Below are 55,639 nucleotides of genomic sequence, written 5' to 3'. Positions count from 1 at the left end.
GCCAAGAAAGGACTCTACGATGTCGGTTACTGCTGAACGCAAGCACGAGATCATCGCCGATAACGCCCGCTCCGCTGGCGACACCGGCTCGGCCGAGGTTCAGGTCGCGATCCTGTCGGAACGCATCGCCAACCTCACCGAACACTTCAAGACCCACAAGAAGGACAACCACTCGCGTCGTGGCCTTCTGAAGATGGTGTCGCAACGTCGCCGCCTGCTCGACCACCTGAACAAGGTCGACGCCGGTCGCTACCAGGCGCTCATCTCCAAACTGGGCCTGCGCCGCTAAGGCGTCGGAACAGTGTAGAATACGCTTTCGAGGCGCGGGCGGTCACGTCCGCGCCTCGTTGTGCAACTAAGCGCTTCCAGGCCAAGTGGCTGCCGGTTGGCCGCCCGGGAAGCGTGACTACAAAAATACGACCTGTGCGCCGCAGGACTTACCGGCGCAGCTGCGAGGGCCATGACGGTCCTCTCCCGGTCGTCGCGATGGCGCGGCGGCCTCTGGATCGAAGGACTGAACGCCGACGCATCCGCCCCATGATGGGACCCCGCACGGAATACGCCGTCCGGGATACGAAAGACGAAATATGTTCGACATCAAACGCAAGACGATCGACTGGGCCGGCCGCCCGCTGACCTTGGAAACGGGCCGCATCGCCCGCCAGGCCGACGGCGCCGTGCTGGCGACCTACGGCGAGACCGTGGTTCTGGCCACCGTCGTCTATGGCCGCGCGCCCAAGCCCGGCCTGGATTTCTTCCCCCTGACCGTCAACTATCAGGAAAAGACCTTCGCCGCCGGCAAGATCCCGGGCGGCTACTTCAAGCGTGAAGGCCGTCCGTCCGAGAAGGAAACCCTGGTTTCCCGCCTGATCGACCGTCCGATCCGCCCGCTGTTCGTCAAGGGCTTCAAGAACGAGACCCAGGTCGTCGTGACCGTGCTGCAGCACGACATGGAAAACGATCCCGACGTTCTGGGCATGGTCGCCGCCTCGGCCGCCCTGACCATCTCGGGCGTGCCCTTCATGGGCCCCATCGGCGCCGCGCGCGTCGGCCTGATCGACGGCGAGCTGGTGCTGAACCCCGCCATCGACCTGATCCCGTCCTCGGACCTCGACCTGGTGGTCGCCGGCACGCAAGACGCCCTGATGATGGTCGAATCCGAAGCCAAGGAGCTGTCGGAAGAGAAGATGCTCGAGGCCCTGATGTTCGCGCATGCGGGCATGCAGCCGGTGATCGACGCCATCATCGAACTGGCTGAACACGCCGCCAAGGAGCCCTTCGACTTCCAGGCCGAAGACCACTCCGACGTTGTCGCCTCGATCAAGTCTCTGGTCGGCGAAGACATCAAGAGCGCCTACACCCACGCCGGCAAATACGAGCGCCGTTCGGGCGTCGACGCCGCCAAGAAGGCCGCCGCCGCCAAGCTGGTGAAGACCGACGAGAACCCCGACGGCGTCGACGGTTCCAAGTTCTCGGCCGCCTTCAAGGAGTGCGAAGCCGAAGTCCTGCGTCGCGACATCATCGAGAACGCGCACCGCGTCGACGGCCGCGCCCTCGACAAGGTCCGTGCCATCGTGTCGGAAGTCGGCGTCCTGCCGCGCACCCACGGTTCGGCCCTGTTCACGCGTGGGGAAACCCAGGCCCTGGTCGTCGCCACCCTCGGCACCGGCGAGGACGAGCAGTACATCGACAGCCTGCAGGGCACCTACAAAGAGAACTTCCTGCTGCACTACAACTTCCCTCCCTATTCGGTGGGTGAAGCGGGCCGCATGGGTTCGCCCGGCCGTCGCGAAATCGGTCACGGCAAGCTGGCCTGGCGCGCGATCCGTCCGATGCTGCCGACCAAGGAAGACTTCCCCTACACCATCCGTCTGGTCTCCGAGATCACCGAGTCAAACGGCTCGTCCTCGATGGCCACGGTCTGCGGTTCGTCGCTGGCCCTGATGGACGCCGGCGTGCCGCTGGTTCGTCCGGTCTCGGGCATCGCCATGGGCCTGATCCTGGAGCCGTCGGGCGAGTTCGCCATCCTGTCGGACATCCTGGGTGACGAAGACCACCTGGGCGACATGGACTTCAAGGTCGCCGGCACGTCGGAAGGCATCACCAGCCTTCAAATGGACATCAAGGTCGCCGGCATCACCAAGGAGATCATGAAGCAGGCCCTGACGCAGGCTTCGGCCGGTCGCCTGCACATCCTGGACGAGATGTCCAAGGCCATGGATGCGCCGCGCGCCGAACTGGGTGAACACGCGCCCAAGATCGAAACGATCAAGATCCCCGTCGACAAGATCCGTGAAGTCATCGGTTCGGGCGGCAAGGTCATCCGCGAGATCGTCGAGAAGACCGGCGCCAAGATCGACATCGGCGATGACGGCACCATCAAGGTCGCCGCCAACGACCAGGAGAAGATCGACGCCGCCAAGGCCTGGATCCAGTCCATCGCCTCGGAGCCGGAAGTCGGCACCATCTACTCCGGCAAGGTCGTCAAGGTCGTCGATTTCGGCGCCTTCGTGAACTTCTTCGGCGCCAAGGACGGCCTGGTCCACGTGTCCCAGATCGCGCTGGAACGCGTCGCCAATCCGGCCGACGTCCTGTCGGAAGGCCAAGAGGTCAAGGTCAAGTTCCTGGGCTTCGACGATCGCGGCAAGACCAAGCTGTCGATGAAGGTCGTCGATCAGGCCACCGGTGAAGACCTGACGGCCAAGATCAACGCCGAGCGCGCCGAGCGCGGCGAAGAGCCCCTGTCGGAAGACACCGGCGGTCGTCCGAAACGTGACGGCGGTGATCGCGGCGGCGATCGCGGACGTCGTCGTCGCGACTAAGCGACCTCGCATCCAAGACTGATGAGGCCCGGCGGAGCAATCCGCCGGGCCTTTTTCTTTGGGGCGGCGCACAGACTGTCCGCGATTTCACTTGCCGCTTCGGCCCATGCAGTTTCCATTGCCGCATCCAGATTTCGAGGGGCCGTTCCATGTTCGATCGTCGTCGTCTTCTTCAGTCCGCCGCGCTGGGCGCCGGCCTCGTCGCCGTGAGCGGCCCCGCCTTCGCGCGTCAGGCCGGGGCATCGCAGGGCGACGCCGCCGCCCCACTCAAAACCTTCATGGACGCCACGTTCGAGCAGACGCTGGACAAGAGCCCCGAGCTCGTCACCATGTTCGGCCTGGACAAGGGCGACCGCGCCGCCGCCAAGTCCAAACTGACCGTTCCGACACGCGCTGAGGAAGACGACCAGCGCGCCTTCACGCGTCGCCAACGCGCCGAACTGTCCCGCATCGACCGCTCTAAACTCGATGCCCGCAACGCCAACTACTACGACAGCCTGACCCAGAATCTGGACGGGGTGATCGCCACCTACGACATCCCCTACGGCCAGGGCGGCTGGCCCAATCCGTACCGCGTCAGCCAGCAGGGCGGCGCCTATCAGTCCACGCCCGACTTCCTGGCCAACCAGCACACCATCGAGACGGCCGCCGACGCCGACGCCTATGTCGCCCGCGTCAACGCCTTCGCCGACGTGTTGATGGCCGAGACGGATCGACTGAAGGAAGACTATGCGCTGGGCGTCATCCCGCCCGACTTCATCCTGGCCAAGGCGATCCGCCAGCAGGACGGCGTCCTGGCGACGCCTGCGGCGACCTCGCCCCTGACCCAGTCGGTCGTGGATCGGGCCCGCGCCAAGGGCCTGAGCGGCGACTGGGGCGCGCAGGTCGAACGGCTTGTGACCGAGCGGGTCTATCCGGCCCTGGCCGCCCAGAACGCCGTGCTCAAGGCAGCCCAACCGAACGCCGTGCACGAGGCCTCAGTGCGCCGCCTGCCGCAGGGCGAGCAGTATTACGCCAACAGCCTGCGCTACATCACCACGACCCGACTGACCGCCGACGAGATCCACCGCACCGGCTTGGAACAGATGGCCGATCTGACGGCGCGCGCCGATGTCCTGCTGAAGGCGCAAGGCCTGACGCAAAGCTCGGTCGCCGAGCGGATCAAGGCCCTGGGGGACGATCCCAAATACGTCTACGCCAACACCGACGCCGGCAAGGCCGAGCTGATCGCCAAGCTGAACGCGCAGATGGCCGATATGCAGGCCCGCCTGCCCAACGCGTTCGGCCGCCTGCCCAAGGCCAAGGTCGAGATCAAGCGCGTCCCGCCCGAGATCGAGGCCGGCGCGCCGATGGGCTATTACAACTCGCCCAGCCTGGATGGGACGCGGCCCGGCATCTACTGGATCAATCTAAAGGACACGGCGGAATGGCCATCTTGGACCCTGCCGACCCTGACCTATCACGAGGCGACGCCGGGCCACCATCTGCAGATCAGCCTGCAGCAGGAGAGCGAGTCCGCGCCGCTGCTGATGAACCTGCTGGGCTTCTCGTCCTACGTCGAGGGCTGGGGGCTGTACGCCGAACAGCTGGCCGACGAGCTGGGCGCCTATGAGAACGATCCGGTGGGTCAGATCGGCTACCTGCAATCGTTGATGTTCCGCGCCGCGCGCCTGGTGGTCGACACCGGCATCCATTCCAAGGGCTGGAGCCGCGAAGAGGGCATCCGCTACATGATGGAGGCCTATGGCGATCAGGAAGGCGCGGCGACGTCCGAGGTCGAACGCTATTGCGGCTGGCCGGGCCAGGCCTGCGCCTACAAGGTCGGTCACAACGAATGGGTCCGCCTGCGCGAAAAGGCCAAGACGACCCTAGGACCCAAGTTCGACATCAAGGGCTTCCACGACACGGCGCTCGCCGCCGGCGGCGTGCCCCTGTCGGTGCTGGAGCGGATCGTCGACGGCTGGGTCGCGACCCAGGCCTGAGCACGGCGGCCGCGCCGGGCCGACGAAGTGGATCGGGACGCGTCGGCGCGACGCGTCCGCCCTTTGAGAGTTGCCGCATGATCGATCGTCGCCGACTTCTGCTGACCGCCGCCGCCGCGGCTGCGGTCGCGCCTTCCGTCGCGCAGGCCCAGACCCAGAACCAGACCACCGCCGCCGATGCGGACGGACGCCTGAACGGCCTGCTGGACGGCTGGTTCGAAGCGGACATCGACGAAAATCCGGAGGGTGCGACCAACCTTGGCCTGGACCGCGGCACGCGGGCGGGGCTTTCTGCAAAACTTAGCGAAGCCGGACCGGCCGCCTTCCGCAAGGATCGTCAGAAGGCTGTGAGCCGCTGGGCGCAGTTGAACGCCTTCGACCAGAGCGGCCTGTCGCCCGCTGGGGCGCTGAACTACGCCATCGCGGCCTTCGGAGCCGAGACGGCCGCGCAGACGGCGCGCTTCGACTACGGATCGGGCCCGGGACGGCCGTCGCCCTATGTCGTGACCCAGCTGTCGGGCGCCTATTTCAGCACGCCCGACTTCCTCGACAACCAGCACCGGATCGAGGACGCAGCGGGCGCCGACGCCTTCCTGTCGCGGCTCGAGGCCTTCTCCGGCGTGCTGGAGGGCGAGACGGCCAAGATCCAGGAAGATGCGGGTCTAGGCGTTGTGCCACCAGACTTCATCATCGACCGGATGCTGCCGCAGATTCGCACCCTGCACGACACGCCCGCCGCCGATCTGGCCATGCTGAAGTCTCTGGCGCGCAAGACCGCCGGGCTGGATCTGACCGGCTATGACGCCCGCGCCGCCGCTATCGTAGACCAGAAGGTGAAGCCGGCCCTGGCCGCCCAGATCGAAGCGCTGGAGTCCCTGCGCCCGCGCGCCACCCACGACGCCGGGGTCTGGCGCTTGCCGGACGGCGAGGCCTTCTACGCCGCCGGGCTGAAGGCCAATACGACCACGACTTTGACGGCCAACGAAATCCACGCTCTGGGCCGCGAACAGGTCGCCGAGATCAGCGCCGAGATCGACGCCATCCTGAAGGCCCAGGGCTATACGCAAGGCACGGTCGGGGAACGCATCCAGGCTCTGAATAAAGAACCCGCCCAACTGTTCGCCAATACCGATGCGGGCAAGGCCGAACTGCTGGCCTGGCTGAACACGCTGGTCGCCGATCTTGAGCCGAAACTGCCCCAAGTGTTCGGCCGTCTGCCCAAGTCCCACGTCGAGATTCGGCGCGTGCCGGTCTCGATCCAGTCGGGCGCGCCGGGCGGCTACTATCAGGGACCGCCGCTGGATGGATCGCGGCCGGGCGCCTACTACATCAACCTGCGCGACACCGGAAACTGGCCGCGCTTCGCCTTGCCGACGCTGACCTATCATGAAGCATCGCCGGGGCATCACCTTCAGGTCGCGCTGCAGCGCGAGTCCGGCGAACTGCCGCAATGGCGACGGGCGGGGGGCTTCTCGGCCTATAACGAAGGCTGGGCGCTGTATGCCGAGGCGGTGGCGGCTGACGATCTGGATGTCTATGCTGACAATCCATTGGGTCGGGTCGGCTTCTTGATGTCCTATCTGTTCCGCGCCGTGCGATTGGTTGTGGACACGGGCCTGCATTCCGAGCGCTGGAGCCGTGAACAGGCGGTCGACTATATGGCGGCCTCGGGAGCCAAGCCGTTGGATGCGTCCAACAGCGAGATCAACCGATACTGCGTCTGGCCCGGCCAGGCCTGCGCGTACAAGGTCGGCCACACCGTCATCGCGCGCCTGCGCAAAGAGGCCGAAGGCCAGCCCGGCTTCGATCTGCGGGCCTTCCATGACAAGGTGCTGGAGAACGGATCCTTGCCCCTGGCCGTCCTCGAACGCGTGGTCCGAGGACAGGCCTAGTCGGCGACGGTCAGGCCGTCGGCCTGGCGCAGGCGGTTGTGGATGTCGGTGGCGGCGACGGCGGCTTCGGCGGTCGCGACGGCGATCTGGTTGAGGCCGCGCACGACGTCGCCGGCGGCATAGAGGCCCGGCACGCTGGTGGCCTGATGCAGATCGACCTCCAACCGGCCGTCGTCGGCCAGACGCGCGCCCAGCCCCCGGGCGAGTTCGGCGTTCGGCGATGTGCCCAGCGCCGAATAGACCAGGTCGAACGCGCGACTCTGGCCGGCGTAGCTCAGCGCCATCACTCGGTCGTTCTCGATGTCGATCGCGTCCAGCGGCGCCAGGATCAGTTCGACGCCCAGCCGTTCCAGTTCGTCACGCCGGCTGAGCGCGTCGGGCGCGCCAATATGGATCAGGGTCACACGGTCGGAATAGGTGCGCATAAAGGCGGCCTCGCGCGCGCCCTTGTCGCTTTGGCCGATGATGGCGACAGCCTTGTCGGTCGCCTCATAGCCGTCGCAGATGGGACAGATGCGGACCAGCGCCTTTTGCACCGCCGCTTCGACACCGGGCAGATCCGGATGATGATCGACGACCCCGGTCGCCAGCAGGACGGCGCGGGCGCGGATAGCGCGGCCATCCATCTCAGCAACGAAGCCGTCGCCGTCGTGGGTCAGGCTCCGGACGCGACCCGGTTCGACGACCGCGCCATATTCCTCGGCCTGTTCGCGCATCCGCTTCAGGATGTCGGCGCCGGTGATGCCGGCCGGAAAGCCCGGCATATTGTGGCTGAGCGGGATCCAGCAGGCGCGGGGCGCCCCGCCATCCACCACCAGGGTCCGCCGACGAAAGCGCCCCAGATAGGTCGCCGCCGTCAGGCCGGCCGGACCCGCGCCGATGATCAGAACCTCCGGATCGGTCACCGCGTGCGCCAGGTGACAGGCCAAAGGTCGGACGGCACGCCGGCGCATTCGCCCATCACGCTTTCCTGCGTCAGTGTGAAGCCCTGTCCCGTCCAGGCCCAGGTCTGCGCCGCGCCGCAATCCCCGATGCCCCGCGCCTTGGCGAAGGCCGACAGGGTTCGGGTCTTGGGATCATAGGCGCCGTTGACGGTCGCGTTGTCCGGCATGACGGGATCGGAGCCCGGACCTTCCGATCCGGCGAGGATTGCGGGCCGGGGGTCGCGACCGCCCGGTCCTGTCAGATACCAGTTGTGGGTGACGTTATAGGCCCCCGATCCGCAGGGCACGGCCCACAGCTCGGTGCGGGCGTCCAGCCGGGCGGACATGACCATGTCGCTGACGGCCGGCATGGCCGACGCCTTGAGGCAGTCGCCGACCTCGGTGCGAGCGCGCAGCGCGGCGGGCAGGCGCTGGTTCTGATCGCCGAAACCGGCCTGATCGACGGCCGGAGCGGGCGTCACCGTCGGCAGCGACGGCGCGATCGGCACAAGGGCGGCCGGGCGGTCGCCGCGTCGGATCAGGGCGGTTGGCGTATTTAGACGTCCCTGCTTCTCGTCGATCCACAACAAGGCCGCGGCGGCGCCGTGCAGCGAGACCTCCTGGGTTGCGGCGCCGCGAATGCTCATGACCTTGCCCTGAGCCAGGGCGTCGAGGGCGGCGCGAGCGCCGTCGCTGATTTCGCCGATCGGCGTCTCGACGTTGCCCGCGTCGCTGAGCACAGCCGGATAGGCGCGGCCGTCGATCGTCAGGCTGAGCGGCTCAGCAGCCTTGGCGTCGCCGTCCGGCCAATAGCCGAAGAGGATTTGCGGCTGGGCGTCCGGACCGGGCGCCAGGGTGATGCGGACCCAGCCAGCGGCGAACTCTGGCGCAAAGCCGAAGGCCCAGCATGTCCCGTCGTTGCCGCAGGTGGCGCTCCAGTCACGGAAGGTCTTGGTTTCAGGGCGGATCTGCAGCACCGGCGCAGCGGCGGCCGGTGCAGACGGACCGGCGGCCTGGGTCGCGGCAGGCGTCTTGGCCGCATCCTTGTCTCCGCATCCGGCGATGGACAGCGCAGACAGGACAAGGGCCGAAAGGGCGACGCCGCGCCACAGGCCGTTCAGGGTCATGCCTTCTTCAACTCCGACGGCTTGTGCGCCGCGCGTGCGCCGGTCTTGGCACTTTCGACGATATACTCCGGATTGTCCTTGGAGGCCGCAACCTTATGGCCCTTGATCTTGGTTTCCGAGGTGACCTTCTTGACCACCTTGCCGGTCGTGGTGCCCTGGCTGTGGTCCCACTTCACCTTGTCGCCGGCCTTTAACGTCTTTTCTGACATGACGATGACTCCTGCTGTGTCGCTTCCTGTTCAGCGATCAGCCTGCGCATCAGTTCCGCGTCGACCACGGGCGGCGCCTCGCAGAAGGTGACGATCCAACGATCCACCAGCTGGCGCTCTTCTTCCGTCATCCTGCCGTCCGTCTCTGTTGCTGGGCCCAAGAGAAGTCCGGGCTGGCCAAAGGGTTCAGGAACGATCTGCGTTATTCCGGGCGGCGACGACGGGCGGCGGGGTTTGCGCGGGCGCGCGGCCTCGCTATACCGCCGCCACGACATTCCCTTCCCCACAGTCACAGGCGGACCGCACGCATGGCCAAGATCAAGGTCGAAAACCCCATCGTCGACATCGACGGCGACGAAATGACCCGCATCATCTGGCAGATGATCAAGGACAAGCTGGTCTTCCCGTTCCTGGATCTCGAGCTGGACTACTACGACCTCGGCATGGAGCACCGCGACGCCACCGACGACCAGGTGACGATCGACGCGGCCCACGCGATCCAGAAGCACGGCGTCGGCGTGAAGTGCGCCACCATCACCCCGGACGAAGCCCGCGTGCAGGAGTTCGGCCTGAAGAAGATGTGGAAGTCGCCGAACGGCACCATCCGCAACATCCTGGGCGGCGTGGTCTTCCGCGAGCCGATCATCTGCTCGAACGTGCCGCGCCTGGTTCCGGGCTGGACCCAGCCGATCGTCGTCGGCCGTCACGCCTTCGGCGACCAGTACAAGGCCACCGACTTCCTGATGCCCGGTCCCGGCACCCTGACGATCAAGTTCGTCGGTGAGGACGGCGAAGTCATCGAGCACGAAGTCTACAAGGCCCCGGGCGCCGGCGTGGCCATGGCCATGTACAACCAGGACGCCTCGATCCGCGAGTTCGCCCACGCCAGCTTCGCCTATGGCCTGCAGCGCAACTATCCGGTCTATCTGTCGACCAAGAACACGATCCTGAAAGCCTATGACGGCCGCTTCAAGGACCTGTTCCAGGAAGTGTTCGACGAGCACTACGCCGCCGAGTTCAAGGCGCGCGGTCTGACCTATGAGCACCGCCTGATCGACGACATGGTCGCGGCCGCGATGAAGTGGTCGGGCGGCTTCGTCTGGGCGTGCAAGAACTACGACGGCGACGTGCAGTCCGACGTCGTGGCGCAGGGCTTCGGTTCGCTGGGCCTGATGACCTCGGTTCTGATGACGCCGGACGGCAAGGTGCTGGAGACGGAAGCCGCCCACGGCACCGTGACCCGCCACTATCGCCAGCATCAGAAAGGCGAGGCCACCTCGACCAACTCGATCGCCTCGATCTTCGCCTGGACGCGCGGCTTCAAGCACCGCGCCAAGCTGGACGGCAACGCCGCCCTGGACCAGTTCGCCGACACCCTGGAGAAGGTGGTCGTGGACACCGTCGAGGCCGGCTTCATGACCAAGGACCTGGCGCTGCTGGTCGGCGACCAACAGGGCTGGCTCACCACCGAAGGCTTCCTCGACAAGGTCGCCGAGAACCTGAAGACCGCTCTGCCGGACGTGGGCTGAGGACGACGTTCCTCCCCCGCTGCGCTGGGGAGGAACGCAAGAATACCAGCCCCGTCGGATCGCTCCGGCGGGGCTTTTCGTTGTGCGAAGGGCGGGGGCGTGCATGATCGGCGGTAATGAGGATGCGTTCGTGAAGCGGCTGTTCGGAAACCTGGTGCTGGCAGCGGTTGTCGTGGCGGTGCTGTCCTTCTTCGCGGCGCCCGCGGTGGCCTTCTTCGCCATTCGGTCGGCGGCCGAGGCGAACGACGTGGCGGGGCTGGCGCGGCTGATCGACTTCAACGCCGTGCGCCAGTCGTTGCGGCCGCAGCTGGCGGGACGGCCCGAGGCGATGGCGCCCGCGCCGTCCTTCCTGGAAGACCCCATCGGCGCCTTCCGGCGCCAGATCGAGCAGAATCCGATCCTGCGCCAGCCGGACGTCGACGCCTATCTGACGCCGGCCGCCCTCGACGCCCTGCTGAAGGGCGAGGGCCGATACGCCAGCCAGCGCACGTCGGCGGGCGTGGCGCCGGCCTCGGAGCGCAGCCGCAAGCCCTGGCCCAGTCCCGCCTACTGGAGCGTCAATCGGGCGCGCATGGCGGTGACGGATCAGGGCGGGTCGCGCACCCTGTTCACCTTCGAGCGGCGCGGGCCGTTCGAGTGGAAGCTGGTTCACATCGGCCTGCCCGACGGGACGGCGCCGGCCGTCGCCGTCACCCCGCGATAAACCCGGCAACCGACGCCGCCCAGCCTGCGTTGGCTTTCCAAGGAGACGACATGAGCCGCAAGATCATCACCGGAGCCCTGATCGCCGTCGTCATCGGCGTGGTCGTCGCCCTGTTCGTCTCGCCCTTCATCGCCGCCCAGGCGCTGGTGCGGGCCGCGCGGACCGGGGATGCGGCCGGGCTGGAGCGGCAGGTGGACTTCCCGGCGTTCCGCACCAGCCTGAAGAGCGAGCTGAACGCGCGCGCGGCCCTGGAAATTCGCAACCGGACCAAGGGCGACACGGGTCTGGCGGCGCTGGGCATGCTGCTGGCCCCGTCGCTGGTCGAAGGCGCTGTCGACAACTTCGTCACGCCACAAGGCATCGCCGCCATGGTCCGCTCCGGCGAGACGCCCGAGCCGGAACGGCCCGTGCCCGCTGACGACACCCCGGCCGTGGACAAGGACAAGATCCGCCAGTCCTGGGCCTATCGCGGGCTCAACACCTTCGCCGTCACCCTGACGCGCGACGACCGGCCGGACGATGCGCTTGTGCTGATCATGGAACGCCGGACGCCGTTTACCTGGAAGCTGGCCGGGGTCGATCTGACGCCCGACCCGATGGATTGAGACGGTCGGGGACAAAAACACCGTCTAAAGTGTCTAATTCGTCTGATTGGACGGCGGGCGCCGATCAGAAAGTGAGTGCAGTTAGCGCACTTTTGCCTTGGGTGGGCGGCCTCCTCTTTGGTGAGCAGAGAGTATAGGCCGTCCCTGCGGCACGCTCAGGAAACGGACGCTGCGGCCAGATAAGCGTTTGATATCGCTTGGCATGCCAATGAAGATTGTGACGGGAAGAGCCTCGTCGCCAGTATCTTTCGTCATCCTCCGGCAAGCCGCTTGCGGCGCAGACCGGGGGACCCAGCGGCGCCGAAGGCGATCTTTCGGGGGCGCTAACGGTCAGCCAACCATGCCGCGACAGTGTCGCGCTCCCGCGCGCCGCTGGGTCCCCCGGTTCCGCTGCGCGGACCGGAGGATGACGACAGCGCGGTGATTAGCCCGCCAACGCGTTCCGCACCGCCGCCAGGCCGTCTTCGGCCTTGGAGCCGTCGGGGGCGCCGCCTTGGGCGAAGTCGGGCTTGCCGCCGGCGCCCTGGCCGCCCATGGCGATGACGGCGGCGCGGGCGAGGTCGGCGGCGTTGACGCGGTCGGTCAGGTCGGAGGTCACGGCGACGGTGACGGCCGCCTTGCCCTCGGTGACGCCGATCAGGGCGACGACGCCGGTTCCGACCTGTTTCCTGAAGTCCTCGGCGACGCCGCGCAGACCCTTGCCGTCCACGCCGTCCAGCACGCGGGCCATCAGTTTGACGCCGTTGATCTCCTCAGGCGCGGACGACGCGCCCGAGCCGCCGCCCAGGGCGAGCTGCTTCTTCAGCTCGGCGACTTGTTTCTCCAGCGTCTTGACCGAGGCGGTCAGGCTGTCGACGCGGGCGGGGACGTCGGCGGTCTGGACCTTGAAGCTCTGGGCCAGCGAACGGGCGACGCCGGCCTGGGCCAGCAGATACTGACGCGCGGCCTCGCCGGTCAGGGCCTCGATGCGGCGCACGCCGGCGGCGACGCCGGTTTCCTGGACGATCTTGAACAGGGCGATGTCGCCGGTGCGGGCGACGTGGGTGCCACCGCACAGTTCGACCGAATAGGGGGCGTTTTCGCTGACCAGCGAGCGGCCCAGCGTCAGGACGCGGACTTCGTCGCCGTATTTCTCGCCGAACAGGGCGATGGCGCCGGCCTCGATCGCCTCCTGCGGGGCCATCAGCTTGGTTTCGGCCGGGACGTTCTGACGGATGACGGCGTTGACCTCGGTCTCGATGGCCGACAGTTCGGCCTCGGTGAGCGGGGCGCCGTGGCTGAAGTCGAAACGGGCGCGCTCGGCGTCGACCAGCTGACCCTTCTGGGCGACTGCGGGGCCGAGCACATTCTTCAGCGCCGTATGCAGCAGGTGGGCGGCGGAGTGGTTGGCGCGGCTGGTGCGGCGCTTCTCGGCGTCCACCAACTGGGCGGCGCGGGTTCCGATCTCCAGCTTGCCGGCCGTGACCTGGGCCACCAGTACGTGCAGGTCGCCGGCGTGTTTGCGCACATCGATGACCTCGGCCTCTCCACCCGGCCATTCCAGGGTTCCGTGATCGCCGGCCTGGCCGCCGCTTTCGGCATAGAAGGGGGTGGTGTCGAACAAGACTTCGACGATGTCGCCCGCCTCGGCGGTTTCGACCGGCGCGCCGGCGTTCATCAGGGCCAGGACCTCGCCCGAGCCTTCGATATTGTCATAGCCGGTGAAGACGGTCGGCCCCATCCGGTCGCGGATCGCCAGCCATTCGTTGGTGTTGGCGGTCTGGCCCGAGCCCTTCCAGTTTTCGCGCGACCGCTGGCGCTGTTCGGCCATGGCGGCCTCGAAGCCGTCGACATTGACCGAGAAGCCGCGACGACGGGCCTCGTCCTGGGTCAGGTCCAGCGGGAAGCCATAGGTGTCGGACAGGGTGAAGGCCGTCTGGCCGTCCAGCATGTCGCCGGGGCGGAAGCCCTGAACCGCCGTGTCGAACAGCGCCATGCCGCGGCCAAGCGTGGTGCGGAAGCGGACCTCTTCCTGCTTCAGCGTGTCCTCGATGAAAGGCTGGGCGCGGGCGAGTTCGGGATAGGCGTCGCCCATCTGGGCCACCAGGGTCGGGACCAGACGGTGCATCAGGGGATCGGCGGCGCCCAGTAGGTGGGCGTGACGCATGGCGCGGCGCATGATGCGGCGCAGCACATAGCCGCGACCTTCGTTCGAAGGCGTGACGCCGTCGGCGATCAGGAAGGACGACGAACGCAGGTGGTCGGCGATGACCCGGTGGCTGGCGGCCTGATCGCCGTCCGCCTTGGTCGAGGTGGCGTCCTCCGAAGCCGCGATCAGGGTCTTGAACAGGTCGGTTTCGAAGACCGAATGCACGCCCTGGAGCACGGTGGTCATCCGTTCCAGGCCCATGCCGGTGTCCACGCTGGGTTTGGGAAGGTTGCGAACGATCTGATCGTTCTCCTTCTCATACTGCATGAAGACGTTGTTCCAGATCTCAACGTAGCGGTCGCCGTCCTCGTCCGGCGAGCCGGGAGGGCCGCCGGCGATCTTGTCGCCGTGATCCCAGAAGATTTCGGTGCAGGGACCGCAGGGACCCGAGTCGCCCATGGCCCAGAAGTTGTCCGAGCCGGCGATGCGGATGATCTTGTCGTCGGAGAAGCCGGTGACCTTCTTCCAGATCGCGGCGGCCTCGTCGTCATCGATATAGACGGTGACCAGCAGGCGTTTGGGGTCCAGGTCGAAATCCTGGGTGACCAGGTTCCACGCCTTCTCGATGGCGTGTTCCTTGAAGTAGTCGCCGAACGAGAAGTTGCCCAGCATCTCGAAGAAGGTCAGGTGGCGCGCCGTATAGCCGACGTTGTCCAGGTCGTTGTGCTTGCCCCCGGCGCGCACGCATTTCTGCGAGCTGGTCGCGCGGGGATAAGGCGGCTTGGCGGCGCCGGTGAAATAGTCCTTGAACGGCACCATGCCCGCGTTGACGAAGAGCAGGCTCGGGTCGTTCTGCGGCACCAGCGGCGCCGAATGGACCTTGGCGTGGCCGTCCGCCGCGAAATAGTCGAGGTAGGTGGCGCGGATCTCGTTCAGGCTGGGCATTCGGCGTGTCTTCGGCTGGGGCGGTCGCTAGGAACCGGCGTCATATAGGGTTTTGGCGGGGAGCGCATCATCTGCGGGGGATGCGGCGTGCGAGCCAGAGAACACGCTGTCTCCTCCCCGCTTTGCGGGGAGGGGGACCGCGAAGCGGTGGAGGGTTGAGGCCGCCTTAAGGCCCTTGATCGGTGACGCTCCGAAGAGCCCCTCCGTCACGGCGCTGAAGAAGCGCCGCGCCACCTCCCCGCAAAGCAGGGAGGAGACGGGAGCGCCCGCCTCACACCTTCGGCGGCGGGCCGAACTTGCCGGACTGGTAGTCCTGGATCGCCTGGATGATCTCGTCGCGGGTGTTCATGACGAAGGGGCCGTGGCTGAAGACCGGCTCGCCGATGGGATCGGCGTGGCCCAGCAGGACGACGGCGTCGGTGGTCGCCGTGATCTGGACCGCATCGCCGTCGGACAGGGCGGCGAGGTTCCATTGGGGCACGGGGGTTCCGGCGACGGCGATCTCGCCCTTGACCCCATAGAGGAACACGTTGCGGCCGGAGGCGACGGACGTCTCGAACGTCGCGCCGGCGGGCAGGCGCACGACCGCCAGATGGATGTCGATCAGGGACTGGATCGGCGCCTTGACGCCCAGCCAGTCGCCGGAGACCGGCTCGACCGTGACGCCGGCCTCGGTCGTGAAGGACGGGATGTCGGACTTCTGCAGGCCCACATAGTCCGGCTTGGTCATCTTCAGCCGCGACGGCAGGTTGACCCACAGCTGCAGAATCTCCATCGGCCCGCCGTCGCGCTTGAAGGCGGCCGGGGACAGTTCGGCGTGGATCAGGCCCGACCCGGCGGTCATCCACTGGATGCCGCCCGCCTTGATGATGCTCTCGCCGCCGCCGGAATCGTTGTGGGCGAGCTCGCCGTCCAGGATGAAGGTGACGGTCTCGAAGCCCCGGTGCGGGTGCGGGCCGAACGGCAGGCCGGCGTTGCCCGGCGCATAGGTCTGGGGCCCGTGGTGGTTCAGGAACAGGAAGGGATCGACCTGGTCCAGGCCGGGGCCGGGCACCGGACGGCGGGTGGTCAGGTCGCCGATGTCGTCGCGATGGGCGGGGTGCAGGCGAAGGACGGAACGGGGCTGGGTCATTCGCTACATATAGGGTGGCGGATCGGCGGTGGCGAGATCAGCCTGGACGGGTCGCCGTGACGCGACGGGCGCGTCCGTCCCGGATCCATTCGCCGGCCCAGCTGTCCGCCGCCGGATGCAGATGCAGTTCACCTTCGGACAGAGGAATGACGACGACCTCGCCCTGGGTCGAGACCGGGCCGGCGAAGCCCGTTCGGTCGACCCCGGCCGGCGCATCCAGACGTCGCCAGGCGCCCTCTACCCGACGGCCCTCGCCCCGGTCGGTCAGGGACAGCGACAGCAAGGGCTTTCCGTCTGGCTGGGCGATGCGCCAGCGGCCGTCCAGCGGGCCCATTGCGGCTTCGGCGTCGATCGCGGCCTGGGCGACGCCTTGATCGTAGGTCGTCTGACTGTCGGAGGGGCTGAACTCATAGTCCCCGGCGTAGTCATCGACCGCGACGGGAGCCGTCAGAGGGCGGCGATGCAGGTCGATCTCGCCGTCCCCCTCGGCCGTTTCGCGCCCGAAACGGGACGGCGGCTGATAGGGGCGAACGGCCGGCGCGCGATAGGTCTCAGGCGTCGCTTCCAGAAGACCGGTCGTCTGAATGGCGGGCTCCAGGGCGACGGCGGAAATCAAGGCGAGCTGCAACATGAGCCCACCCTGCCAAATCGCCGGGCGCGTCGCCTAGCCGTCGAACGGACGCGGAACGCAAACGTGATCCGTCGTGATGGAACCGACGTAAACCGCACAATCCGTCGATCTGGGGGTCTGTGCGTTGACACCGGCCCCACAGGGTCACAAAAGCCTTCGCAACCGCACACGGCGATTGAATTCATTCGCTTTTGAGAACCATTCGCATGAACCAGCCCAACCCGACGCCGGGTGGCGCCTCAAGCGACCGGACGGGTCGCTTCGTCACTCAACCGAACGGACATATCGCGCCGCTGTCGCCCCACATGGGCGTCTGGCGCTGGCACGTCACCATGACGGCCTCCATTCTGTTCCGTGCGACGATCATCGCCGCCACGGTCGGCGTGCTGTTCGTCCTGGCTTGGCTGGGCGCGCTGGCGTTCGGGCCCGAGGCGTTCCAGAGCGCACTCGATCTGGCCGGATCGCCGCTGGGCCTGCTGGTCTTCTTCGGTCTGACGGTCGTGCTGTTCTCCTTCATCCTGAACGGCGCTCGCCACACCTATAACGACACCGGCAACGGGCTGACGGTGAAGTCGGCGACGGCCCTGTCGAACATCGCCGTTTGGGGGCCGATCCCGCTGGCCGTGCTGTTCTGGATCGTGCTGTTCGCCACGGGGAGAGTTTCGCTGTGAGCGGCGCCGCAAAGTTCAAGAACAACGTCAAGGTCTCCGAGCGTCACGGCGCCGGCGAATGGCTGATCGAGCGCATCCTGCTGGTGGCTCTGCTGCCGCTGGGCCTGTGGGTCGCCTCGACCGGCTTCACCCTGGCGGGCGCCGGCTATGACGCGGCGATGGCCTGGTTTGCCAATCCGCTGAACGCCGCCCTGATGGCGATCACCGCAGTGATCTTCTTCGGCTACGTCAGCCTGGCTTGGAAAGTCATTCTGGAAGATTACGTGCCCAGCGTCGGAACGCGCGGCCTTCTGGTCCTGCTGCTGAACGTCGTCTTCCTGGTGCTGGCCGCCGCCAGCGTCTTCTTCATCGTGCGGCTGGCGCTGGGTTCGGCGCCGCTGCCCGCTGGTTTCGGAGCCTGATTAACTGATGGCCGCTTACGAACTGATCGATCACGAATACGACGTCGTCGTCGTCGGCGCCGGGGGCTCGGGCCTTCGCGCCGCGCTCGGCGCCGCCCAGCAGGGACTGAAGGTCGCCTGCGTGACCAAGGTCTTCCCCACCCGCTCGCACACCGTCGCGGCCCAGGGCGGCATCTCCGCCTCGCTCGGCAACATGGGCGAGGACAGCTGGCAGTGGCACATGTACGACACCGTCAAGGGGTCGGACTGGCTGGGCGACCAGGACTCGATCGAATATCTGGTCCGTAACGCGCCCAAGGCCGTCTATGAGCTGGAACACTGGGGCGTGCCCTTCAGCCGCACCGAAGAAGGCAAGATCTATCAGCGCGCCTTCGGCGGCATGACCCGCAACTTCGGCGAAGGCCCAGTGCAGCGCACCTGCGCCGCCGCCGACCGCACCGGCCACGCCATCCTGCACACCCTGTACGGCCAGTCGGTGCGCCGCGAAGTGAAGTTCTTCGTCGAATATTTCGCGCTGGACCTGATCATGCAGGACGGCGCCTGCACCGGCGTGACGGCGCTGCAACTGGACAACGGTCAGCTTCACCAGTTCCGCGCCAAGATGGTGGTGCTGGCGACCGGCGGATACGGCCGCGCCTATTTCAGCGCCACCTCGGCCCACACCTGCACCGGCGACGGCAATGCGATGGTGCTGCGCGCCGGCCTGCCGCTGCAGGACATGGAGTTCGTACAGTTCCACCCGACCGGCATCTATGGCGCCGGCTGCCTGATTACCGAGGGCGCGCGCGGCGAGGGCGGCTATCTGACCAACTCGGAAGGCGAGCGCTTCATGGAGCGCTATGCGCCGACCGTGAAGGACCTGGCCCCGCGCGACATGGTTTCGCGCTCCATGACCATCGAAATCCGCGAGGGTCGCGGCGTGGGTCCGAACAAGGACCACATCTTCCTGCACCTGGATCACCTGGATCCAAAGATCCTGCACCAGCGCTTGCCGGGCATCTCGGAGTCGGCCAAGATCTTCGCCGGCGTGGATGTGACCAAGGAGCCGATCCCGGTCCTGCCTACCGTCCACTACAACATGGGCGGCATCCCCACGAACTATCACGGCGAAGTCCTGACGCTGCGCGACGGCAATCCCGACAGCGTGGTTCCGGGCCTGATGGCCGTGGGCGAGGCGGCGTGCGTTTCGGTGCACGGCGCCAACCGCCTGGGCTCCAACTCCCTGACCGACCTGGTGGTGTTCGGCCGCGCCGTCGGCCTGCGCTGCGGTGAAGTCGTCGACAAGGCCTCGGCCGTGCCGTCGGCCTCCAAGAGCCAGACCGACCAGCACCTGGCCCGCCTGGATCGCTTCCGCTACGCCGACGGCTCGACCCCGACCGCCGAGCTGCGTCTGTCGATGCAGCGCGCGATGCAGGCCGATGCGGCGGTGTTCCGCACCGGCGAGACCCTGCAACAGGGCACCGACAAGCTGCGCACCATCGAGGCGGCCGGCGCCGACATCAAGACCACTGATCGCGGCCTGATCTGGAATACGGACCTGGTCGAGACGCTGGAGTACGACAACCTCATCGCCCAGGCGATGGTGACGATCGAGGGTGGTCTGAACCGCACGGAATCGCGCGGCGCCCACGCCCGCGAGGACTATCCCGATCGCGACGACGTCAACTGGATGAAGCACACCCTGGCGTGGAAGCGTCCGGGCGAGCAGGTCCAGATCGATTATCGTCCGGTCCACAACTACACCATGTCCGACGACATCGCGTATATCGAACCGAAGGCGCGGGTTTACTAAGATGGTCCAGCTTACTCTCCCCAGAGGCTCCAAGCCGACGACCGGCAAGGTCCACAAGGCCGCGCCGGGCTCCAAGGACGTGAAGACCTACAAGGTCTATCGCTACGATCCGGAAACCGACGCCGATCCGCGCTGGGACACCTATGAAGTGCCGACCGGCGACCACGGCCCGATGCTGCTGGACGCCCTGATCCACATCAAGAACACCATCGATCCGACCCTGTCGTTCCGGCGCTCGTGCCGCGAGGGCATCTGCGGCTCGTGCTCGATGAACATCGACGGGCGCAACGCCCTGGCCTGCACCAAGGGCTGGGACGAATGCGCGTCCAACAACATCACCATCTCCCCCCTGCCCCACCAGCCTGTGGTCAAGGATCTGGTGACGGACCTGAGCCTGTTCTACGCGCAGTACGACTCGATCCAGCCGTATCTGCAATCGGACGAGCCGGACCCGGAGAAGGAACGTCTGCAGACCCCGGCCGAACGCGAGAAGCTGGACGGCCTGTACGAGTGCATCCTGTGCGCCTGCTGCTCGACCTCGTGCCCCAGCTACTGGTGGAACCAGGAAGAATACCTGGGCCCGGCGGCGCTGCTGCAATCCTATCGCTGGATTTCCGACAGCCGCGACGACGCGACCCAGAAGCGTCTGGACGACCTGGAAGACCCGTTCAAACTTTATCGTTGCCACACGATCATGAACTGCGCCCAGGTCTGCCCCAAGGGTCTGAACCCGGCCAAGGCCATCGCCGAGACCAAGAAGCTGATGGTTGCGCCGAGCCGCAAGAAGGCGGCCTGAGTATCCGGCGCCGGGGGCCTTGCCTCCGGCGCCGCCTCGTTTAAGAGCGGCGCATGGCCAGCATCACCTATATCGAGCATGACGGAACCGAGCACGTCGTCGACGTGAAGTCGGGGCTGAGCGTCATGGAAGGCGCGATCCGCAACAATGTGCCGGGCATCGACGCGGACTGCGGCGGGGCCTGCGCCTGCGCGACCTGCCATGTCTATGTCGACGACGCCTGGCGCGAGGCGACGGGCAAGCCGTCGGCCATGGAAGAGTCGATGCTGGACTTCGCCGAAGAGGTCGAGCCGAACAGCCGCCTGTCGTGCCAGATCCGGGTGTCGGACGCGCTGAACGGCCTGATCGTGCGGTTGCCGGAAAACCAGCACTGAAATGATCGACGCGGGGCTGATCGACCAGATCGGCCGATGGATCGACCAGCGCGCCGAGGCGATGGGCCAAGACGGTCCGCCGCCGATCCTGGGGATCGCGGGATCGCAGGGTTCGGGAAAATCGACCCTGGCCAAAGCCGTCGCCGAACGGTTCGGCGGGGTGAGCCTGTCGCTGGACGACGTCTATCTGACGAAGGCGGAGCGGGCGGCCATGGCGGCGCGGGTGCATCCGCTGTTCGCCACGCGCGGGCTGCCGGGGACGCATGACCTGGGCCTTCTGAACCGTCTGCTGGATCGGTTGCAGGCGGCGGCGCCGGACGATCTGATGCCTCTGCCGCGTTTCGACAAGCTGGCCGACGACCGGGCGGCCGAGGCGGACTGGCCTGTCGTGAAGGGTCGGCCGCGGGTCATCGTTCTGGAGGGATGGTGCCTAGGCGCGACGCCGCAGGCCGAGGCGGACCTGGTTGCACCGATCAACGCCCTAGAAGCCCAGAAGGATGTCGGGGGCGAATGGCGCAGGGCGGTCAATGCAGCGCTGAGCCAGCCCTACCTCCGCCTGCGCGCGCGGCTGGACGCTCTGGTCTTTCTCAAGACGCCGGGGTTCGATGTCGTGCTGGACTGGCGCTGCGAGCAGGAGGCGGGATTGATTGGGCAGGACGCCGTATCGCCCGAGCGACGCGCGGCCCTGGCGGTCTTCATCCAGCATTATGAGCGCCTGAGCCGGCATATGATGACGGGCGGCGTGGAGGCGGAAATGATCGTCGCCCTGGACCGGGACCGCGGGGTTCGCAGCCTTGAAGGCGGGCTTGGCGCCTGAGCCGCATCTGTGCGTTATCGGACCATGAGCCTGTTTGGATCCAAGCCCACCGTCGAGCCCGACCGCCGCATGGGCGCGCGCCGACCCGCAAACGCGCGCGGCGTCATCTGCGCGCCCGGCCTGGAGACGGCGTGTCTGATCGTCGATCTGTCGGACGCGGGGATGAAGCTGCGGCTGGACAGAGGCGGGGCCTTGCCGCGCGAGGTGGTCGTGGTCGATGTGGCCGCGGGCGTCGCCTATCCCGCCACCGTCGTCTGGCAGCGCGGGCAGGCGGCCGGGCTGAAACAGACCGGGGCCAAATCGCTGAGAGGCCTGGCGCCGGCGAGGCTGATCCCCGCGCGCGACGCCTGGCTGAGGGCCGGCGGGCGCTGATCGGCCCGGTTAGTCCGCCGTGTCGGCGGGCATGGAGCCGGCGTTGATGGCGATGCGGCCCACCAGCCCCTTGACGATCAGGTCCAGCGCCGATCCCTCGCGATAGTCGGCGGCGGCGACGAAGTTCACCCGGTCCTCCGAGATCAGGGAATAGACCTTCTTCTGATCCCGCTCGTTCGAGCGCGGATCATAGACGGCGATCGAGAAGCCGCCCTTGGTGTGCATCATCTTCATGGTCGGCACGTCGGTGTCGCCGTCGCCGATGAAGATCATCCGGTCGAAAGGCACGGCGCGCTCGTCGTCGGGGATGAAGTGGTTGATGCGTTCGTGCTCCCAGTGGTTCTTCACGCCCTTGTTGATGCGGAACAGATACTGGGTCTTGGTGGTGTAGTTGACGCCGACCGCCGGCCAGGCCGCCTCGCCCTTGTCGTCATAGACGTAGTGGGAGGCGAAGACGTGGGTCAGGGCGGGGCGGATCGGCGTGCCGTCGATCATCTCCTCCAGCCCGGCGGAGATGATGTAATGCTCGATCTCCAGCCCGTATCTGGCGCCGAAGGCGTTCATCCGGTCGAACCAGCTGAGATCCTTCAGACCCTCGAACAGGGCCACCGCCTCGCCGTGCTGGCGCAGGGTCTCGCGCGTCACCGGGGCGCCGTTCTGACGCGCGTGGTGCAGCATCAGCTGCATGTACATCAGGATGCCGTCGCCGTCGGCGTCCTTGGTCAGGCGTTCGGCCTCTTCCCAGAAGGCGCCGATGCCCATGCCGACGGAGGGGATGAAGGACACCTCCTGCATATTGCCGCGCGCCAAGGTGCCGTCGAAATCATAGATCAGGGCGGTTTTCAGCAGCGGGGTCTTGGGTTCGGCCGTATCGGACATGGGGCGAGATCCTTGGTGGAACCCGCCCTCTATATCAGCCCGCCGCGCCCGTCGATTGGCGCCGCTGGCCGAAGGTGGGCGCCGCCGCCTTCTGCTCGGCCCAGTAGTCGGCGCCCGTCGTCGGCTTGAACATGGTGCGGGGCGACCCGTTGCGGGCCACCACGGCGAAGGTGTTGGTCGAGGCCTGATAGATCAGGGTGTCGCCATTTGGCCGTTTGACGGTCTCGGCGTCGCGCGGAGGCTTTGTCGTGAAAGCCGTGACCTTCGTCAGATAATCCTCGGCTGAGCGCGCGCCGAAGTCTGCGCCGTTGCGGTCGTAGAGACGCGCGATCTTGGCGTCGCCGGTTTCGCGCCGATTGGCGGTCAGGACGGGCTTCTCCTGAGGCGTCGCAGCCTCTTCGCTTGCCGTCGGCATGGACGTCAGGGCGACGGGTTCGGCGCTCGCCGTCCGATCCCGCGTCTCGACCGCCGAACTGTTGTCGCAGGCACTCAGCCCCAGCAGACCGCACAGGACCAGCGCGGCCCCTCCCCTTGTCAGCGTTCTCATTCTTTCCTCCAGATACCCGCTGGACGCGACGAAAGCACAACTTTATTGTTCGCGCAATGTTCTCGTCTCGACGGCGTCACGCGCGGCGGCTAGACCGTGAGCATGGACAATCGCCTCCTTTCGAACCGCAAAATCCTGCTGATCGTGGGCGGCGGCATCGCGGCCTATAAGGCGCTGGAGCTGGTGCGGCTGATCGCCAAGGCGGGCGGGCAGACGCGGGTCATCCTGACCGAATCCGGGGCCGAGTTCGTGACCCCCCTGTCGCTGGCGGCGCTGAGCGGCCATCCGGTGCGGTCGGGGCTGTTCCACCCGGACGACGAGACCAGCATGGGGCATATCGAGCTGTCGCGCTGGGCCGATCTTGTGGTGGTGGCGCCGGCGACGGCGGGGCTGATCGCCAAGGCGGCGAATGGTTTGGCCGACGACCTGGCCTCGACCACCCTGATCGCCACGGACAAGCGGGTGCTGTTGGCGCCGGCGATGAATGTGCGGATGTGGGAGCATCCGGCGGTCCAGGCCAATATGGAGCGGTTAAAGACCTTTCCGGGCTTCCATGGCGTGGCGGTGGTGGGGCCGGATGACGGAGAGATGGCCTGCGGTGAATATGGGCCGGGTCGGATGGCGGAGCCCGCCGCGATCCTAGAGGCCATTGCGGGCCTGCTGGCCGGCGCGGCCGGACGACCGCTTAAGGAACGCAAGGCCGTGGTTACCGCCGGGCCGACGTTCGAACCGATCGACCCGGTGCGGGGCCTGACCAACCGCTCCAGCGGCAAACAGGGCTACGCCATCGCCGCCGCTTTGGCCGAACTGGGGGCCGAGGTGACGCTGGTGTCGGGGCCGACGTCGTTGGCTGCCCCGACCGGCGTGACGCGGATCGATGTGGAGAGCGCGCTGGAGATGCAGGCGGCGACGCAGAGCGCCCTTCCCGCCGACATCGCCGTGCTGTCGGCCGCCGTCGCCGACTGGCGCGTGGACACCATCGCCGGCGGCAAGATCAAGAAGGGACCCGGCGGCCCGCCGACCCTGGCCCTGATCGAGAACCCCGACATTCTGGCCGGCGTCGCCGCGCCCGGTCCGAACCGCCCGGCCCTGGTCATCGGCTTCGCCGCCGAAACGACGGATCTGGAAGCCAATGCGCGCGCCAAGCTTTCGCGGAAGGGCTGCGACTGGATCCTGGGCAATGACGTGTCCGACGACGTGTTCGGATCGGACGGCAACGCCGTGCTGCTGGTCACTGCCGACAAGACCGAAACCTGGCCGCGCCAGTCCAAGACCGCCATCGCCCGGGCTGTCGCCGCCCGCATCGCCGATCATTTCAAGGCTGCTGAATGACCGAGACCCCGATCCAGATCCTGCGCCTGCCGCATTCCGAAGGCTTGCCCCTGCCCGCCTATGAGACGGCCGGTTCGGCGGGCATGGACCTGCGCGCCGCCGTGCCGGAAGACCAGCCGATGACCCTGGCGCCGGGTCAGCGGGTGCTGGTGCCCACGGGGCTGAAGATCGCTCTGCCGCTGGGGTATGAGGCCCAGGTGCGGGCGCGCTCTGGCCTCGCTTTCAAACACGGCATCATCTGCCCGAATGCGCCGGGCACCATCGACAGCGACTATCGCGGCGAGTGCGGCGTGATCCTGGCCAACATCGGCGCCGAGCCCTTCATCATCCGCCGCGGCGAACGCATCGCCCAGCTGGTGATCGCCCGGCATGAGCGGGCGGGCTGGATAGAGGTGGAGACGCTGGATGAAACCGCACGCGGGGCGGGCGGATTTGGTTCGACGGGACGGTAACCCTCCTCCCCATGACAGATTTTTCAACGGCTATCGCTGACGCATCGAGCGGCAAGGGTCATCGTTGCATAGGTGTAGAGGCCCTGCTCGCCTTCATGATTACGCTCGAACCAAAGGCGGGTTGGATCGATCTCATTGAAACCTATGAGATCACAGGAAATCTGGAGGTTCCGCGAATAGATCTCAGCATTTACGGCGATCACGGCGCCTATGATCAACCTGCCCCGGAACGCCGACGTTTGGCCAGAGAACGGGTTGAGGGGATGCTGGATGCAGTGTCTCGCGAGCAAAGAGAGTTCATTTTTCAGGTCTGGCTAGACAGCGCGGAATAAATGGCTCGTGGCTAAACCAGCGGCGCGGTCGGCTGGATGAGGCTGGCCTTGCGGCGGATATGTTCGCGCCAGGCGGTGTAGAGACCGCTGCTGGCGATCAGGGCGGCGCCGGCCAGGGTGGTGAGGGTTGGGGTCGCGGCCATCAGCCACCAGCCGAAGACAATGGCGCCGACGATCTGGAGATAGTCGAAGGGCGCGACCACGGAGACGGGGGCCTTTTGCAGCGAGGCGGTCATCAACAGCTGGGCCAGGCCGCCGGCGATGCCCGATCCGATCAGCAGGCCGAAGGTGCCGAGCGCGTGCCAATGGCCGACGAAGGGCAGCAGGATCGCCCCCACGACCGAACAGGCCACGAAGAACCAGAAGACGATGGCGGCGACGTGTTCGGTGTCGCGCAGCTGGCGCAGGGTGATGGTCACGCCGGCCGTCAGCACCGCCCCGATCAGGGCGAAGGCCACGCCGGCCAGCGGCAGGACCGAATGGCCGACGCCCGGCCGCATGACGACGATCACCCCGATGAAGCCGATCGCGACCGCAGCCCAGCGGCGCGGGCCGACCGCCTCCTTCAGCACGAAGAAGGACAGGATGGTGGCGAAGATCGGGGCGGTGAAGCTGAGGGTCGTCGCGTCGGCGAGGGGCAGCAGCGTCAGCGTCTGGAACAGGCACAGGATGGCCGCGACGCCCAGGGCGCTGCGTCCCAGATGGGCCAGGGGGCGGCGCGTCGACAGGGCCGACAGGCCGCCCGGCTGGGTCAGCACCCACGCCAGCACCACCGGCAGGCCGAAGAAGGCGCGATAGAACAGCATTTCCGGCGCCGCCACGCCGTCCTGCGACGCCAGTTTCAACGTCGCCGTCATGATCGAGAAACAGCCGGCGGCGGCGATGCGCAGAAGAATGCCGCGGACGACATCCTCGCCCGCGGCTTTCGATGGATCAGGCGAAGGCCGCGCGGCGGCGACCATGTCGCGCTTAGGCCTGGCCGGTTTCGACAGGCTGCTGGGCGATCTGCTGCTGGCGCGCGATGTAGATGGCCGCGAAGTCGATCGGGTCCAGCTGGAACGGGGGGTAGAAGCCGCCGTCGGCCGTGGCGCCCGAGATGATCTCGCGCGCGAACGGGAACAGATAGCGCGGGCATTCGATCAGCAGCAGGGGCTCGATGTCCTGCTCCTGGACGTTGGCCAGCTGGAACAGGCCGCCATAGACCAGTTCGACGTGGAAGACGGGCTGGTTCTCGTGCGTCGCCTTGATGGATAGCTTCAGGTCCAGTTCGAACAGGCCGTCCGGGCGGCCCTGGGCGGCCATTTCAACGCCGAGGTCGATCGCGGGTTTGCCGTCGATGCGCAGGGATTCCGGGGCCCGCGGGTTCTCGAACGAGAAGTCGCGGACGTATTGCGCCAGGATGCGGAAGCCGGGACCGGCGGGCTGGCCCTGCTGGGCGTCGCCTTGTTGCGGCTGTTCGGCGGGAGGAGCGGCGTCGGTCATGAAACAGTCTTTGGCGCAGTTTGGGGCCGATGAGGCCGGAATGAGGCGCCGCGACTACCATGCCGGGACGCTTGGCCGCAACGTCGCGCGCGCGATTGGGGGCGCGCTTCGCCTTGCCTCACCCTATATGAGCCCGTAATCACGCCAGACTCAGTGTTTGGCGCACCCGTCGTTCGCTACAGGAATCTCCTCTTGAACATGCCGGTTCAGTTCCAGGTCGTCGTCTTCGCCTTCATCGCAGCCTTTGTGCTGTTCCAGCTCTACAATGTGCTGGGCAAGCGGGTGGGCCGTCAGCCGCAGGAAGACACCAAGATCGCGCCGCCCGGCCCGGCCCAGGCCGAAACGCCCAAGGTCGCGGCGATCGACCCGGCGACCCTGGCCTCCATCGCCAGCCTGAAGGCGCGCGATCCGGCGTTTGACCCGGCCCGTTTCCTGGACGGCGCGCGTCAGGCCTATGAGACCATCGTGCGCGGCTACGCCGCCGGCGACCGGGCCGCGCTGAAGCCGTTGCTGAAGCCGAACGTCTTCGCCTCGTTCGAGGCCGGCATCGCGGCGCGCGAGACGCGCGGCGAGACCGAGACCGTCGAGTTCCTGTATCCGCCCCGAGCCGATCTGGAAGGCGCGGTCGCCGAGGGCGACAAGGCCGTGGCCAAGGTGCGCTTCCTGGCCGAACTGCGCAGTCGGGTGACCAAGGCCTCTGGCGAAACGGCGGACGCGACGACGGGCGAGCCGCTGATCGAGGAACGCCGCACGGCCGAACACTGGACGTTCGAACGCACCCTGGGCGCGACGGACCCGAACTGGGTGCTGGCGCGCGTCGAGCCGGCCAACGCCTGATGGCGGTTCGCGGCCGGTCGGGCGCGCTGGCGACGCTGACGGCCGCCCTGGCTGTCGCAGCCTGTTCGACCGGGCCGATGACGCCGACGGGCGCGACGGGGACGACAGGGCCGCAGACAGGGCCGATCCCCTATACGCCATCGCCCAATCCGACCCCGCTTCCCGCGCCGTCCGACGCCCTGAGCCCCGCCGTACTGCCGGGCTGGAGCCAGGAGGACCATCTGGCCGCCTTCCGGGCCTATGTGGACGGGTGCGGCGCGGCGCGTGACGAGGCCGCCCGCCGGGTCTGCGGACGCGCCAAGGCCATGGCGACGACGATGACGATCACGCCGTCGCAGGCGCGCGCCTTCTTCGAGGCCAGCTTCAGCGCGATCCCGGCTCAGACGCCGGACGGGCGACCGGGCCTGCTGACCTCCTATTTCGCGCCCGAATATCCAGCGCGGCGACGGCCGGACGCCGAGTTCTCGGCCCCCGTCCTGCCCAAGCCCGCCAATCCACGCGCGGCCGGCGACCGCGCCTATATCGAATCCGCCGCACGGCCCGAGCAGGCCTTGGCCTGGATGCGGGCCGAGGACCTGTTCTTTCTGCAGATCCAGGGGTCGGGCTATCTGACGTTCGAGGACGGCACGCGCGGCCGCGCCGCCTATGCCGCCGACAACGGCAAGCCGTTCGTGGGCATCGCCCGACCGATGGCGCAGCAGGGATTGTTGCCGCAGAACGGCACCTCCGGCGATGCGATCCGGGACTGGTTGGCCAGCCATAGGGGCTATGAGGCGCAGGCGGTCATGGCGCTGAACCCACGCTACATCTTCTTCCGGCTGGACCCGGACGATGACGGCCACCCGGCGGGGGCGGCGGGCGTGCCCCTGACCGAGCGGCGGGCCATCGCGGTCGATCCGGCGCACTGGCGTTATGGCGAACTGGTCTGGCTGGAGGCCGACGGGGGCAATCTGCGCGGCGCCACGGCCAGCTATCGCGGTCTGGCCATGGCGCTGGACACCGGATCGGCCATTCGCGGACCGGTGCGCGCCGACCTCTATATGGGTCGCGGCGACCGCGCGGGGGCTGAAGCCGGGACCGTGCGCCACCCCTTGCGGATGTGGCGCCTGGTCCCGAAGGGTTAGGCGACGGTCAGGGTCACCGCGATATTGCCCCGCGTGGCGTGCGAATAGGGGCAGACGGTATCCGCCTCGGCGACAAGGGCTTCGGCCTCGGCGCGATCCACGCCAGGCAGGCTGACCTCCAGCGCCACCTCCAGGCCGAAGCCCTTGTCGCTGCGCGGACCGATGCCGACCGTGGCGTTGACGGCGGCGTCGGCAGGCACCTTGGCGTGACCGCCCTGAGAGGCGACGAACTTCATGGCGCCGAGGAAGCAGGCCGCGTAGCCAGCCGCGAACAGCTGTTCGGGGTTGTTGCCGACGCCGGCGCCGCCCAGCTCCTTAGGCGTGCCCAAGGCGACATCCAGAGCGCCGTCGGTGGTGGCGGCGCGGCCGTCGCGGCCGCCCGTGGCGACGGCGGTGGTGCGGTACAGGGTGTTGATGGACATAGAAATCAGCTCCGAAAGGCCATAAATGTCGTGCGCGATCTAATCGCGTGCCGTGGTTTAGTGCGCCAGGCAGGAGGCGTCAAGCTTGCGATTGTATCGCGCGCGATTATTATCTGGCCTATGACCTCATCCGCCCCCTCCCCCGCCGCCATGGCCGTCGATGACATGCTGTGTTTCGCCGCCTATTCGGCGAACCTGGCGTTCAACCGGTTCTACAAGCCGCTGCTGGACCGGATGGGCCTGACCTATCCGCAGTTCCTGGCCATGGCCCTGCTCTGGCGTGAGGACGAACAGACGGTCGGCCGGCTGGGCGAGCAGCTGTTTCTGGAATCCAACACCCTGACCCCGCTGATCAAACGACTGGAGGCGGCCGGGCTGGTGACGCGCGCCCGCGACAAGGCGGATGAGCGGGTGGTGCGCGTCAGCCTGACCGACGCAGGACGGGCGTTGGCTGTCGAGGCCGCCTGCCTGCCGCAATCGGTATTGGACGCCACCGAGATGACGCCCGAAGCCCTGACCGACCTGCGCCAAGGCCTGGGGGCGCTGCGCGACAAGCTGCGGGCGGCCCAGCCGCCGGCCGAGGGCTAGGCCAGGTCTTCGATCTCGTCTTCGGTCAGTTCGCCGGGGACGATGGTGACGGGCAGTTTGCGGCCGCCGATCTGCGCGCCTTGTTTGATGATGGCCGAGACCAGCGGGCCGGGGCCGCGCGAGCTGGTTCCGGCGGCCAGGACGAGGATCTTGATGTCGGGATCGGCGGCGACGACCTTCTTGATCGCGGCCTGGGCCTCGCCCTTTTCGATCAGGAAGACTGGCGCAGCGCCGGAGCGGGTCTGCGCCTCCTCGCCCAGGCGGTTGAGCAGAATCTCCGCCTCCTGGCGCTGCTGGCGTTCGATTTCCTCGCGCACGCCCGACCAGTGGGCGTCGCTGTCGGTCGGCAGGACGCGCAGCATGACCACGCGCCCGCCGGTCGATTTCGCCCGGCGCGAGGCGAACCGCAGGGCGGCCTCGAACTCCGGACTGTCGTCGACGACGACGAGGAACTTTCTCGGCATTGCGGCCTCCCCAGCCTGATCAGCGGCTGAAGAGGCCGTGCGACGACGGCTTCGTCAAGCGAAGACCCGCTGCTCAGCCATTCACGGCCGCCGTCGCCAGATCGCGGATAGTCGCGTTGGCGATCGTCAGTTTGGCGAAGGTCCAGCCCGAGCCCGACTGTTCGATCTCGTCCACCGAGGCGCGCACGCCCTCGACCGTCGCCTGTTTGGAGCCGATCCAGGCGTCCACGGCGGCTTCGGCCGCGTCCTCGCTCACGCCGACCGACGGATCGGAGGCGCGGGCGACGGCGCGGGTCAGGGCCGCCTGCTCGTTCATCAGATCCTCGATCAGACGACGGACGGCGAGACGATCGAAATGATCCGCAGACGGAATGGAGCCGGCGGCGGCGCGCAGACGGTCGAAGTCGAAGGCGGCGCCGACCTGGTGATACAGGCGCGCCATGGCTGCGACCGGCCAGTTCGCTTCCTGCGCCAGATCCCCGATGTCGGAGGCGGCGACGAGGGGGCGCATGATGGCGATGCTGCGGGTCAAATCCTCAGGCGCGCCGTGGTCGGCGAAGCGTTTGACGCGCGCATCCAGGCGCCCCTGTTCGAAGCGCGACAGGACCGGCGCGCCCTCGGCCTGCAGGGCGTCGGCGATCGGACGATAGCGGTCGATCAGGGCCTGAACCGACAGACCGCCCTTGGCGCGGCGGGCCAGCCAGAAGGTCTGACGACGCAGGACAACGGCGATTTCCTGGTAGAGGGCGATCTGGGCCTCGGCCGAGATCTTCAGGTCCAGGGCCGAAACGGCGTCCCAGGCCTCGTCCAGACGGAAGACGCGGCGCGCGGCCTCGAAGGCGATGATCAGCGCGGTGGTGTCGCATTCCGCCGAGCCGCGCAGGCGGTCAGGGAAGGTCGGGCCGCACATGTTGACGACTTCGTTGGCCATGACGGTGGCGATGATCTCGCGCCGCAGACGGTGGCTCTTCATCTCCGGTTCGAACCGGGCCAGGGCCTCGGGGAAGTAGCGGACAAGGATCTGTTCGAAGAAGGGATCCTCGGGCGCCTGCGAGGCGACGATATCGTCCGAAAGCTCCAGCTTGGCGTAGGCCATCAGGACGGCCAGCTCCGGCCGGGCCAGCGGAATGCCCGCCGTCATCAGCTCTTTGACGCGGGCGTCGTTGGGCAGCCCCTCGACCTTGCGGTCCAGCTTTCCGCGCGCCGAGAGGCTCTGCATGAACCGCTGCTGGGCGTCCAGGGCGCCGACGCCTTCGGCCTGCTGCAGGGTCAGGGCGAGGGTCTGGTCGTAGTTGTGGGCCAGCACCTTCAGGCCCACCTCGTCGGTCATGGAGGCCAGAAGCGGCGTGCGCTCCTCAGCCGGCAGGACGCCGTTGGTCACGGCCGAGCCGACCAGGATTTTGATGTTGACCTCGTGGTCGGAGGTGTCGACCCCGGCGGAGTTGTCGATGGCGTCGGTGTTGATGCGGCCGCCGGCCTGACCGAAGGCGATGCGTCCCGCTTGGGTGAAGCCGAGGTTTGCGCCCTCGCCCACCACCTTGACCCGCAGTTCGTCGGCGTTGATGCGCAGGGCGTCGGTGCCCTTGTCCCCGACCTGGGCGTCGGTTTCGGCCGCCGATTTCACATAGGTGCCGATGCCGCCCAGATAGAGCAGTTCGACCGGCACCTTCAGGATGGCGCGGATCAGGCTGACGGGGTCCAGTTCGTCCTCGGCGATGTCCAGGGCCGCCTTGATCTGGGGCGTCAGCTGGATCGACTTGGCCGAGCGCGAGAAGACGCCGCCGCCTTCCGAGATCAGCGCCTTGTCATAGTCCTGCCAGGACGAGCGCGGCAGGTCGAACAGACGCTTGCGCTCGGTCCAGCTGGTCACATGATCCGGGTTCGGATCAATGAAGATGTCGCGGTGATCAAAGGCGGCGACCAGGCGCGTGGCCTTGGACAGAAGCGCGCCGTTGCCGAAGACGTCGCCGGACATGTCGCCGACGCCGACCATGGTGAAGGGCTGGGTCTGGATGTCCTTGCCCATCTCGCGGAAGTGGCGCTTGACCGCCTCCCAGGCGCCGCGCGCGGTGATGCCCATGGCCTTGTGGTCGTAGCCGATGGAGCCGCCCGAGGCGAAGGCGTCGCCCAGCCAGAAGCCGTAGGCGGCCGAGACGCCGTTGGCGATGTCGGAGAAGGTCGCCGTGCCCTTGTCGGCGGCCACGACCAGATAGGGGTCGTCGCCTTCCCAGGCGATGACATTGGCCGGATGGGTCACTGAACCGTCAGCGGCGATATTGTCGGTGATGTCCAGAAGGCCGGACAGGAAGGTGCGATAGGCACGGATGGCCTCGCCCTGGATGGCCTCGCGGTCCGTCGTGCGGGGCAGTTGCTTGGGATAGAAGCCGCCCTTGGAGCCGACCGGCACGATGACCGCGTTCTTCACCTGCTGCGCCTTGACCAGGCCCAGGACCTCGGTGCGGAAGTCGTCGCGACGGTCCGACCAGCGCAGACCACCACGCGCGACGGGACCAAAGCGCAGGTGCACACCCTCGACGTGCGGCGCCCAGACGAAGATTTCGCGATAGGGTTTGGGCAGGGGCAGGTCGTCCAGCTCGCGCGAGGCGATCTTGATCGAGATGTGCGGCTTGGGCTGACCGTCGGCGTCCAGCTGGAAATAGTTGGTGCGCTTGATCGCGCCGATCAGGGCGGCGATCCGGCGCAGGGCCCGGTCGTGATCCAGGCTCTTCACGTCCTGCAGCAGGGTGACGATCTTGGCGTCCAGCTCGGCGACGGCCGGCGCGCGGTCGTCAGCCGAGCCCCCTTCGGGCGCGAACTTGGCCTTGAACAGCGACAGCAGGGCGCGCGCCACGTCGGGGTATTCGCGCAGGGCCTCTTCCTGCACCGTCTGGGAAGGGTCGAGACCCGTCTGCTGGCGATAGTGGGCCAGGGTGCGTATCAGGGCGGCGTCGCGCCATTCCACGCCCAGTTCGATCACCAGGCGGTTGAAGCCGTCGCTTTCGTTGCGGCCGGTCCAGACGGCGGCGAAGGCGTCCTCGAAAGGTCCCTTCACGTCATCGAAGACCAGCGCCTCGCCGCGCGGATCCTCCATCAGGAACTCGTGGACGTGGATCTCCTCCTCGCCCATCGGGCGGATCGGATAGCCGTATTCCTCCAGTGTCTTCAAACCCATATCGGCTAGGATCGGCAGGACGTCGGACAGGGGAACGGCGGGGCCGCGACGATAGAGTTTGAAGCGGAACTGCAGGCGGCTGTCGTCCGGCGTGCGGAAGGCGCGCACGGCGACGGCCTTGCCCTCGCCGGGCAGACCGGTCTCGTTCAGCCGGTGTACGTATTGCAGGTCGGTCGCGGCTTCGTCGGCGTCATAGCGATCGCGATAGGCGGCCCCGAAGGCGCGGGCCCATTGGGCGCTCAGCGGGCCGACGGCGACTTCCTCGACGCCCGAGCGACGCAGGGCGCCTTCGAAACGATCGACCCAGCCGCGACCGGCCTCGGCGACGTCGGCTTCCAGTTGGGCGGCGTCCGGGATCGGGTGGGCGCCGGGCTCCACGCCGATGATGTAGTGGATGCGCACCAGGGGCGCGTCCGACAGCTGCGGATACCAGGCCGAGATGCGGCCGCCCCAGGCGCGGGCGACGATCTGGCCAATGCGTTCGCGCACGGCGGAATCGAACTTCTCGCGCGGGATGAAGCACAGAACCGAGACGAAGCGGTCGAACGGATCCTGGCGCGAGAACAGGCGGATGCGCGGCCGGTCGTAGAGGTGAAGGATGCCCAGGGCGATGGACAGCAGCTCGTCCTCGCTGACCTGGAACAGCTCGTCGCGCGGGTAATTCTCAAGGATGTTCTTGAGGCGTTTTTCATTGTGGCTGCCGGGCGCCTTGTCGGCGCGGGCCAGGGCGTTGGCCACCTTGCGACGCAGCAGCGGCACCTCGGTCGCCAGCTGGTCGTAGGCTTCCGACGTGAACAGGCCGACGAAACGGGTCTCGCCCGTCGCCTTGCCGTCCGGGCCGTAACGCTTGACCCCGACATAGTCCATGTAGGCGCGACGGTGGACGCGCGAGCGGGCGTTGGCCTTGGCCACCGTCACCGGTTCGCTGAGATCCAGCTGGCGGCGCATCTGGCGCGTCAGGACGGCGGGTTCGGAGGCGCGGCGCAGCACGGTGCGCTCGGGATCTGCCAGAATGCCCAGGCCGTCGGTGGACAGTCCCAGCGGCGCCTCGGCCTCATAGTCGCCGTCGGCGTTCAGCGGATAGTCGTAGTCGCGCGCGCCCAGGAAGACGAAATGGTCGCTCTTCAGCCATTTCAGGAAGGCGATGTTCTCGGCCAGGACGGCGGGATCGACCGGGGGCGGGGTCTCTTCCAGACGCTGCACGGCCTGGCGCATCAGGGACGTCATGGCGTCATGATCGGCGACGGCGGCGTGAACGTCCGACAGGCTCTGGGCCAGACCTTCGCCCAGGGCGTCGCGGCGCTCTTGAGGCACGCTGTCGATGACCAGCATGATGATCGACAGGCGGCGGCCGTCGAGCTCGACCACCGGGTGGAACAGGGCGCGCACGGACACGGCGGCCTCGGCCAGGGCCCCCATGACGCTGTCGACCAGGAAGGGAGCGTCGGACTGGACGATGCGCACCAGATCGTAATCCAGCACCTTGTCCGATGCGCCGTGCAGCGGGCCGACGGTGATGGCGGGAGCGGCCGCGTCGGTCGGATAGGACTTGGCGGCGGTCCAGGAGGCGGCGAGCAGGGCGGCCAGATCCTCGCCGCTCAGCTCAGGCGTCTCATCGGCGGAATAGTCTTCGTGCGCCTGGGTCAGATAGGTCTGTTCGACTGCGCCGGGCCCGGTCCCCACGATCTTGGCGAAGGCCGCCTCCAGCGCGGCCTTGGTGATCGGCTGAACGGGTTGGCGCAGATCGTGGGCGGTCATGGACGAGCAGTCTCGAACGACGCGGCAGGGCCGCAAGGGATGCGGCGCGACGGGGCGCCACCCCCGCTGACTAGGCCAGGTCCGGTCGCTCGGGAAGCCCCTGGCGACCGTTCATTGTAATGATCAGTGATCAGGTTGGAATTATTGTGCAGCGCCACAAAGCAGAAAGCCGCCGGACTGGGGGAGTCCGGCGGCCTGCGCGAGCGGCGCCTGGAGGGGAGGGGAGGGCGCCGGCTTCGCTTCGCTGCGGTTCGGAGGGGGAGTGTCCCGCAGCGTCGAAATCGGAAATGGGAAGCCCCCTGCGCGGTTCAAGAGCGGATCGGCCGGAATCTTTCGCGACATTTTGGCGCCTCTGAGCGGCGATGAAGACGTCGGCGAATGCGGGCGACAACGGATTCCGCTGCTATGCGTTAGGATGGGTCAACGGTGAAGCTGGAGCACCCGATTACATGCGTCGCTTTTTGATGGGTTCGATCGTGGCGGCCGTGGTCGGCCTGCTGCTCGCCGGCGCCGGATACTGGGCCTATTGGAACTTCTATTCGCGGTTCCAGCCGGTCACGATCAGCCGCAATCAGGCCGAGGTGCAACAACTGCTGGACGAGGCGTCCTGGGTGTCGGACGGCAGCGGGGGACAGGCCCTGTATATCGTCACCTATCGCGACAGCGCCTCGGCCCTGCGTTACGCGCGCGACGAGGCGCCCAAGCTGAAGGCGGCGGGGATCGAGACGCGCTACATTCTGTTTGCCCGCCCCGATCTGGAGGGTGCGGCGCAATCGACGGCGGCGGAGCGAGCGACGGTCGCGGAGCTGTGGCTGACGCGGGACTGGCCGCTGTATCAACGCTGGATGGCGACGCCGGCGAACAGCTGGACCGCTGCCGGCGTGCCGCAGGCGGACGGCAATCTGGCGCGCACCGCCGTGGTCGAGGCCGGCCGCCGCTTCAACGAACGGCTGAGCCAGCTGCTCAAGGAGTCCGGCGTCGACATCAGCTATCCGCTGATCCTGTGGCGCGACAAGCAGGGCTTCCTGAAGGCCTGCGGCTGCTCGGATCGGCAGGCCTGGGCCTTCATCCGAGATGATGTCGGCGCGCCCGACCGGTTGGGCCAGTCCAACACGGGACCGATCGCGCCCGAAGAAGCGGCGCCGGCGCAGGACGCCCGCCCCTCGGCCATGCCCTATCCGGACCTGCCGGCGATCCCTCCGGTCAATGCGCCGGGGGGCGGGACCACGCCGACGCCGCCCTCGCCTGAAGCCCGCCCGGCGACCCCGCCCGCATCAAACCAACCGAGGACGCCGCCGCGCACGCCCCCGGCGCCCAGCAAGCAGGACGACACGACCTTCTACTGATCAGAGGGATCGGCAGGCCGCGATCAGACGATCGACGTCCTCGGCGTCCTGATACAGGCCGAATCCGAAGCGGATGACGTCGTCGCGCACATCGGTGACGATGTTCGCCGCCCGCAGACCCGCGCACCAGGCCTGGGCGTCGGGATGACGCAGGGCGAGGAAACGGGCGCGCGGCGCGTCGCCCTCGACCGGATTGAGGATTTCGGCTTGCGACAAGACCCCGGCCTGTCCAGCCTGAACGGCCTGCTGGAACTTGGTCGCCAGATCGCGCGCATGGGCGGCGATGGCGGCGGTGTCGAGCCCCTGCTGATCCAGCGTTCGGCGCACGGCGTTGAAGCGATACAGCGGCGTGCAGTCGAAGGTCGCGCCCCAGAAGCGACCGCCGTCGCTGCGATACTGAACGCCGCCGGGCGGACCCGACAGGTCGCCGAATTCCGCGAACCAGCCGGTCACGACAGGACGCGGGCAGAAGCCGGGCGGGGCATGCAGGAAGCAGACACCCTCGCCCGACATGGCGTATTTGTAGCCGCCGGAGACATAGAAGACCCGGTCCGCCACCGCCGACAGGTCGGTCGGGGTCGCCATGAAGCCGTGATAGCCGTCGATCAGAACCCAAGGCCCTTCGGGTCTCGCCAAGGCGGCAAGCTCCTCGATCCGGTCGAACAGGCCCCCGGTGCGGAAGAAGACCTGGCTGACCACGATCCAGTCGTAACCGCCCCTGGACGCCTCGGCGACGAAGCGATCGGCGAAGGTGTCGAAGGGCGCCAGCGGAACGCGCGTGACCACCGCCGCCCCGACCTCTTCCCACCGCTCGGCCTGACGACGGAAGGAGTGAAATTCGCCGTCGGTCGCCAGAATGCGGACCGGCTTGGTCTCCACGCCCGAAAACAGGCGCAGCAGGAAGTCGTGGGTGTTGGACGAAAAGACGATGCTGTCGGGCGAGGGCAGTCCCAGCTCGGCCGCGACATGGGCCTGGGCCTCGGGGATCACCTGACCGAAGACGAGGTCCCACTTGTGGTCGGCATGCAGGTTGGCGTCGAGCCAGGTCTGCTGCTGCGCCTCGAAACTGGCGTCGGGCCAAAGGTGATGGCTGTGCGCGGCGAAATGCAGCCGGCCGGGCGCCGCCGACAGGGCGCTGGAGAAGAGGGACTTGTAGGTCATCCCTCTTCTTTAGGACATCTCACCCAGCGCTCAAGCAGCGAGCCGCCACGCGGCGAGCGATAGCGCCGCGCGTAGCGCGCCTCTTAAACGAGAGCCCCGTGGCAGTGTTTGAACTTGCGGCCCGAGCCGCAGGGGCAGGGAGAGTTGCGGCCGGTCATTTCCCAGCCGGGCGGCAGGGCCTCAACGGGCAGCTTCGAGCGGTCGTCGCCGATCAGCGTGCCTTCGGGGTTCTGGGCCGACGGATCAGCCATCTCGTTCTCGCCGGTGCCGGGGTTCAGGTGGATTTCCTGGAACTCGGGCAGTTCGGGCGGGGCCTGGAAGCGGAACTCGACCGTCATCAGCCAACGGGTGACGTTGTGGCGCAGATCGTAGAGCAGGTTCTCGAACAGCGAGAAGGCTTCGGTCTTGTATTCGTTCAGAGGGTCGCGCTGCCCATAGCCGCGCAGGCCGATGACGCCGCGCAGGTGGTCCAGATGGACCAGGTGCTCGCGCCACTGCATGTCGATCATCTGCAGCATGAACTGCTTTTCCAGACCGCGCGTCTGGTCGGCGCCGATCTGTTCCAGGCGTTCGGCGGCGCGGGCGTCGGCGGCGGCCAGCAGCCGCTCCTCGATCTCCTCGTTCGACACGCCTTCCTCTGCGGCCCAGTCGTGCAGCGGCAGCTCCAGCCCCAGGGTCGAGCGGACCTTCTCATCCAGGCCGTCGATGTCCCACTGCTCGGCATACGCCTTGGGCGGCATATAGCGTTCGACCAGGTCCGACACGACGTCGCGGCGGAAGTCGCCGACCAGTTCGGACAGATCCTCGGAGTCCATGAACTCCTGACGCTGTTCGAACACGGCCTTGCGCTGGTCGTTCACGACGTCGTCGTATTTCAGCAGGTTCTTGCGGATGTCGTAGTTGCGGGTCTCGACGCGCTTCTGGGCGGTCTCGATGGCGCGGTTCAGCCAGGGGTGGGTGATGGCCTCGCCCTCCGCCACGCCGAAGGTCTTCATGATCGAGTCGAGGCGGTCGCCGGCGAAGATGCGCAGCAGGTCGTCCTCGCAGGACAGATAGAATTTCGAGGTGCCGGGGTCGCCCTGACGGCCGGTGCGGCCGCGCAGCTGGTTGTCGATGCGGCGGCTCTCGTGGCGCTCGGTGCCCAGGACGAACAGGCCGCCGGCCTCCAACGCAATCTTCTTCTGGACGGCGATCTCGGCCTTGAACTCGGCCTCCTTGGCCGCTTCCATTTCCGGTGTGACCTCGACGGCCATGTTGCGTTGTTCCAGCAGCCACTTCTGCATCTTCATCTCGAGGTTGCCCCCGAGCTGAATGTCGGTGCCGCGGCCGGCCATGTTGGTAGCGATGGTCACCACGCCGGGCAGGCCGGCGTCGGCGACGATATAGGCTTCTTGCTCGTGCTGGCGCGCGTTCAGGACGCTGTGCGGAATGCCACGTAGCTTGGTCTCGTAGGTGATGTCATAGGCGGCGTCGCCGATCTTCTCGGCTTCCTTGGCCTTGCCCGCATATTCCGGCTTCAGCGTGCGCGAGGTCTCGACCTTGTATTCGAAGCGGCTCAGCAGGTCCGACAGCTGTTCCGAACGCTCGATCGACACGGTGCCGACCAGGATCGGCTGACCGGCGAGGTGGCATTCGGCGATCTGGCGCGCGATGGCCTGGTTCTTCTCGGCGTGGGTCCGATAGACCTCGTCGTCGTAGTCCTTGCGCTGGATCGGCCGGTTGGTCGGCACTTCCAGCACGTCCATCTTGTAGATGTCGCCGAATTCCTGGGCCTCGGTCGCGGCCGTGCCGGTCATGCCCGACAGCTTTTCGTACAGGCGGAAGTAGTTCTGGATCGTCACCGAAGCCAAGGTCTGGTTCTCGGGCTGGATCTTGACGTCTTCCTTGGCCTCAATGGCCTGGTGCAGGCCTTCGGACAGGCGGCGGCCAGTCATCATGCGGCCGGTGAACTCGTCGATCAGGACGATCTCGCCGCCCTTGATGATATAGTCCTTGTCGCGCTGATACAGGGTGTTGGCCCGCAGGGCCTGGTTGGCGTGGTGAACCAGGCTGATGTTGGCAGCGTCGTACAGGCCCGTGGTGTCGGCGGCGAAGTGACCGCCGGCCTCCAGGGCTTCTTCCATCCGCTCGGAGCCCAGCTCGGTCAGCAGGACCTGCTTCTGCTTCTCGTCGAGCTCGAAGGTGTCCTTGTCCTTGATCAGCTCTTTGATCAGGCCGTCGAGGATCTTGTAGAGATCCGAACGGTCCTCGGTCGGGCCCGAGATGATCAGAGGCGTGCGCGCCTCGTCGATCAGGATGGAGTCGACCTCGTCGACGATGGCGAAGTTGTGCGGACGCTGCACCATCTCGCGCCGGTCATAAACCAGATTGTCGCGCAGATAGTCGAAGCCGAACTCGTTGTTGGTGCCGTAGGTGACGTCGGCGTTGTAGGCCTGCTGGCGCTGGCCCTGGCTGAGGCCGTTGACGATGACGCCGACCTCGAGGCCCAGGAAGCGATAGACCTTGCCCATCGTCTCGGCGTCGCGGCGGGCCAGGTAATCGTTGACGGTGATGACGTGCACGCCCTTGCCGGGCAGGGCGTTCAGATAGACCGGCGCCACGGCGACCAGGGTCTTGCCTTCGCCGGTCCGCATTTCGGCGATGCCGCCTTCATGCAGGATCATGCCGCCGGCCAGCTGAACGTCGTACTGACGCTGGCCCAGCACGCGCTTGGAGGCTTCGCGCACGACCGCAAAGGCTTCGGGCAGGATCTTGTCCAGGGTTTCGCCGTTCGCCAGCCGATCGCGGAAGGCGTCGGTCATCATCCGCAGTTCGTCGTCGGACAGGGCGGCGAACTTGGGCTCCAGCGCATTGATGCGCTGGGCGTGGTCCTGGAAGGCCTTGACCTTGCGGTCGTTGGAAGAGCCGAAAAGTTTCTTGGCGAAGCCGAGCATATTGGATCCGGTAAGCGGTCGAGCGTCTGCGAGCTGAGCGGCTCTGAAATCCCGTGAGGGGCGGCGATACGGACGCCGTGAGAGAGGCCCTGACCGACCGCAGCCCCGGAGCGCCGCATCAGGCGCGCGCGAAGGGCCGCGCAGACGATCAAAACCCCTCGACTTGGGCGCAGGCGGGACTTAAGCACCGGCCTAACCCCTGTCAACGCGAGGGGCTTTCGGCCGCCTTCGACGGAGCGCCCCCTTGACCCCCTTCCGGCGATCTTCACGCATTCTTACGGCGGCCTTGCTGACGGCGGCGCTTTCGACCGCCGCCTGTTCGCGTGGCGGCGACAACCGGCCGCCCGAACAGGGAGACCAGGCCGTGGCCACGGTGCAGGACGAGACCATCTGGGCCTCGGACGTGAAGCGCGAGGCGGTTGCCCAAGGTTTGATCGGCGAGGACGAGGCGCTGGACACGACGTCGGACCTCTTCCGCCGGGTGCTGGACGAGGTGATCGACCAAAAGCTGCTGGCCGGAGAGGCGCAGCGGCGGCGGCTGGACTCCTCGCCCCTGGCGCAGCGGCGACTGGAAGCGACGCGCGAGCGCATCCTGGGCGACATGCTGGTCGAGAGCGTGGTCAACAAGGCCGTGTCGGACCAGGCGGTGCAGACCCTGTACAATGAGCAGCTGCGACTGGCGAAGACCTCGGAAGAGATCCGCGTGCGGCTGATCCTGTCGCGCACCAAGCCCGAGGCGGACGCCGTGATCGGCATTCTGGGCCAGGGCGCCGGCTTCGAAGCGGTGGCGGCGGAGCGGTCGGTCGACGAGGCGACGCGGTTCTCCGGCGGCGATCTGGGGTATTCGACGCTGGAGGTGATGCCCCAAGCCTATGCCGACGCCCTGCGCGACAAGCCGGCCGGTGCGACCGTCGGGCCCTTCCAGACCGAGGGCGGCTGGGCCGTTCTGAGGGTCGAGGACCGGCGCAAGGAAAACCCGCCGACGCTGGAACAGGCCCGACCGCAGATCGTGCGCTATCTGACCTATGAGGGCGTGCGACAGTTGCTGGAACAACTGCGCGGCAAGGCCAAGGTGGATGTCCTCTTGCCCGCGCAGACGCCGCCCGCATCGCCCACTCCTTCCGCCCCTTCCGCTCCTCCGGGCGCCTGACATGACCAAGCCTCCCTCCACGACCGGCCAGAAGATCGAGCATGCGTTCGAAAAGGCGCTGGACCCGTTCGCTACGGCGCTAAAGCGCGCCACCCGCACGCCGGGATCGGATGTGGCGCCAGCCGCCTCGCCTGCGCCGGCCGCCGCTGGCAAGCCGGGTCTGGCCATCTCGCCCTTAGCCGTGCCGTTTCCGACCATTCCGCCGATTGGCGGGGTCGAGATCGCGACCGCGCGCGCCGGCTTCTACAAACATGAGCGCGACGACCTGGTGGTGTTCCGCTTCGCGCGCGGGACCAGCTGCGCCGGGGTCTTCACCCGCCACAAGATCGGCTCGGCGCCCGTGGACTGGTGCAAGAAACACCTGGCCGGGGCCGAGGGCGGCAAGGATGTGCGCGCCCTGGTGATCAACGCCGGATGCGCCAACGCCTTCACCGGCAAGGCCGGCGCGGACGCGGCGCGGCGCACGGCCTCGGAGGTCGCCAAACGGTTCGGCTGTCGTCAGCGCGACGTCATGCTGGCCTCGACCGGCGTGATCGGCGTGGTGCTGGACGACAAGAAGATCGTCGCCAAACTGCCCGAGATCGAGAACGGACTGGAGGCGGACGCCTGGGCCCGGGCCGGTCGCGGCATCATGACCACCGACACCTTCCCCAAGGGCTCCTACGCCGAGGCCGAGATCGAGGGCTACAAGGTCCGGATCGCCGGCATCGCCAAGGGATCGGGCATGATCGCGCCGGACATGGCGACCATGCTGGCCTTCATCGTCACCGATGCGGACATCCATCCGAACGTGCTGCAGGCGCTGTTGGGCCTGCACGTGCGCACCACCTTCAACAGCGTGACGGTGGATGGCGACACCTCGACCAACGACACGGCCCTGCTGTTCGCCACCGGCACCTCGGGCGCGCCGCGCATCGGGCGGGTCGGCGATCGCCGCCTGAAGAGCTTCTCGGCCGCCCTGGACAAGGTGATGCTGGATCTGGCGCACCAGCTGGTGCGCGACGGCGAAGGCGCGACCAAGTTCGTCAAGGTGACGGTGGACGGCGCCGCCTCGCCCGCCTCGGCCCGCAAGCTGGCCAAGTCCATCGCCGACAGCCCCTTGGTCAAGACCGCCATCGCCGGTCAGGACGCCAACTGGGGCCGGGTCGTCATGGCGGTGGGCAAGACCGAGGAGCCGGTCGACCGCGACCGCCTGGCCATCAAGTTCGGTCCGCACCAGGCCGCCATCGACGGCGCCCCGTCCCCGACCTACGACGAGGCCAAGATGACCGCCTATATGAAGAACCCCGAGATCGACATCACCGTCGATGTGGGTTCGGGACGGGCGTCGGCGACCGTGTGGACCTGCGATCTGACCAAGGGCTACATCGAGATCAACGGCGACTATCGCTCGTGACCGCTGCGTCGCTTCCCACCGTCCTGGTCGTCGCCGTCGCCCTGATCGATGTGGATGGGCGGGTGCTGATCGCCAAGCGTCCTGAAGGCAAGAAGCTGGCGGGGCTGTGGGAGTTTCCGGGCGGCAAGGTCGAGCCTGGAGAGCGGCCGGAACAGGCGCTGATCCGCGAGCTGAAGGAAGAGCTGGGGATCGACGTTAGCGAAAACTGTCTGTCGCCGTTCGTTTTCGCCAGTCACGCTTACGATTCGTTTCACCTGTTGATGCCATTGTATCTGTGCCGACGGTGGGACGGCGTGGTCACGGCGCGTGAACACGACGGCCTCGCCTGGGTGAAGCCGAGCAAGCTTTCGGACTATCCCATGCCGCCGGCGGACGAACCTCTGGTCGCCTGGTTGCGCGACCTGCTCTGACCACCGCCGACCAGGGAGGCCGGCCATGCGACGTCTTATCGGCCGGTTCCTGCGCAATGAGAGCGGGGCCACAGCCATTGAATACGGGCTGCTCTGCGCCCTGATCTTCCTGGCGATCGTGACCTCGATCAGCGCCTTGGCGAACAGCCAGAACGGCGGCCTGGGCGCAACGGTGAACAAGCTGAGCGCCGCCATACAGGCCGCGATCAGCTAGCCCGGCTCTTCGCCCGTCATTTCCTTGACGCCCAGGGCATCGGCCAGCCGCGTCTTGGCCGAGCCGCGCGGCAGAGGTTTCTGCTGGCTGTCGTGAGGTTTCCAGCCGGCCAGATGGATGATCTCGAACGTCGCCGGGATGCGGCCGTCGTCGAGACCGTATCGCTCGGCATAGAGGGCGGCGGCGCGCGCCACGATGCGGCGGCTTAGCGGCCGAACAGGTCCGTTCAGCACATTGGTCTCGCCCATGGCGCGCAGGTCGCGGATCAAGGCGAACAGGTCGGTGTAGCGGACGGTGAAGCGGTCCACGTCCGACACCGGCAGGGCGAACCCGGCGCGCTGCAACAGGGCCGCCCCGTCATAGCCGTCAGCGAAGGGCGAGACACGCGCCTGGGCGCCGCCGCGCTCCTCCAGTTCGACCTCGGTCAGGACGGCGCGTAGCTCTTTCAGGGTGCCCGCGCCGAACAGCGTGCCGATGAACAGGCCGTCCGGTTTCAACGCGCGCCGGATCTGGGCCAAGGCGCCCGGCAGATCATTGGCCCAGTGAAGGGTCAAAAGGGAGACGATCAGATCGGTCGAGGCGTCGGCCAGCGGCAGCGCGTCCGCACCCGGCGCTGCGCGCTGGGCCAGGGAGACGGGCGTCTGGATAGGACCGACGCGGCCGGCGGCGTCGCTGGACCGGACCGCCGCATCGAACACGCCTGGATGGGCGGACAGATCGACCGCAACGGGAAAATCGCGCAGTATGGCTTCCAGGCTCTCGGCGGCGTTGGCGGCGGCGCGGGCGTGCAGGAAGTCGGCCTGGGGGAACCGGGCGGCGGACCGCGCCAACCGCGCCTGACGTCGAACGGCGTCGAAGATGCGCGGGGGGCCGTCGGAAGGGGACTGGGGGGCGGTCATGGACGCACAGGATGGGGGCTGGCGGCGCGCCTGGGAAGGGGCGGGCCGTCACTTGCGCGGAGCGGGGCGGGGACTGGCCGACCTGATCCTGCCGCCGATGGCGCACGACAGCCGAGAGGCGACGGCTGCGGCCGGCCTGACGCCCGACGCCTGGAGCCGGATCAAATTTCTGGAAGCGCCGGTCTGCGACGGCTGCGGGGCGGCCTTCGACTTTGACGGCGGCGCCTTCGCCGAGGATCGCTGCGCCGCCTGTATCGCCAAGCCCTACGCCTTCGAGAGGGCGCGGGCGGCCTGCCTGTATGATGAGGCGTCGCGCAGTCTGATCCTGAGGTTCAAGCACGGCGATCAGCAACAGTTCGCGCCCCTGTTCGCGCGCTGGATCGGGCGCGCCGCCGCCGACCTGGTCGAAGACGCGGACGTGATCCTGCCCGTGCCGCTGCATCGGTTTCGCCTGTTGTCGCGACGGTTCAACCAAGCGGCCGAGATCGCCCGGCCGCTGGCCCGGCACGCCGGCCGCGACTATTTGCCCGACGCGCTGGTCCGCACGACCCACACGACCAGCCAGGGCGGCAAGAGCCAGCGCGGGCGGCGGCTGAACGTCAAGCAGGCCTTCGCCGTGACCGAGGCGGGCCGGCGTCGGATCCGGGGGCGACGCATCCTTCTGATCGACGATGTGTTGACCACGGGCGCGACCGGAGAGGCCTGCGCGCGCGCCCTGATCGACGCCGGAGCGCGCGCCGTCGATCTCGCCGTCATCGCGCGGGTGCGAAACGCCCGTGAACTGACTATGTGAAGAGCGCCCTATCACTCGCCGCGCGGCGGGTCGCTGCTTGAGGGCGCTGAATTTTATATTGGAGATCTGAACTTGGCCGACGTCGTCATCTACACCAAGCCTGGCTGCCCCTACTGCTTCAGCGCCATGTCGCTGCTGAAAAAGAAGGGCGTGGACTACACTGAGATCGTCGCCTCCAACGATCCCGACAAGAAGGCCGAGATGGTCGAGAAGTCAGGCGGCCGCATGACCTTCCCGCAGATCTTCATCGACGGCCAGCACGTCGGCGGTTCCGACGACATCCACGCGCTGGATCGCGACGGCAAGCTGGACGGACTTCTGGCCGCCTGATCCATGAGCAGCGGGCTCGACATCGCCCTGATCCAGACGCGCACGCCGGCGACGGCGCGAGCGGCGCTGGCCCATGTCGAGCCGCTGATCCGCGAGGCGGCGTCGGGCGGAGCGAAGTTCATCCTGACGCCCGAGGGGACCAATGTCCTGGAGCAGCGCCGAGACCGGCGCGATGCGGCGATCACGACCGAGGACGAGGACGTCGTCGTGCTGGGCCTGCGTCGTCTGGCGGCGGAACTAGGCGTCTGGCTGCTGATCGGTTCGGCCATCGTCCGGTCTGGCCAGGCGGGAGACGGCCGCGCCGCCAATCGGTCGCTGCTGATCGATGGGTCGGGCGGGATCGTGGCCCGATACGACAAGCTGCACGTCTTCGACGTGAACCTGCCCAATGGCGAGACCTATCGCGAAAGCGCGACGGTGCGGCCCGGCGACGGGGCGGCGGTGGCGGATACGCCCTGGGGCCGGCTGGGTCTGACCATCTGCTACGACATCCGCTTTCCCCACCTGCATCGCCAGCTGGCCAAGGCCGGGGCGTCGATGATCGCCGTCCCGGCCGCCTTCACCGCCCCGACCGGGGAGGCGCACTGGGAAACCCTGTTGCGCGCCCGCGCCATCGAGACGGGGGCGTTCATCCTGGCGCCGGCGCAGGGCGGACTGCACGACGACGGTCGCCGCACCTGGGGGCGATCGACCGTCGTCGGCCCGTGGGGCGAGATCATCGCCAAGGCGGATCACGACGAACCTTGCATCGTGCGTGCGAAACTGGACATGGAGGCCGTGGCCAGGGCGCGCGCCGCCGTGCCCAGCCTGACCCACGATCGCGATTTCCTGCCCGCTGTTTAACGCCCCATGATCCGCTACGCCCTGAAATGCGACCAGGCCCACGCCTTCGAAGCCTGGTTCGGCTCCTCGACCGACTATGACGATCAGGCGGCGCGGGGGCTGGTGGAATGCCCGTTCTGCGGTTCGCACGCGGTCGACAAGGCGATCATGGCTCCGGCCGTCAGCGGCGCCCGCAAGGCCGATCCCGCCTCTGACGTCGCCGCCAAGATGCAGACGATGATGATGGCTGCCGCCCGCGAGGTCCGCGCCCATGTCGAGGCCAACTTTGACTATGTCGGCGACGCCTTCGCCCGCGAGGCGCGCGACATCCACGAGGGCCGATCCGAGAAGCGCGAAATCTATGGCGAGGCCACGCCCGCCGAGGTCAGGAAGCTGAAGGACGACGGTGTTCCGGTTTCCGCCCTGCCTGACGCGCCGCCAGACCCGTCCAAGGTGAACTGATGACCCTGCAATGGCGGCCCATGCGGCCTACGGACATCGATGCGGTGGTGGAGGTGGCGCGGCTGTCGTTTCCCGACCATTTCGAGGATCGCGCCTGTTTCGAAAACCGACTGGCGCTTTATCCGCGCGGCTGTTTCGTGCTGGGGGAGGGCGACGGCGCCGCGCGGGGCTATCTGATCGCCTATCCGTGGAAGGCCGAGAGCGCGCCGCCGCTGAACACGGTGATCGAGGGCCTGCCGGCTCAGCCGGATTTGATCTATCTGCACGATCTGGCCCTGCACCCCGAGGCGCGGGGCGGGGGCGTGACCGGCGCCATCGTCGAGCGACTGGCCGAACAGGCGACGGAAGACGGTTGGCCCGCCATCGCCCTGGTCGCCGTCAATGACGCTGTCGGCTTCTGGTCTCGACACGGTTTCGTCGAGCAACCCGCCGAGGCCATGGCGGCCAAACTGGCCAGCTACGGCGCCGACGCCCGCTATATGCTGCGACCGCTCTAGCGCCGATTCAGCGCGGTCTGGCCGCCCGCGCGCACGAAATGGATGCGTTGAGGACGGGGCAGGGCGACATAGGCCCGGCGTCTCATTTCACGCTCGCAGACGCTGGCGTCGCCAAGGCTGTCGGGTGTCAGGACGGCGCGATGGACGGCGCACCAGTCACGGCTGGCGGCGCGGATGCGGCCGGCCAGGATCATGGCCTCGCCGGGTCGGGCCATGTTCAGCCGCTCGGCATCCACATGCATGTCCGGCGCCTGGCCCGCGGCCAAGGCGGCGGCTAGCGCCGCTGCAATCATCAAACCCATCGTCATTTCCCCTTCGAAATGGGCCTGTGTCAGGCCCGTCGGGGGAAAGAGGCGTCCGTCAGCGGCGTCGGATGCGGCGTCGGGGATGAAATATCAGTAAGGCGGCGATCAGCGCGGCGAACGCCCGCTCTGGTCTTTCTGTCCACATGCCTGTAAGAGGCGCGCGCCTCCCGCATGCCTTTTCATGACCAGCGGCCGCCCGTATGCCGGCCGCGCCTTTTCGCGATACTCAAATGAACCTGCGCAACGTCGCCATCATCGCCCACGTCGACCACGGCAAGACGACCCTGGTGGACCAACTGCTCGCCCAATCCGGCGTCTTCCGAGCCAACGAGGCGCAGACCGAGCGCGCGATGGACTCCAACGACCAGGAAAAAGAGCGCGGCATCACCATCCTGGCCAAGTGCACCTCGGTGCTCTGGAACGGCAAGGCGGGTGAAACCCGCATCAACATCATCGACACCCCCGGCCACGCCGACTTCGGCGGCGAGGTCGAGCGCATCCTGGGCATGGTGGACGGCTGCGTCATCCTGGTCGACGCCGAAGAGGGCGTCATGCCCCAGACCAAGTTCGTGCTGACCAAGGCGCTGAAGATGGGCCTGCGCCCGATCCTGTGCATCAACAAGGTCGACCGCGCCCACGCCGATCCGGACCGCGTCCACAACGAGACCTTCGACCTGTTCGCCGCCATCGGCGCGACGGACGAGCAGCTGGACTTCCCGCACATCTACGCCTCGGGCCGCAACGGCTGGGCGACGCTGGACTTGAACCAGCCCAACGACAATCTGGCCCCGCTGTTCGACCTGATCGTCGATCACGTCCCGCCGCCCGCCGTCCAGGCCAACCGCGACAAGCCCTTCCGCATGCTGGACGTGCTGATCGAAAGCGATCCGTTCCTGGGCCGTCTGCTGACCGGCCGCATCGAGAGCGGCAAGGCCGTTCCCGGCATGGCGATCCACGCTCTGGACCGTGAAGGCAAGGAAATCGAACGCGGCCGCATCACCAAGGTGCTGGCCTTCCGCGGCCTGAAGCGTCAGGCCCTGGACGAGGGTTCGGAAGCGGGCGACATCGTCGCCATCGCCGGCATGTCCAAGGCGACCGTGGCCGACACCCTGTGCGCGATGGAAGTCACCGAGCCGCTGCCCGCCCAGCCGATCGATCCGCCCACCATCTCCATGACCGTCTCGGTCAACGACAGCCCCCTGGCCGGTCGCGAAGGCGACAAGGTCCAGTCGCGCGTCATCCGTGATCGCCTGCTGAAGGAAGCCGAGGCCAACGTCGCCATCCGCGTCACCACGACCGAAGGCGGCGACGCCTATGAAGTCGCCGGCCGTGGCGAACTGCAGCTGGGCGTTCTGATTGAGAACATGCGCCGCGAAGGCTTCGAGGTTTCGATCTCGCGTCCGCGCGTGGTGTTCCAGACCGGCGAGAACGGCGAGAAGCTGGAGCCGATCGAAGACGTCATGATCGACGTCGACGACGAGTTCTCGGGCATCGTCATCGAGAAGCTGTCGGCCCGTAAAGCCGAAATGACCGACATGGGCCCGTCGGGCGCCGGCAAGACCCGCATCAGCCTGAAGGCGCCGTCGCGTTCGCTGATCGGCTATCAGGGCGAGTTCCTGACCGACACGCGCGGTTCGGGCGTGCTGAACCGCGTGTTCAGCCACTATGAGCCGCACAAGGGCGCGATCGCCGGTCGTCTGAAGGGCGTTTTGATCTCGAACTCTGACGGTGAAACCGCCGCCTTCGCCCTGTGGAACCTGGAAGACCGCGGCATCATGTTCGTCGGCGCCGGCGAAAAGACCTATCAGGGCATGATCATCGGCGAGAACGCGCGCTGGGACGACCTGGACGTCAACCCGATCAAGGGCAAGCAGCTGACCAACGTCCGCGCCTCCGGCAAGGACGAGGCCGTTCGCCTGACGCCGCCGCGCCAGATGTCGCTGGAACAGGCCATCGCCTATATCGACGACGATGAACTGGTTGAAGTGACGCCCAAGTCCATCCGCCTGCGCAAGCAGACGCTGAACCCGTCGTTCCGCAAGAAGCGCGTTCGCCCGGAGTAGTCAGCAATCCCTGACTGACGTGCGGTGGGATGCGGCCTATAGACGGCTGACATGAACGCCTCGCCCAGTCTGGATGACCGCCTTGACGAGGCCGCCCGCGCGGAAGACCCGCGCGCGGCGGTCTCTGTCGTTTTGCGCGAGACCTATGACGCCGCCCGCGCCCGGGCGGAGCGCAAGCTTGACGGCGGCATGAAGGGCCGCGATGTGGCGCGTCTGTACGCCGCCGCCGCCGACGAGATGCTGGCCGGCCTGTGGCGGGTGGCGACCCAGACGCTGTGGCCGACCTCGCCGGTCGAGGCCGAGCGGCTGGCCTTGGTCGCGGTCGGGGGCTACGGCCGGGGCGTGCTGGCGCCCCATTCCGATCTGGACCTGCTGTTCCTGAGATCGTCCAAGGCGACGCCGCGCGGCGAGCAGGTGATCCAGTTCGTCCTCTATGTGCTGTGGGACCTGGGGGCCAAGGTCGGGTCGGCGGTGCGCTCGGTCGAAGAGTGTCTGAGCCTGTCGCGCACCGACATGACGGTGCGGACGACCCTGCTGGAGGCGCGTCCGCTGGCGGGGGACGAGGCGCTGGCCCAGCTGATGATCGGCCGGTTTCGCGACATGGTGTCGAAATCCGATCCGCGCCCCTTCATCGCCGCCAAGCTGGAGGAGCGGGCCGCCCGGCACGAAAAGGCCGGCTCGACCCGCTACAAGGTCGAACCCAACGTCAAGGACGGCAAGGGGGGCTTGCGCGACCTGAACACCCTGTACTGGATCGCCCGGTCTCTGGCGCCCGAAAGCCGGCTGGGCGCGACGGTGATGGACGAGCTGTTCACCCCGCGAGAGCGACGAACGTCGGACGAGGCGTTCGACTTCCTGTGGCGGGTCCGCATCCATCTGCATCTGATCGCGGGCCGGGCTGAAGAGAAGCTGACGTTCGACATGCAGCCGGAGGTGGCCCGACGCATGGGCTGGCGCGGGCGCGGCGACGAACCGGCGGTCGAGCGGTTCATGCGGCGATACTTTCTGGTGGCCCGCGACGTCGGCGCCCTGACCCGCGCCATGTCGGCCAAGCTGGAGGCGCGCCACCAGAAGACGGCGCATGGCCTGTCGCGTCTGATGGCGCCGTTCCGGCCCGCCCCCCGGCGCAAGCTTGAGGTCGAGGGGTTCTGGATCGATCAGGGGCGTCTGTCGGTCGAGGGGCCGGAGGTGTTCGCCGCCGATCCGGTCAAGCTGCTGACCCTGTTCGTCTGCGCCGACAAGCACGACCTGGACCTGCATCCGGACGCCTTTTCGGCGGTGACGCGATCGCTGTCGCTGGTGACGCCCCGGCTGAGGCGCGACCCGGCGGCGACGCGCGCCTTCCTGGACGTTCTGGCGCACGGGCAGCGGCCCTATCGCGTCCTGACCATCATGAACGAGACGGGCCTGTTGGGTCGGTTCCTGCCCGAATGGGGGCGGATCGTCGGCCAGACCCAGTTCAACATGTACCACGCCTATACGGTCGACGAGCATACGCTTCAGGCCATCGGCATCATCAACGACATCGCGCGCGGCAAACTTAAGACCGACCACCCCATGGCCAGCGAGATCGTGCACCTGATCTCGGACATGGAAGCCCTGATGCTGGGCATGCTGCTGCATGACGTCGGCAAGGGCGGCGAGCGGGGGCAGCTGGAGGATGGCGCTATCGCCGCGCGTCGGGCGTGCGAACGGCTGGGCGTCGATCCGCGCCGGATCGAACTGGTGGTCTGGCTGGTGCGCAGCCATCTGGCGCTGTCGGACTATGCCCAGAAGCGCGACCTGTCGGACCCGGCGACCATCCGCGCCTTCGCCGAACTGGTCGGCGATCCCGAGCGACTGCGAATGCTGCTGGTCCTGACCGTCGCCGATATCCGGGCCGTGGGGCCGGGGGTGTGGAACGGCTGGAAGGGTCAGCTGATGCGCACCCTTTACAATCAGGTGGCCGCCCTGTTCCGGGGCGAAGACGTGACACGCGAGGATCCGCTGGCGGCGCACCCGGCCCTGGTCCAGCGGGCGCGCGAGACGGGCGCCGCCGCCGAGAGCGCCCCAACCGCGCCGGTGCAGGGGCTGACGGTGCAGACCACTGAAATCTCCATCGCAGCGGCCGACCGGCCGGGCCTGTTCGCCGATCTGGCCCAGACCATGGCCGCCCTGGGCGCCGACGTGACCGACGCCCGCGTGGCGACCGAGGACGGCGTCGTCCTGGACGTGTTTCGTGTTCAGGACGGAGCGGGCCTGCCCTATGGCCAGGCCGAACCGCGTCGCCTGAAGGCCCTGGTCGAGGCGCTGGAAAAGGCCGCGCGGGGCGAGGGCCGCATCGGCCAGGCGCCCGATCCGACCGGCAATGCGCGCAAGGCGGCCTTCGAAGTCCGACCCGTGGTCATGGTCGATCACCACGCCAGCGAGGTCGCCACAGTGGTCGAGGTGTCCTGCGCCGACCGGCCGGGCCTGCTGGCGGACCTGTCGCGCGTGTTCAACGACGAAGGCCTGAGCATCCGCTCCGCCCATGTCGCCAGCTATGGCGAGCGGGCGGTGGACAGTTTCTACGTCGTGGATCGCAAAGGGCGGAAGATCACCTCGGAACAGCGGATCGCCGAACTGCGCACCGCGCTTGAGGCCGTGCTGGACAGCCGCGCGCCCGCGCCCGCCGGACGCAAGGTCGCCTCGGCCCGCGCCAGCGCGCGCGACGTCTCCGACCTGGGCCGCCGCAGCCCGCGCGCAAAGCCCGTATCGCCCGGCGAACAAGCGCGCTAAGCGACAACCTTCCTCCGCGCCCTGTCGAATGTCCGCATGAGCCTCGCCCGAAACACCCTGGTGCAGTCGACCCTGACGCTGGGCAGTCGAATTCTCGGCTTCGTGCGCGACATGGCGCTGGCGGCGCGCTTCGGCCAGGGACCGATGATGGACGCCTTCACCACGGCGTTGATGCTGCCCAACATGTTCCGCCGCCTGTTCGCCGAGGGCGCCTTCGCCCAGGCGTTCGTGCCGGTCTATGGCGGGGTTCGGGCGCGCGAGGGCGAGGAAGCCGCCGCCGTCACGGCGTCCGAGGCGCTCAGCTTCATGCTGGCGGTCGTCGCCGGCTTCTGCATCCTGCTGCAGGTCGTGATGCCCTGGATCATGCCGTGGCTGCTGTCGGCCTATCGCGACCAGCCGATGGTGCTGCGCGCCGCCGTGATCGCGACCCAGCTGGCCATGCCCTATCTGGCCTGTATGACCGTGGCCTCGCTGCTGTCGGGCGTGCTGAATACGGGCGGTCGGTTCGCCCTGTCGGCGGCCGTGCCGGTGTTTCTGAACCTGTGCACCCTGGCCGCCCTGATGCCGCCGCTGATCCTGCCGATCCCGCAGGAGACGGTGCTGCTGATGGTGACGGCGGCGGTGACAGTGTCGGGCCTGATCCAGGCCGGTCTGCTGTGGTGGGGCGTGCGGCGTCTGGGCGTTCGGCTGAAGATCGGCCTGCCGCGCATCACGCCGAATGTGCGTCACACCCTGGCGCTCGCCGTGCCCGGCGCCCTGGCGGGCGGGGCGCTTCAGATCAACTCTCTGGTGTCGCAGTTCCTGACCGGCTCGGACGAGGGCGCGCGCTCGGTGCTGTATAACGCCGACCGGCTGTATCAATTGCCGCTGGGCCTGGTGGGGGTCGCCATCGGCCTGGCCTTGGTGCCACGCCTGACCAAGGCGTTCGTCGACGGCGATCACGAGGGCGGGCAGAAGACGCTGGATGACGGCATCAACCTGGCCATGGCCTTCACCCTGCCCGCGGCGGTGGCCCTGTTCGTCATTCCCTTCTTCATCATCGACGCGACCGTAACGCGCGGCGCCTTCACTTCGGCCGACGCCGCCCGCACCGCCGATGTGCTGCGTCAGTTCGCCTGGGGCGTGCCGGCCTTCGTCCTGGCCAAGGTTCTGACTCCACCCTTTTTCGCGCGCCAGGACACGCGCCGTCCGATGATCTTCGCCGTGGCCAGCGTGGTCATCACCGTCATCCTGGGCTCGGCCCTGTTCTTCTGGTTCCGCCGTCAGGGCTGGGACGGGGTGCTGGGCCTGGCCATCGCCACCAGCACCTCGGCCTGGGTCAACGTCGCCCTGCTGGGCGGGGTCCTGATCCGCGAGAACAGCTGGCGGCCGTCGCCGGCCTTTTTGTCGCGCATCGCCCGCGTGATCGCCGCCAGCGCCATGATGGCCGCCCTGCTATTCGCCTCCGACGTCTTCTATCCGCAGCTTAGCCGCCTGTTCCTGGCCAAGGAGATCGCCGTCCTGGTGGTCTGCGGCGCCGGGGCCGGGCTTTACGGCTTCTGCCTGCTGGCGTTCCGGGCCGTCACCATCTCGGAACTGAAGGCCACGCTGAAGCGCGAGCCCGGCGGCGGCGCGGTCTCCGGTCTGGACTGACAGGCGGCGAACCGATAAGCGCGAGGCCATGACGACCTCGGGCCTGATCCATGACTTGCGATGGCGCGGCTGAGCCGCCGCCTGCCTCGCCACGCCTGCCTTTCGACCTTCCGAGACCCGATCCCATGACCGACCAAACCCCCGCCGTTGCGACATATGATGGCCCGCGCCGCATCCTGTCCGGCATCCAGGCCTCAGGCGCGCTGCACCTGGGCAACTACCTCGGCGCCTTGAAGCGGTTCGTGGAGCTGCAGGACCAGGGCGCGCCGGTCTATGTCTTTGTCGCCGACATGCACGCCATCACCGTGTGGCAGGATCCGGCCAAACTGACGGCCCAGACGCGCGAGATCGCCGCCGCCTATCTCGCCTCGGGCCTGGATCCGGAAAAGGCGATCATCTTCCCGCAGTCAGCCGTGCGCGCCCATGCGGAACTGGCCTGGATCTTCAACTGCGTCGCCCGTCTCGGCTGGCTCGACCGGATGACCCAGTTCAAGGAGAAGTCGGGCAAGCACAAGGAACGCTCCTCGGTCGGCCTGTACACCTATCCCGTGCTCCAGGCGGCCGACATCCTGCTGTACAAGGCCACCGAAGTGCCTGTCGGCGAGGACCAGAAGCAGCATCTGGAGCTGACCCGCGACATCGCCGCCAAGTTCAACAACGACTTCGGCGTTCCCGGCTTCTTCCCCGTACCCGAGCCGATCATCCAGGGACCGGCGACCCGCGTCATGTCCCTGCGCGACGGGGCGGCCAAGATGTCCAAGTCGGATCCGTCCGACAACAGCCGCATCAACCTGACCGACGACGCCGACACGATCGCCTCCAAGATCAAGAAGGCCAAGACCGATCCCGAGCCGTTGCCGGAAACCCTGGAGGGCCTGAACGAACGGCCCGAGGCCAAGAATCTGGTCGCCATCTATGCGGCGTTGGCGGGCCTGACCCGCGAACAGGTGATCGCACAGTTCGGCGGCCAGGGCTTCGGCGCCTTCAAGCCGGCGCTGGCGGACCTGGCGGTGTCGTCTATGGCGCCCGTGACGGCCGAGATGCGCCGTCTGATGGACGATCCGGCCGAGATCGACCGCGTGCTGAAGGCCGGCGCCGAACGCGCCGCCGAGGTCGCCGATCCCGTGGTGGACGAGGTCAAGAAGATCGTCGGCTTCTGGAGGGCGTAATGGGGGTCTATGAAGCCAAGGTCGTCTGGAACCGCGGCGACCAGCCCTTCCTGGACAAGC

53 protein-coding genes (1 of these 53 cut by a window edge) are annotated in these 55,639 nt (G+C 67.5%); 35 read left to right on the top strand and 18 right to left on the bottom strand.

From position 1 onward, the window contains the following. Positions 1–19 precede the first annotated feature (19 nt). The 4 genes from rpsO to BLR19_RS13410 all read left to right on the top strand — a co-directional run bounded on the left by rpsO (position 20) and on the right by BLR19_RS13410 (position 6,696). A complete protein-coding gene (gene rpsO / locus BLR19_RS13425) occupies positions 20–289 on the top strand; it encodes a 30S ribosomal protein S15 (RefSeq protein WP_017506665.1) in 270 nt (89 codons plus the stop codon). Positions 290–587: 298 nt separating this feature from the next. Continuing rightward, the gene (gene pnp, locus BLR19_RS13420) at positions 588–2,822 is read left to right on the top strand and encodes a polyribonucleotide nucleotidyltransferase (RefSeq protein ID WP_091752034.1); all 2,235 of its coding nucleotides are present in this window, start codon (positions 588–590) and stop codon (positions 2,820–2,822) included. Between the two features lie 149 nt (positions 2,823–2,971). Next, a complete protein-coding gene (locus BLR19_RS13415) occupies positions 2,972–4,804 on the top strand; it encodes a DUF885 domain-containing protein (protein ID WP_091752030.1) in 1,833 nt (610 codons plus the stop codon). 77 nt (positions 4,805–4,881) lie between these two features. Then, the gene (locus BLR19_RS13410) at positions 4,882–6,696 is read left to right on the top strand and encodes a DUF885 domain-containing protein (RefSeq protein ID WP_091752027.1); all 1,815 of its coding nucleotides are present in this window, start codon (positions 4,882–4,884) and stop codon (positions 6,694–6,696) included. On the opposite strand, the gene BLR19_RS13405 is transcribed toward BLR19_RS13410, so the two are convergent. The 4 genes from BLR19_RS13405 to BLR19_RS14900 are packed head-to-tail and all read right to left on the bottom strand — an operon-like array spanning position 6,693 to position 9,086. Continuing rightward, a complete protein-coding gene (locus BLR19_RS13405) occupies positions 6,693–7,601 on the bottom strand; it encodes an NAD(P)/FAD-dependent oxidoreductase (RefSeq protein WP_255366671.1) in 909 nt (302 codons plus the stop codon). The genes BLR19_RS13410 and BLR19_RS13405 overlap by 4 nt on opposite strands. Beyond that, the gene (locus tag BLR19_RS13400; protein ID WP_091752021.1) at positions 7,598–8,746 is read right to left on the bottom strand and encodes a DUF1176 domain-containing protein; all 1,149 of its coding nucleotides are present in this window, start codon (positions 8,744–8,746) and stop codon (positions 7,598–7,600) included. Before BLR19_RS13400 ends, BLR19_RS13405 begins: the two co-directional genes overlap by 4 nt. Beyond that, entirely contained in the window at positions 8,743–8,955 is a 213-nt protein-coding gene (locus BLR19_RS13395) for a hypervirulence associated TUDOR domain-containing protein (RefSeq protein WP_091752018.1), read from the bottom strand. Before BLR19_RS13395 ends, BLR19_RS13400 begins: the two co-directional genes overlap by 4 nt. Further along, positions 8,937–9,086: a hypothetical protein gene (locus BLR19_RS14900; protein ID WP_176758355.1), complete on the bottom strand. Its 150-nt coding sequence runs from the start codon at positions 9,084–9,086 to the stop codon at positions 8,937–8,939. Before BLR19_RS14900 ends, BLR19_RS13395 begins: the two co-directional genes overlap by 19 nt. Positions 9,087–9,263: 177 nt before the next feature. Here BLR19_RS14900 and BLR19_RS13390 point away from each other — a divergent pair, with 177 nt between their 5' ends. The 3 genes from BLR19_RS13390 (at position 9,264) to BLR19_RS13380 (ending at position 11,792) form a co-directional block, all read left to right on the top strand. Continuing rightward, positions 9,264–10,484 carry an NADP-dependent isocitrate dehydrogenase gene (locus tag BLR19_RS13390; RefSeq protein ID WP_039246750.1) on the top strand — a complete coding sequence of 407 codons (1,221 nt, stop codon included), beginning with the start codon at positions 9,264–9,266 and terminating at the stop codon, positions 10,482–10,484. Positions 10,485–10,587: 103 nt separating this feature from the next. Next, entirely contained in the window at positions 10,588–11,187 is a 600-nt protein-coding gene (locus BLR19_RS13385; RefSeq protein WP_091752014.1) for a DUF2939 domain-containing protein, read from the top strand. A 50-nt stretch (positions 11,188–11,237) separates the two neighbouring features. Further along, a complete protein-coding gene (locus BLR19_RS13380; RefSeq protein ID WP_091752011.1) occupies positions 11,238–11,792 on the top strand; it encodes a DUF2939 domain-containing protein in 555 nt (184 codons plus the stop codon). Positions 11,793–12,216: 424 nt separating this feature from the next. On the opposite strand, the gene alaS is transcribed toward BLR19_RS13380, so the two are convergent. The 3 genes from alaS to BLR19_RS13365 all read right to left on the bottom strand — a co-directional run bounded on the left by alaS (position 12,217) and on the right by BLR19_RS13365 (position 16,628). Further along, complete coding sequence (gene alaS / locus BLR19_RS13375) at positions 12,217–14,865, bottom strand: alanine--tRNA ligase (protein WP_091752008.1); 2,649 nt, start codon at positions 14,863–14,865, stop codon at positions 12,217–12,219. Between the two features lie 271 nt (positions 14,866–15,136). Next, positions 15,137–15,997, bottom strand: coding sequence for a pirin family protein (locus tag BLR19_RS13370; protein WP_091752005.1), 861 nt, complete (start codon positions 15,995–15,997; stop codon positions 15,137–15,139). Between the two features lie 37 nt (positions 15,998–16,034). Then, the gene (locus BLR19_RS13365) at positions 16,035–16,628 is read right to left on the bottom strand and encodes a hypothetical protein (protein ID WP_091752002.1); all 594 of its coding nucleotides are present in this window, start codon (positions 16,626–16,628) and stop codon (positions 16,035–16,037) included. Between the two features lie 206 nt (positions 16,629–16,834). Here BLR19_RS13365 and sdhC point away from each other — a divergent pair, with 206 nt between their 5' ends. The 7 genes from sdhC to BLR19_RS13330 are packed head-to-tail and all read left to right on the top strand — an operon-like array spanning position 16,835 to position 21,851. Beyond that, entirely contained in the window at positions 16,835–17,299 is a 465-nt protein-coding gene (sdhC, locus tag BLR19_RS13360) for a succinate dehydrogenase, cytochrome b556 subunit (protein WP_176758354.1), read from the top strand. Beyond that, on the top strand, positions 17,296–17,700 hold the full coding sequence (sdhD, locus tag BLR19_RS13355) for a succinate dehydrogenase, hydrophobic membrane anchor protein (RefSeq protein ID WP_091751999.1): 405 nt from the start codon (positions 17,296–17,298) through the stop codon (positions 17,698–17,700). Before sdhC ends, sdhD begins: the two co-directional genes overlap by 4 nt. 7 nt (positions 17,701–17,707) lie before the next feature. Next, a complete protein-coding gene (sdhA, locus tag BLR19_RS13350) occupies positions 17,708–19,492 on the top strand; it encodes a succinate dehydrogenase flavoprotein subunit (protein WP_091751996.1) in 1,785 nt (594 codons plus the stop codon). 1 nt (position 19,493) lies between these two features. Beyond that, a complete protein-coding gene (locus BLR19_RS13345; RefSeq protein ID WP_055755116.1) occupies positions 19,494–20,288 on the top strand; it encodes a succinate dehydrogenase iron-sulfur subunit in 795 nt (264 codons plus the stop codon). A 53-nt stretch (positions 20,289–20,341) separates the two neighbouring features. Further along, entirely contained in the window at positions 20,342–20,662 is a 321-nt protein-coding gene (locus BLR19_RS13340; RefSeq protein ID WP_066553488.1) for a 2Fe-2S iron-sulfur cluster-binding protein, read from the top strand. 1 nt (position 20,663) lies between these two features. Continuing rightward, complete coding sequence (locus BLR19_RS13335) at positions 20,664–21,479, top strand: kinase (protein WP_091751992.1); 816 nt, start codon at positions 20,664–20,666, stop codon at positions 21,477–21,479. A gap of 24 nt (positions 21,480–21,503) precedes the next feature. Continuing rightward, positions 21,504–21,851 (top strand): PilZ domain-containing protein, encoded by a 348-nt coding sequence (locus BLR19_RS13330; protein WP_091751989.1) that lies wholly within the window; start codon positions 21,504–21,506, stop codon positions 21,849–21,851. Positions 21,852–21,860: 9 nt separating this feature from the next. On the opposite strand, the gene BLR19_RS13325 is transcribed toward BLR19_RS13330, so the two are convergent. Beyond that, positions 21,861–22,730 (bottom strand): HAD family hydrolase, encoded by an 870-nt coding sequence (locus BLR19_RS13325; protein WP_091751986.1) that lies wholly within the window; start codon positions 22,728–22,730, stop codon positions 21,861–21,863. A 34-nt stretch (positions 22,731–22,764) separates the two neighbouring features. Further along, complete coding sequence (locus BLR19_RS13320; RefSeq protein WP_091751984.1) at positions 22,765–23,277, bottom strand: S-type pyocin family protein; 513 nt, start codon at positions 23,275–23,277, stop codon at positions 22,765–22,767. 102 nt (positions 23,278–23,379) lie between these two features. Between BLR19_RS13320 and coaBC the strand changes: the two genes are divergently transcribed. Genes coaBC through BLR19_RS13305 form a run of 3 tightly spaced genes read left to right on the top strand, consistent with a single transcriptional unit; the run spans position 23,380 to position 25,393 of the window. Beyond that, positions 23,380–24,609: a bifunctional phosphopantothenoylcysteine decarboxylase/phosphopantothenate--cysteine ligase CoaBC gene (gene coaBC / locus BLR19_RS13315; protein WP_091751981.1), complete on the top strand. Its 1,230-nt coding sequence runs from the start codon at positions 23,380–23,382 to the stop codon at positions 24,607–24,609. Further along, positions 24,606–25,061, top strand: coding sequence for a dUTP diphosphatase (gene dut / locus BLR19_RS13310; RefSeq protein ID WP_091751979.1), 456 nt, complete (start codon positions 24,606–24,608; stop codon positions 25,059–25,061). The genes coaBC and dut overlap by 4 nt, the downstream gene beginning before the upstream one ends. 11 nt (positions 25,062–25,072) lie before the next feature. After that, positions 25,073–25,393 carry a hypothetical protein gene (locus tag BLR19_RS13305; protein WP_091751976.1) on the top strand — a complete coding sequence of 107 codons (321 nt, stop codon included), beginning with the start codon at positions 25,073–25,075 and terminating at the stop codon, positions 25,391–25,393. An 11-nt stretch (positions 25,394–25,404) separates the two neighbouring features. On the opposite strand, the gene BLR19_RS13300 is transcribed toward BLR19_RS13305, so the two are convergent. Then, positions 25,405–26,355, bottom strand: coding sequence for a DMT family transporter (locus tag BLR19_RS13300; protein ID WP_091751973.1), 951 nt, complete (start codon positions 26,353–26,355; stop codon positions 25,405–25,407). 7 nt (positions 26,356–26,362) lie between these two features. Beyond that, positions 26,363–26,875: a protein-export chaperone SecB gene (secB, locus tag BLR19_RS13295; RefSeq protein ID WP_017505358.1), complete on the bottom strand. Its 513-nt coding sequence runs from the start codon at positions 26,873–26,875 to the stop codon at positions 26,363–26,365. A gap of 198 nt (positions 26,876–27,073) precedes the next feature. On the opposite strand from secB, the gene timA reads away from it, so the two are divergent. Together timA and BLR19_RS13285 are read left to right on the top strand one after the other, a co-directional pair. Beyond that, complete coding sequence (gene timA / locus BLR19_RS13290; protein ID WP_091751971.1) at positions 27,074–27,712, top strand: TIM44-related membrane protein TimA; 639 nt, start codon at positions 27,074–27,076, stop codon at positions 27,710–27,712. Further along, the gene (locus BLR19_RS13285) at positions 27,712–28,836 is read left to right on the top strand and encodes an MltA domain-containing protein (protein ID WP_091751968.1); all 1,125 of its coding nucleotides are present in this window, start codon (positions 27,712–27,714) and stop codon (positions 28,834–28,836) included. The genes timA and BLR19_RS13285 overlap by 1 nt, the downstream gene beginning before the upstream one ends. Here BLR19_RS13285 and BLR19_RS13280 read toward each other — a convergent pair. Then, positions 28,833–29,252, bottom strand: a complete 420-nt coding sequence (locus tag BLR19_RS13280; RefSeq protein ID WP_320442876.1) for an organic hydroperoxide resistance protein — start codon at positions 29,250–29,252, stop codon at positions 28,833–28,835. The two genes, BLR19_RS13285 and BLR19_RS13280, sit on opposite strands and share 4 nt — an antisense overlap. Before the next feature lie 126 nt (positions 29,253–29,378). Here BLR19_RS13280 and BLR19_RS13275 point away from each other — a divergent pair, with 126 nt between their 5' ends. Continuing rightward, complete coding sequence (locus tag BLR19_RS13275; RefSeq protein ID WP_091751961.1) at positions 29,379–29,846, top strand: MarR family winged helix-turn-helix transcriptional regulator; 468 nt, start codon at positions 29,379–29,381, stop codon at positions 29,844–29,846. Here the strand turns inward: BLR19_RS13275 and BLR19_RS13270 are convergent. Continuing rightward, on the bottom strand, positions 29,843–30,310 hold the full coding sequence (locus BLR19_RS13270; protein ID WP_017505361.1) for a universal stress protein: 468 nt from the start codon (positions 30,308–30,310) through the stop codon (positions 29,843–29,845). The two genes, BLR19_RS13275 and BLR19_RS13270, sit on opposite strands and share 4 nt — an antisense overlap. A gap of 73 nt (positions 30,311–30,383) precedes the next feature. Beyond that, positions 30,384–35,240 (bottom strand): NAD-glutamate dehydrogenase, encoded by a 4,857-nt coding sequence (locus BLR19_RS13265; RefSeq protein ID WP_091751958.1) that lies wholly within the window; start codon positions 35,238–35,240, stop codon positions 30,384–30,386. 449 nt (positions 35,241–35,689) lie between these two features. On the opposite strand from BLR19_RS13265, the gene BLR19_RS13260 reads away from it, so the two are divergent. Continuing rightward, complete coding sequence (locus BLR19_RS13260; RefSeq protein WP_091751955.1) at positions 35,690–36,586, top strand: hypothetical protein; 897 nt, start codon at positions 35,690–35,692, stop codon at positions 36,584–36,586. On the opposite strand, the gene BLR19_RS13255 is transcribed toward BLR19_RS13260, so the two are convergent. Together BLR19_RS13255 and secA are read right to left on the bottom strand one after the other, a co-directional pair. Next, on the bottom strand, positions 36,587–37,747 hold the full coding sequence (locus tag BLR19_RS13255) for an aminotransferase class V-fold PLP-dependent enzyme (RefSeq protein WP_091751952.1): 1,161 nt from the start codon (positions 37,745–37,747) through the stop codon (positions 36,587–36,589). An 83-nt stretch (positions 37,748–37,830) separates the two neighbouring features. Further along, positions 37,831–40,680, bottom strand: a complete 2,850-nt coding sequence (gene secA / locus BLR19_RS13250; protein WP_091751948.1) for a preprotein translocase subunit SecA — start codon at positions 40,678–40,680, stop codon at positions 37,831–37,833. Between the two features lie 244 nt (positions 40,681–40,924). On the opposite strand from secA, the gene BLR19_RS13245 reads away from it, so the two are divergent. From BLR19_RS13245 to BLR19_RS13230, 4 genes are read left to right on the top strand one after another with little or no spacing between them, the layout of a single operon-like run. Beyond that, entirely contained in the window at positions 40,925–41,830 is a 906-nt protein-coding gene (locus tag BLR19_RS13245; protein ID WP_255366669.1) for a peptidylprolyl isomerase, read from the top strand. 1 nt (position 41,831) lies between these two features. Then, positions 41,832–43,226, top strand: coding sequence for a bifunctional glutamate N-acetyltransferase/amino-acid acetyltransferase ArgJ (argJ, locus tag BLR19_RS13240; protein WP_091751942.1), 1,395 nt, complete (start codon positions 41,832–41,834; stop codon positions 43,224–43,226). After that, a complete protein-coding gene (locus BLR19_RS13235) occupies positions 43,223–43,636 on the top strand; it encodes a (deoxy)nucleoside triphosphate pyrophosphohydrolase (protein WP_091751939.1) in 414 nt (137 codons plus the stop codon). The genes argJ and BLR19_RS13235 overlap by 4 nt, the downstream gene beginning before the upstream one ends. A gap of 25 nt (positions 43,637–43,661) precedes the next feature. Continuing rightward, entirely contained in the window at positions 43,662–43,850 is a 189-nt protein-coding gene (locus BLR19_RS13230) for a Flp family type IVb pilin (protein ID WP_091751936.1), read from the top strand. Here BLR19_RS13230 and BLR19_RS13225 read toward each other — a convergent pair. Further along, positions 43,847–44,749 carry a class I SAM-dependent methyltransferase gene (locus BLR19_RS13225; RefSeq protein ID WP_091751932.1) on the bottom strand — a complete coding sequence of 301 codons (903 nt, stop codon included), beginning with the start codon at positions 44,747–44,749 and terminating at the stop codon, positions 43,847–43,849. The genes BLR19_RS13230 and BLR19_RS13225 overlap by 4 nt on opposite strands. On the opposite strand from BLR19_RS13225, the gene BLR19_RS13220 reads away from it, so the two are divergent. The 5 genes from BLR19_RS13220 (at position 44,748) to BLR19_RS13200 (ending at position 47,653) form a co-directional block, all read left to right on the top strand. Continuing rightward, positions 44,748–45,542 (top strand): ComF family protein, encoded by a 795-nt coding sequence (locus BLR19_RS13220; RefSeq protein WP_091751930.1) that lies wholly within the window; start codon positions 44,748–44,750, stop codon positions 45,540–45,542. The two genes, BLR19_RS13225 and BLR19_RS13220, sit on opposite strands and share 2 nt — an antisense overlap. 72 nt (positions 45,543–45,614) lie before the next feature. Then, on the top strand, positions 45,615–45,872 hold the full coding sequence (grxC, locus tag BLR19_RS13215; protein ID WP_055755096.1) for a glutaredoxin 3: 258 nt from the start codon (positions 45,615–45,617) through the stop codon (positions 45,870–45,872). Between the two features lie 3 nt (positions 45,873–45,875). Further along, positions 45,876–46,715, top strand: coding sequence for a carbon-nitrogen hydrolase family protein (locus BLR19_RS13210; protein WP_091751927.1), 840 nt, complete (start codon positions 45,876–45,878; stop codon positions 46,713–46,715). Positions 46,716–46,721: 6 nt separating this feature from the next. Beyond that, positions 46,722–47,156 carry a DUF1178 family protein gene (locus BLR19_RS13205; protein WP_091751924.1) on the top strand — a complete coding sequence of 145 codons (435 nt, stop codon included), beginning with the start codon at positions 46,722–46,724 and terminating at the stop codon, positions 47,154–47,156. Beyond that, on the top strand, positions 47,156–47,653 hold the full coding sequence (locus tag BLR19_RS13200) for a GNAT family N-acetyltransferase (RefSeq protein WP_091751921.1): 498 nt from the start codon (positions 47,156–47,158) through the stop codon (positions 47,651–47,653). The genes BLR19_RS13205 and BLR19_RS13200 overlap by 1 nt, the downstream gene beginning before the upstream one ends. Here BLR19_RS13200 and BLR19_RS13195 read toward each other — a convergent pair. Next, positions 47,650–47,955: a UrcA family protein gene (locus BLR19_RS13195; RefSeq protein WP_176758353.1), complete on the bottom strand. Its 306-nt coding sequence runs from the start codon at positions 47,953–47,955 to the stop codon at positions 47,650–47,652. The genes BLR19_RS13200 and BLR19_RS13195 overlap by 4 nt on opposite strands. A 233-nt stretch (positions 47,956–48,188) precedes the next feature. Between BLR19_RS13195 and typA the strand changes: the two genes are divergently transcribed. The 5 genes from typA to BLR19_RS13170 form a co-directional block, all read left to right on the top strand. Then, on the top strand, positions 48,189–50,021 hold the full coding sequence (gene typA, locus BLR19_RS13190) for a translational GTPase TypA (RefSeq protein ID WP_055755091.1): 1,833 nt from the start codon (positions 48,189–48,191) through the stop codon (positions 50,019–50,021). Between the two features lie 51 nt (positions 50,022–50,072). After that, complete coding sequence (gene glnD / locus BLR19_RS13185) at positions 50,073–52,778, top strand: [protein-PII] uridylyltransferase (RefSeq protein ID WP_066627193.1); 2,706 nt, start codon at positions 50,073–50,075, stop codon at positions 52,776–52,778. Positions 52,779–52,814: 36 nt separating this feature from the next. Continuing rightward, positions 52,815–54,410: a murein biosynthesis integral membrane protein MurJ gene (gene murJ / locus BLR19_RS13180; protein WP_091751915.1), complete on the top strand. Its 1,596-nt coding sequence runs from the start codon at positions 52,815–52,817 to the stop codon at positions 54,408–54,410. A 125-nt stretch (positions 54,411–54,535) separates the two neighbouring features. Next, positions 54,536–55,579, top strand: a complete 1,044-nt coding sequence (trpS, locus tag BLR19_RS13175; protein ID WP_091751912.1) for a tryptophan--tRNA ligase — start codon at positions 54,536–54,538, stop codon at positions 55,577–55,579. After that, positions 55,579–55,639, top strand: the 5' portion of a protein-coding gene (locus BLR19_RS13170) for an OsmC family protein (RefSeq protein ID WP_091751909.1). Its footprint extends 404 nt past the window's final position; only the first 61 of its 465 coding nucleotides appear in the window; the start codon lies at positions 55,579–55,581; its stop codon lies off the right edge, out of view. The genes trpS and BLR19_RS13170 overlap by 1 nt, the downstream gene beginning before the upstream one ends.

It is taken from the genome of Brevundimonas sp. 374, from assembly GCF_900102995.1.
GTDB classification, from domain to species: domain Bacteria; phylum Pseudomonadota; class Alphaproteobacteria; order Caulobacterales; family Caulobacteraceae; genus Brevundimonas; species Brevundimonas vesicularis_C.
This window is presented reverse-complemented; position numbering and strand designations above follow the sequence as displayed.

Excerpts from the sequence above, each read along its gene's own strand:
- secA (WP_091751948.1), bottom strand. The coding sequence starts at position 40,680 with ATGCTCGGCTTCGCCAAGAAACTTTTCGGCTCTTCCAACGACCGCAAG.
- typA (WP_055755091.1), top strand. The coding sequence starts at position 48,189 with ATGAACCTGCGCAACGTCGCCATCATCGCCCACGTCGACCACGGCAAG.
- BLR19_RS13270 (WP_017505361.1), bottom strand. The coding sequence starts at position 30,310 with ATGCCGAGAAAGTTCCTCGTCGTCGTCGACGACAGTCCGGAGTTCGAG.
- glnD (WP_066627193.1), top strand. The coding sequence starts at position 50,073 with ATGAACGCCTCGCCCAGTCTGGATGACCGCCTTGACGAGGCCGCCCGC.
- BLR19_RS13365 (WP_091752002.1), bottom strand. The coding sequence starts at position 16,628 with ATGTTGCAGCTCGCCTTGATTTCCGCCGTCGCCCTGGAGCCCGCCATT.
- pnp (WP_091752034.1), top strand. The coding sequence starts at position 588 with ATGTTCGACATCAAACGCAAGACGATCGACTGGGCCGGCCGCCCGCTG.
- BLR19_RS13390 (WP_039246750.1), top strand. The coding sequence starts at position 9,264 with ATGGCCAAGATCAAGGTCGAAAACCCCATCGTCGACATCGACGGCGAC.
- BLR19_RS13230 (WP_091751936.1), top strand. The coding sequence starts at position 43,662 with ATGCGACGTCTTATCGGCCGGTTCCTGCGCAATGAGAGCGGGGCCACA.
- BLR19_RS13385 (WP_091752014.1), top strand. The coding sequence starts at position 10,588 with ATGATCGGCGGTAATGAGGATGCGTTCGTGAAGCGGCTGTTCGGAAAC.
- BLR19_RS13410 (WP_091752027.1), top strand. The coding sequence starts at position 4,882 with ATGATCGATCGTCGCCGACTTCTGCTGACCGCCGCCGCCGCGGCTGCG.
- BLR19_RS13195 (WP_176758353.1), bottom strand. The coding sequence starts at position 47,955 with ATGGGTTTGATGATTGCAGCGGCGCTAGCCGCCGCCTTGGCCGCGGGC.
- BLR19_RS13225 (WP_091751932.1), bottom strand. The coding sequence starts at position 44,749 with ATGACCGCCCCCCAGTCCCCTTCCGACGGCCCCCCGCGCATCTTCGAC.
- BLR19_RS13400 (WP_091752021.1), bottom strand. The coding sequence starts at position 8,746 with ATGACCCTGAACGGCCTGTGGCGCGGCGTCGCCCTTTCGGCCCTTGTC.
- sdhA (WP_091751996.1), top strand. The coding sequence starts at position 17,708 with ATGGCCGCTTACGAACTGATCGATCACGAATACGACGTCGTCGTCGTC.
- BLR19_RS14900 (WP_176758355.1), bottom strand. The coding sequence starts at position 9,086 with ATGACGGAAGAAGAGCGCCAGCTGGTGGATCGTTGGATCGTCACCTTC.
- BLR19_RS13300 (WP_091751973.1), bottom strand. The coding sequence starts at position 26,355 with ATGGTCGCCGCCGCGCGGCCTTCGCCTGATCCATCGAAAGCCGCGGGC.
- rpsO (WP_017506665.1), top strand. The coding sequence starts at position 20 with ATGTCGGTTACTGCTGAACGCAAGCACGAGATCATCGCCGATAACGCC.
- argJ (WP_091751942.1), top strand. The coding sequence starts at position 41,832 with ATGACCAAGCCTCCCTCCACGACCGGCCAGAAGATCGAGCATGCGTTC.
- BLR19_RS13330 (WP_091751989.1), top strand. The coding sequence starts at position 21,504 with ATGAGCCTGTTTGGATCCAAGCCCACCGTCGAGCCCGACCGCCGCATG.
- BLR19_RS13305 (WP_091751976.1), top strand. The coding sequence starts at position 25,073 with ATGACAGATTTTTCAACGGCTATCGCTGACGCATCGAGCGGCAAGGGT.
- secB (WP_017505358.1), bottom strand. The coding sequence starts at position 26,875 with ATGACCGACGCCGCTCCTCCCGCCGAACAGCCGCAACAAGGCGACGCC.
- BLR19_RS13340 (WP_066553488.1), top strand. The coding sequence starts at position 20,342 with ATGGCCAGCATCACCTATATCGAGCATGACGGAACCGAGCACGTCGTC.
- BLR19_RS13200 (WP_091751921.1), top strand. The coding sequence starts at position 47,156 with ATGACCCTGCAATGGCGGCCCATGCGGCCTACGGACATCGATGCGGTG.
- BLR19_RS13265 (WP_091751958.1), bottom strand. The coding sequence starts at position 35,240 with ATGACCGCCCACGATCTGCGCCAACCCGTTCAGCCGATCACCAAGGCC.
- trpS (WP_091751912.1), top strand. The coding sequence starts at position 54,536 with ATGACCGACCAAACCCCCGCCGTTGCGACATATGATGGCCCGCGCCGC.
- BLR19_RS13325 (WP_091751986.1), bottom strand. The coding sequence starts at position 22,730 with ATGTCCGATACGGCCGAACCCAAGACCCCGCTGCTGAAAACCGCCCTG.
- coaBC (WP_091751981.1), top strand. The coding sequence starts at position 23,380 with ATGGACAATCGCCTCCTTTCGAACCGCAAAATCCTGCTGATCGTGGGC.
- BLR19_RS13380 (WP_091752011.1), top strand. The coding sequence starts at position 11,238 with ATGAGCCGCAAGATCATCACCGGAGCCCTGATCGCCGTCGTCATCGGC.
- alaS (WP_091752008.1), bottom strand. The coding sequence starts at position 14,865 with ATGCCCAGCCTGAACGAGATCCGCGCCACCTACCTCGACTATTTCGCG.
- dut (WP_091751979.1), top strand. The coding sequence starts at position 24,606 with ATGACCGAGACCCCGATCCAGATCCTGCGCCTGCCGCATTCCGAAGGC.
- murJ (WP_091751915.1), top strand. The coding sequence starts at position 52,815 with ATGAGCCTCGCCCGAAACACCCTGGTGCAGTCGACCCTGACGCTGGGC.
- BLR19_RS13205 (WP_091751924.1), top strand. The coding sequence starts at position 46,722 with ATGATCCGCTACGCCCTGAAATGCGACCAGGCCCACGCCTTCGAAGCC.
- BLR19_RS13345 (WP_055755116.1), top strand. The coding sequence starts at position 19,494 with ATGGTCCAGCTTACTCTCCCCAGAGGCTCCAAGCCGACGACCGGCAAG.
- BLR19_RS13415 (WP_091752030.1), top strand. The coding sequence starts at position 2,972 with ATGTTCGATCGTCGTCGTCTTCTTCAGTCCGCCGCGCTGGGCGCCGGC.
- BLR19_RS13370 (WP_091752005.1), bottom strand. The coding sequence starts at position 15,997 with ATGACCCAGCCCCGTTCCGTCCTTCGCCTGCACCCCGCCCATCGCGAC.
- BLR19_RS13255 (WP_091751952.1), bottom strand. The coding sequence starts at position 37,747 with ATGACCTACAAGTCCCTCTTCTCCAGCGCCCTGTCGGCGGCGCCCGGC.
- BLR19_RS13220 (WP_091751930.1), top strand. The coding sequence starts at position 44,748 with ATGGACGCACAGGATGGGGGCTGGCGGCGCGCCTGGGAAGGGGCGGGC.
- BLR19_RS13395 (WP_091752018.1), bottom strand. The coding sequence starts at position 8,955 with ATGTCAGAAAAGACGTTAAAGGCCGGCGACAAGGTGAAGTGGGACCAC.
- timA (WP_091751971.1), top strand. The coding sequence starts at position 27,074 with ATGCCGGTTCAGTTCCAGGTCGTCGTCTTCGCCTTCATCGCAGCCTTT.
- BLR19_RS13285 (WP_091751968.1), top strand. The coding sequence starts at position 27,712 with ATGGCGGTTCGCGGCCGGTCGGGCGCGCTGGCGACGCTGACGGCCGCC.
- BLR19_RS13210 (WP_091751927.1), top strand. The coding sequence starts at position 45,876 with ATGAGCAGCGGGCTCGACATCGCCCTGATCCAGACGCGCACGCCGGCG.
- BLR19_RS13335 (WP_091751992.1), top strand. The coding sequence starts at position 20,664 with ATGATCGACGCGGGGCTGATCGACCAGATCGGCCGATGGATCGACCAG.
- sdhC (WP_176758354.1), top strand. The coding sequence starts at position 16,835 with ATGAACCAGCCCAACCCGACGCCGGGTGGCGCCTCAAGCGACCGGACG.
- BLR19_RS13320 (WP_091751984.1), bottom strand. The coding sequence starts at position 23,277 with ATGAGAACGCTGACAAGGGGAGGGGCCGCGCTGGTCCTGTGCGGTCTG.
- BLR19_RS13260 (WP_091751955.1), top strand. The coding sequence starts at position 35,690 with ATGCGTCGCTTTTTGATGGGTTCGATCGTGGCGGCCGTGGTCGGCCTG.
- BLR19_RS13275 (WP_091751961.1), top strand. The coding sequence starts at position 29,379 with ATGACCTCATCCGCCCCCTCCCCCGCCGCCATGGCCGTCGATGACATG.